The 57,671-nt window shown below is 59.3% G+C and carries 41 protein-coding genes (2 of these 41 only partly in view); 20 read left to right on the top strand and 21 right to left on the bottom strand.

What is annotated here, in order from left to right:
- A protein-coding gene (locus tag GSQ81_RS02390; RefSeq protein ID WP_158909130.1) for an ABC transporter permease crosses the window boundary here: on the top strand, positions 1–656 show its 3' portion. Its footprint begins 292 nt before the window's first position; the window shows 656 of its 948 coding nt (coding positions 293–948); its start codon lies off the left edge, out of view; it ends in the stop codon at positions 654–656.
- A gap of 2 nt (positions 657–658) precedes the next feature.
- Here GSQ81_RS02390 and GSQ81_RS02385 read toward each other — a convergent pair whose 3' ends face one another.
- The 3 genes from GSQ81_RS02385 to GSQ81_RS02375 all read right to left on the bottom strand — a co-directional run bounded on the left by GSQ81_RS02385 (position 659) and on the right by GSQ81_RS02375 (position 2,543).
- The gene (locus tag GSQ81_RS02385) at positions 659–1,114 is read right to left on the bottom strand and encodes a metallophosphoesterase family protein (protein WP_158909129.1); all 456 of its coding nucleotides are present in this window, start codon (positions 1,112–1,114) and stop codon (positions 659–661) included.
- A 6-nt stretch (positions 1,115–1,120) separates the two neighbouring features.
- Entirely contained in the window at positions 1,121–1,600 is a 480-nt protein-coding gene (locus tag GSQ81_RS02380; RefSeq protein WP_158909128.1) for a hypothetical protein, read from the bottom strand.
- A 73-nt stretch (positions 1,601–1,673) separates the two neighbouring features.
- Positions 1,674–2,543 carry an ABC transporter permease gene (locus GSQ81_RS02375; protein WP_158909127.1) on the bottom strand — a complete coding sequence of 290 codons (870 nt, stop codon included), beginning with the start codon at positions 2,541–2,543 and terminating at the stop codon, positions 1,674–1,676.
- An 82-nt stretch (positions 2,544–2,625) separates the two neighbouring features.
- Here GSQ81_RS02375 and GSQ81_RS02370 point away from each other — a divergent pair, with 82 nt between their 5' ends.
- Positions 2,626–3,861: a glycosyltransferase WbuB gene (locus tag GSQ81_RS02370; protein ID WP_158909126.1), complete on the top strand. Its 1,236-nt coding sequence runs from the start codon at positions 2,626–2,628 to the stop codon at positions 3,859–3,861.
- 75 nt (positions 3,862–3,936) lie between these two features.
- Here GSQ81_RS02370 and GSQ81_RS02365 read toward each other — a convergent pair whose 3' ends face one another.
- The 5 genes from GSQ81_RS02365 to GSQ81_RS02345 form a co-directional block, all read right to left on the bottom strand.
- Positions 3,937–5,322, bottom strand: coding sequence for a glycoside hydrolase family 28 protein (locus GSQ81_RS02365; RefSeq protein WP_158909125.1), 1,386 nt, complete (start codon positions 5,320–5,322; stop codon positions 3,937–3,939).
- On the bottom strand, positions 5,323–8,097 hold the full coding sequence (locus GSQ81_RS02360; RefSeq protein WP_158909124.1) for a glycosyl hydrolase: 2,775 nt from the start codon (positions 8,095–8,097) through the stop codon (positions 5,323–5,325). It lies immediately after the preceding gene.
- A 15-nt stretch (positions 8,098–8,112) separates the two neighbouring features.
- On the bottom strand, positions 8,113–10,032 hold the full coding sequence (locus GSQ81_RS02355; protein WP_158909123.1) for a beta-galactosidase: 1,920 nt from the start codon (positions 10,030–10,032) through the stop codon (positions 8,113–8,115).
- 214 nt (positions 10,033–10,246) lie between these two features.
- A complete protein-coding gene (locus GSQ81_RS02350; protein ID WP_158909122.1) occupies positions 10,247–10,786 on the bottom strand; it encodes a hypothetical protein in 540 nt (179 codons plus the stop codon).
- A 61-nt stretch (positions 10,787–10,847) separates the two neighbouring features.
- Entirely contained in the window at positions 10,848–12,161 is a 1,314-nt protein-coding gene (locus GSQ81_RS02345) for a zinc dependent phospholipase C family protein (RefSeq protein ID WP_158909121.1), read from the bottom strand.
- A 41-nt stretch (positions 12,162–12,202) separates the two neighbouring features.
- Here GSQ81_RS02345 and GSQ81_RS02340 point away from each other — a divergent pair, with 41 nt between their 5' ends.
- Positions 12,203–12,760, top strand: coding sequence for a TlpA disulfide reductase family protein (locus GSQ81_RS02340; protein ID WP_158909120.1), 558 nt, complete (start codon positions 12,203–12,205; stop codon positions 12,758–12,760).
- A gap of 230 nt (positions 12,761–12,990) precedes the next feature.
- Here the strand turns inward: GSQ81_RS02340 and GSQ81_RS02335 are convergent, their stop codons facing one another.
- The 3 genes from GSQ81_RS02335 to mtnA all read right to left on the bottom strand — a co-directional run bounded on the left by GSQ81_RS02335 (position 12,991) and on the right by mtnA (position 15,929).
- Positions 12,991–14,301 (bottom strand): rhamnogalacturonan acetylesterase, encoded by a 1,311-nt coding sequence (locus GSQ81_RS02335; RefSeq protein WP_158909119.1) that lies wholly within the window; start codon positions 14,299–14,301, stop codon positions 12,991–12,993.
- Between the two features lie 74 nt (positions 14,302–14,375).
- On the bottom strand, positions 14,376–14,684 hold the full coding sequence (locus GSQ81_RS02330; RefSeq protein ID WP_254059945.1) for a permease: 309 nt from the start codon (positions 14,682–14,684) through the stop codon (positions 14,376–14,378).
- Between the two features lie 177 nt (positions 14,685–14,861).
- Positions 14,862–15,929, bottom strand: a complete 1,068-nt coding sequence (gene mtnA, locus GSQ81_RS02325; RefSeq protein WP_158909118.1) for an S-methyl-5-thioribose-1-phosphate isomerase — start codon at positions 15,927–15,929, stop codon at positions 14,862–14,864.
- A 231-nt stretch (positions 15,930–16,160) separates the two neighbouring features.
- On the opposite strand from mtnA, the gene GSQ81_RS19945 reads away from it, so the two are divergent.
- The 6 genes from GSQ81_RS19945 to GSQ81_RS02300 all read left to right on the top strand — a co-directional run bounded on the left by GSQ81_RS19945 (position 16,161) and on the right by GSQ81_RS02300 (position 25,901).
- Positions 16,161–16,601, top strand: a complete 441-nt coding sequence (locus GSQ81_RS19945; RefSeq protein ID WP_254059944.1) for a glycosyl hydrolase family 28-related protein — start codon at positions 16,161–16,163, stop codon at positions 16,599–16,601.
- Positions 16,602–16,651: 50 nt separating this feature from the next.
- Complete coding sequence (locus tag GSQ81_RS02320) at positions 16,652–17,587, top strand: glycoside hydrolase family 28 protein (protein ID WP_254059943.1); 936 nt, start codon at positions 16,652–16,654, stop codon at positions 17,585–17,587.
- Positions 17,588–18,033: 446 nt separating this feature from the next.
- Positions 18,034–21,723, top strand: a complete 3,690-nt coding sequence (locus GSQ81_RS02315) for a TonB-dependent receptor (protein ID WP_158909117.1) — start codon at positions 18,034–18,036, stop codon at positions 21,721–21,723.
- Between the two features lie 43 nt (positions 21,724–21,766).
- On the top strand, positions 21,767–23,227 hold the full coding sequence (locus GSQ81_RS02310) for a sulfatase-like hydrolase/transferase (protein WP_158909116.1): 1,461 nt from the start codon (positions 21,767–21,769) through the stop codon (positions 23,225–23,227).
- 16 nt (positions 23,228–23,243) lie between these two features.
- Positions 23,244–24,257, top strand: coding sequence for a formylglycine-generating enzyme family protein (locus tag GSQ81_RS02305; RefSeq protein ID WP_254059942.1), 1,014 nt, complete (start codon positions 23,244–23,246; stop codon positions 24,255–24,257).
- 51 nt (positions 24,258–24,308) lie between these two features.
- Positions 24,309–25,901 (top strand): aldehyde dehydrogenase (NADP(+)), encoded by a 1,593-nt coding sequence (locus GSQ81_RS02300; protein WP_254059941.1) that lies wholly within the window; start codon positions 24,309–24,311, stop codon positions 25,899–25,901.
- A 106-nt stretch (positions 25,902–26,007) separates the two neighbouring features.
- Here the strand turns inward: GSQ81_RS02300 and phoU are convergent, their stop codons facing one another.
- On the bottom strand, positions 26,008–26,682 hold the full coding sequence (phoU, locus tag GSQ81_RS02295; RefSeq protein WP_158909115.1) for a phosphate signaling complex protein PhoU: 675 nt from the start codon (positions 26,680–26,682) through the stop codon (positions 26,008–26,010).
- A gap of 108 nt (positions 26,683–26,790) precedes the next feature.
- Positions 26,791–30,939 carry a sodium/solute symporter gene (locus GSQ81_RS02290; protein WP_254059940.1) on the bottom strand — a complete coding sequence of 1,383 codons (4,149 nt, stop codon included), beginning with the start codon at positions 30,937–30,939 and terminating at the stop codon, positions 26,791–26,793.
- A gap of 103 nt (positions 30,940–31,042) precedes the next feature.
- Between GSQ81_RS02290 and GSQ81_RS02285 the strand changes: the two genes are divergently transcribed.
- Complete coding sequence (locus GSQ81_RS02285; protein ID WP_158909113.1) at positions 31,043–31,960, top strand: N-acetylglucosamine kinase; 918 nt, start codon at positions 31,043–31,045, stop codon at positions 31,958–31,960.
- A 10-nt stretch (positions 31,961–31,970) separates the two neighbouring features.
- Here GSQ81_RS02285 and GSQ81_RS02280 read toward each other — a convergent pair whose 3' ends face one another.
- On the bottom strand, positions 31,971–33,284 hold the full coding sequence (locus GSQ81_RS02280; RefSeq protein WP_158909112.1) for an Hsp70 family protein: 1,314 nt from the start codon (positions 33,282–33,284) through the stop codon (positions 31,971–31,973).
- Between the two features lie 177 nt (positions 33,285–33,461).
- On the opposite strand from GSQ81_RS02280, the gene GSQ81_RS02275 reads away from it, so the two are divergent.
- A complete protein-coding gene (locus tag GSQ81_RS02275) occupies positions 33,462–35,015 on the top strand; it encodes a DPP IV N-terminal domain-containing protein (protein ID WP_158909111.1) in 1,554 nt (517 codons plus the stop codon).
- Positions 35,016–35,037: 22 nt separating this feature from the next.
- Here GSQ81_RS02275 and nagA read toward each other — a convergent pair whose 3' ends face one another.
- Together nagA and GSQ81_RS02265 are read right to left on the bottom strand one after the other, a co-directional pair.
- Positions 35,038–36,177, bottom strand: a complete 1,140-nt coding sequence (gene nagA / locus GSQ81_RS02270) for an N-acetylglucosamine-6-phosphate deacetylase (RefSeq protein WP_158909110.1) — start codon at positions 36,175–36,177, stop codon at positions 35,038–35,040.
- 22 nt (positions 36,178–36,199) lie between these two features.
- Positions 36,200–38,362: a beta-N-acetylhexosaminidase gene (locus GSQ81_RS02265; protein WP_158909109.1), complete on the bottom strand. Its 2,163-nt coding sequence runs from the start codon at positions 38,360–38,362 to the stop codon at positions 36,200–36,202.
- Positions 38,363–38,597: 235 nt separating this feature from the next.
- Here GSQ81_RS02265 and GSQ81_RS02260 point away from each other — a divergent pair, with 235 nt between their 5' ends.
- The gene (locus GSQ81_RS02260) at positions 38,598–40,403 is read left to right on the top strand and encodes a hypothetical protein (RefSeq protein WP_174237926.1); all 1,806 of its coding nucleotides are present in this window, start codon (positions 38,598–38,600) and stop codon (positions 40,401–40,403) included.
- Positions 40,404–40,550: 147 nt separating this feature from the next.
- On the top strand, positions 40,551–41,948 hold the full coding sequence (gene uxaC / locus GSQ81_RS02255) for a glucuronate isomerase (protein WP_158909108.1): 1,398 nt from the start codon (positions 40,551–40,553) through the stop codon (positions 41,946–41,948).
- A 184-nt stretch (positions 41,949–42,132) separates the two neighbouring features.
- On the opposite strand, the gene GSQ81_RS02250 is transcribed toward uxaC, so the two are convergent.
- A complete protein-coding gene (locus GSQ81_RS02250) occupies positions 42,133–42,876 on the bottom strand; it encodes a dienelactone hydrolase family protein (protein ID WP_158909107.1) in 744 nt (247 codons plus the stop codon).
- 58 nt (positions 42,877–42,934) lie between these two features.
- Here GSQ81_RS02250 and GSQ81_RS02245 point away from each other — a divergent pair, with 58 nt between their 5' ends.
- From GSQ81_RS02245 to GSQ81_RS02230, 4 genes are all read left to right on the top strand, one after another.
- Positions 42,935–44,209 (top strand): lactate racemase domain-containing protein, encoded by a 1,275-nt coding sequence (locus tag GSQ81_RS02245; protein WP_158909106.1) that lies wholly within the window; start codon positions 42,935–42,937, stop codon positions 44,207–44,209.
- 88 nt (positions 44,210–44,297) lie between these two features.
- Positions 44,298–45,560, top strand: coding sequence for a tagaturonate epimerase family protein (locus GSQ81_RS02240; protein ID WP_158909105.1), 1,263 nt, complete (start codon positions 44,298–44,300; stop codon positions 45,558–45,560).
- Between the two features lie 111 nt (positions 45,561–45,671).
- Positions 45,672–46,754 (top strand): sugar kinase, encoded by a 1,083-nt coding sequence (locus tag GSQ81_RS02235; protein ID WP_158909104.1) that lies wholly within the window; start codon positions 45,672–45,674, stop codon positions 46,752–46,754.
- Between the two features lie 101 nt (positions 46,755–46,855).
- On the top strand, positions 46,856–47,632 hold the full coding sequence (locus tag GSQ81_RS02230) for an SDR family NAD(P)-dependent oxidoreductase (protein ID WP_158909103.1): 777 nt from the start codon (positions 46,856–46,858) through the stop codon (positions 47,630–47,632).
- Positions 47,633–48,157: 525 nt separating this feature from the next.
- On the opposite strand, the gene GSQ81_RS02225 is transcribed toward GSQ81_RS02230, so the two are convergent.
- The 4 genes from GSQ81_RS02225 to larE are packed head-to-tail and all read right to left on the bottom strand — an operon-like array spanning position 48,158 to position 52,142.
- A complete protein-coding gene (locus GSQ81_RS02225) occupies positions 48,158–49,183 on the bottom strand; it encodes an aldo/keto reductase (RefSeq protein WP_158909102.1) in 1,026 nt (341 codons plus the stop codon).
- 55 nt (positions 49,184–49,238) lie between these two features.
- A complete protein-coding gene (larB, locus tag GSQ81_RS02220) occupies positions 49,239–49,994 on the bottom strand; it encodes a nickel pincer cofactor biosynthesis protein LarB (RefSeq protein ID WP_158909101.1) in 756 nt (251 codons plus the stop codon).
- Positions 49,991–51,277 carry a nickel pincer cofactor biosynthesis protein LarC gene (larC, locus tag GSQ81_RS02215; protein ID WP_158909100.1) on the bottom strand — a complete coding sequence of 429 codons (1,287 nt, stop codon included), beginning with the start codon at positions 51,275–51,277 and terminating at the stop codon, positions 49,991–49,993. Before larC ends, larB begins: the two co-directional genes overlap by 4 nt.
- A 31-nt stretch (positions 51,278–51,308) precedes the next feature.
- On the bottom strand, positions 51,309–52,142 hold the full coding sequence (larE, locus tag GSQ81_RS02210; protein WP_158909099.1) for an ATP-dependent sacrificial sulfur transferase LarE: 834 nt from the start codon (positions 52,140–52,142) through the stop codon (positions 51,309–51,311).
- Positions 52,143–52,598: 456 nt separating this feature from the next.
- Here larE and carA point away from each other — a divergent pair, with 456 nt between their 5' ends.
- The 3 genes from carA to GSQ81_RS02195 form a co-directional block, all read left to right on the top strand.
- Positions 52,599–53,738: a glutamine-hydrolyzing carbamoyl-phosphate synthase small subunit gene (gene carA / locus GSQ81_RS02205; RefSeq protein ID WP_158909098.1), complete on the top strand. Its 1,140-nt coding sequence runs from the start codon at positions 52,599–52,601 to the stop codon at positions 53,736–53,738.
- Between the two features lie 69 nt (positions 53,739–53,807).
- A complete protein-coding gene (gene carB / locus GSQ81_RS02200; protein WP_158909097.1) occupies positions 53,808–57,089 on the top strand; it encodes a carbamoyl-phosphate synthase large subunit in 3,282 nt (1,093 codons plus the stop codon).
- Positions 57,090–57,152: 63 nt separating this feature from the next.
- Positions 57,153–57,671, top strand: partial view of a 6-phosphofructokinase gene (locus GSQ81_RS02195; protein WP_158909096.1) — the 5' portion only. It continues 525 nt past the right edge of the window; only the first 519 of its 1,044 coding nucleotides appear in the window; the start codon lies at positions 57,153–57,155; its stop codon lies beyond the right edge, outside the window.

Below are 57,671 nucleotides of genomic sequence, written 5' to 3'. Positions count from 1 at the left end.
ATCCATACACGTTGGCGCTGACGCTGGCTGCGCTGCTCATTGGGATTGCGGTGTCGGTTCCGTCGGGCATCCTCTCGGCGCTGCATCGCAACCGCTGGCAGGACCGTGCACTCGGCGTGGTCTCGCTGGTCGGGCTCTCGTTTCCGAACTTTGCGCTGGGGCCGATCCTCATCATTATTTTTTCCATCTACTTTGGCTGGCTTCCGGTATCGACTGCGGGAACTGGTGGCATCGGCGATTTTCTGCTGCACCTGATCCTTCCGGCGATCACGCTTGGCCTTGGCCTAGCTGCCATCCTCACGCGCATGGTGCGCACGGCGATGCTCGAAGAGCTGGGGCAGGATTACATTCGCACCGCGCGCGCAAAGGGGCTGAGCGAGAACAGAATCGTCTATCGCCACGCGCTGCGCAATGCGCTGATTCCTGTGCTGACAGTCATCGGACTGCAATTTGGGTCGCTGCTCTCGGGTGCGATTGTGACCGAGACCATCTTCAGTTGGCCGGGCATAGGTCGGCTTACGCTTTCGGCGATCTCGAACCGCGACTATGCGCTGGTGCAGGGATGCATCCTGGCGGTTGGCCTAACTTATGTCGCCATCAATCTGCTGACCGACGTGGCTTACACGATTGCCAACCCACGGATGCGCGACCAATAGATCTAGAGCAGGTTTACCAGCCGGGTTTCGAGTCCGGCTTCGTTCACTGTCATGAGAGCGATGGTGATGGGCAGGTTAAAGCGGCGTGGCCCGGCGCTGCCCGGATTCAGGTACAGTACACCGTTGCGTTGCTCAATCGAGGGCTTGTGCGAGTGTCCGCTGATGACGGCTGCTATTCCCGCCACTGAGGGATTGATGTCGAGGTCGGTCAGCGAATGCACAAGGTAGAACAGTCGCTCGTCCAACTCCACCACGTCCGTGGCTGGAAGCTCGGCACACTCGCCCCATTGGTCGATATTGCCGCGAATCGCTGTCACAGGAGCGATCTTTCGCAGGGTATCTAAAATCCGTGCGTCGCCCACATCTCCGGCGTGAAGGATGTGGTCTGCGCCAGCCAGCGCGGTGAGCGTCTCAGGCCGCAGCAGGCCATGCGTATCCGAGATGACTCCGATCAACATGGGTGCTCAGGCGAGTCGCAGGCTTTGCAGCGAGGCATAGCTCTGGCTCTGCTTTGGATCGTGGCTGCGGTCGGGATCGATCTTCAACTCCATCACGGTCACGCCATCGAGAGAGACGGTGTAGTCCTCGATCTCTTCGGTCGAGCCGCCGGGGCTGAAGGTGAACTGCTGGCGAACGACCTCGCGCAGCTCTGTACCAGAGCCGGCAAATACGGCGAACTCCTGCGAACGCTCCGTTGCCTTCTCGATGAAGTGCAGTTGAATGCGGTGAATCGACAGCGGCTCGTCGAAGTGCAGCCGGATGATCTGCGGTCCCGTTTCGGCTGCGCGCCAGCCAGTGGTCTCGGTCTTGCCCAGCGCGTGTTCAATGGGAAATCCTTCGTCTTCCGAGGTGATCTCCACTCGTGCGATACGCTCGAGATCGCGCCAGAGGTCGCGAATCGGAGTTGCGGCTACAGGCGACGGTGAAACGATACTCTTACGCATAAATGCCCACAGACCTCAGCCCCAAGCATATCCGATATCGTCGCGTAAATGCCGTCCGCTTGTGATGCAGGGCCTAAATGCCAGTTTCCATCTTCGTTCGCGGGTCGAGATAGTCTCGCAGCGCGTCGCCGATAAAGTTGAACGAGAGCACGCAGAGCATCACCGCCATCGCAGGAAAGAAGACGAGGTGTGGCGAGTCGAAGAGGTGCGAACGGGCGTCGTTGAGCATCGATCCCCAACTGGCTGCCGGTGGCGGAACGCCCAGCCCGAGGAAGCTCAACGTGGCTTCGGCGAGGACGGCACCGGCCATGCCGATGGCTGCCTGCACAATCAGCGGCTGGACGATGTTCGGCAGGATGTGGCGGCAGAGGACACGCAGGTCGGAGGCTCCCAAGGCGCGTGCTGCCTCGACGAACTCGCGCTCCTTCACCGCCATCACCTGTCCGCGCACCAGCCGCGCATAGCCTACCCAGCCGGAGATCGCCAGTGCCAGAATCACGTTGAACAGGCCGGGCCCCATGAAGGCGACGAAGGCGATGGCCAGCAGAATTCCCGGCAGCGACATGAAGGCGTTGGTCACATAGATATTCAGGATGGTGTCGGTTACTCCGCCGTAGAAGCCGGACAGACATCCGGCCACCAGTCCCACGGCGAGCGATAGCCCGACAACGCTGACGGCGACGATCATCGAAATTCGCGCGCCGTAGATGGTTCGCGAAAGAATGTCCCGCCCCAACTCGTCGGTGCCGAACCAGTGTGCTGCGCTTGGACCCATCAGGCGTCCAGTGAGATCCAGTCGTGCCGGATCGTAGGGCGCAAGCCACGGGGCGAACAGGGCGCAGAGCGTGAAGAGGATCAGCAACACGATCCCCAGAGCAGCCAGCGGCTGCTGCCTCGAGCGGTGCAGCAGGCCCGTCCTCGCCGTGATTGCGTCAGCATTCATCCACTCACAGGATGCGGCCATTGGGCAGGGAAGCGCAAGCTCTTCAACGCTTCAGTCATCACGCTGCTTTACACTGCATTAAGTGAGAATCCTGATCTACGGCCTGAACTATGCTCCGGAACTGACCGGCATCGGCAAGTACACCGGCGAGATGTCGTCGTGGCTGGTTGCCCGGGGCCATGATGTTCATGTGGTCACCGCGCCCCCCTACTATCCGGCGTGGAGCATTCGTGAAGACTATCGCGGCAAACTCTATCGTACGGAGAAAGTTCCCGGCGAGCCTGTCGTCTACCGCACACCGCTTTATGTTCCGGCTAAGCCGACCGGGGTGAAGCGCATGGTGCATCTCTTCTCGTTCATGCTGGGGAGCCTGCCGGTGATGCTGCGCGAGATCTTCTGGCAACCTCAGATCGTCTTCACCGTGGAACCGACTTTTTTCGGCGCGCCGCTTGCGTTACTGGTGGCCCAGGGCTCGGGTGCGGCTTCGTGGCTGCATGTGCAGGACTTTGAAGTCGATGCCGCATTCGACCTGGGCCTGCTGCCCGCTGAGGGGCTGGTGCATGACTTCGCGCTGGGCCTTGAGGAGTTCTTTACCCAGGCGTTTACCCGTGTCTCCAGCATCTCGCACAAGATGGTCGAACGGGCGCTGGCCAAAGGGGTCCCCGTCGCGCGCACGATTCTTTTTCCGAACTGGGTCGACGTCGATGCCATCCATCCGCAGGCGCGCGATACTGCCAACAGCTTTCGCCGCGAGCTTGCCCTCGAAGACAAGATCATCCTTCTCTACTCCGGCAATATGGGAGCGAAGCAGGGGCTGGAGCTGCTTGCTCCGCTGGCTCGAACCTTTGAAGATGATCCTCGCGTCCACTTTCTTTTTTGCGGCGACGGAGCCTTTCGTCCTCAGCTTGAGACGCTGGTCGCGCATCTGCCGAATGTGACACTACTGCCGCTACAGCCGTTCTCACGGCTCAACGACCTGCTGAATGCGGCGGATATCCACCTGCTGCCACAGCGTGCCGGAGCGGCTGATCTGGTGATGCCCTCGAAGCTCACGGGAATGCTCTCCAGCGGGCGTCCTGTCATTGCTACCGCCGATGCTGGTACTCAGGTTGCGCAGGTAGTTGAAGGCTGCGGCCTCGTGGTCCCAGCGGAAGATGCTCCAGCGCTGCACGCTGCGGTTCAGCAGCTCATTGACGATGAAGCTCTGCGACGGCAACTCGGCGCTGCTGCCCGCGAATACGCCGTTGAGCATTTGGGCAAGGAGCAGGTGCTGTTGCAGTTTGAACAGAACCTGCAGAACCTTGTGCTCGGTATATAGAGCTTGGACTCGCGCCGAACTAATGCGGCTGTTGCCAGACAGATCAAAGGCAACAGCCGCATTAGTTTTTAGCGACTATTTTGGTTCGCCGTAGGGGACGTCCTTTTTGCCGGGGGTGATAGGAGTGTCGGTGAACTGCACCTTGGAGCCGTCGGCGGTCTTGATGTCGTTGTCGGTCATCGTCCAGTTCTTGGCGTTGGCGATGGTGCCTGCGGTCTTGGCTTCGATGTCGAGATGATCGAGACGGAAGTTAGTCAGCGGAGCATCCGGGTAGGCGCTGACGTTGAAGGCCTCCTTTGCTCCTACGGCCTTGATGTTCCAGATGTGGACGCCAGAGAAGTGGGGCAGACCTTTTTCAGGCGGAGTGACTGGTGTGGTGAGGACGACCCAGTAGTGTGGCGGGTTCTTTGTGTCGGGTGGAAGCGTGGCGTAGCTGTAGCTGGGGTTCCAGTTCATGGTCATGTGGATGGGGATGGCTACGCCCTGAAGGTTGAGGTCGTGGATGCGGATGTCGGTGGCGGTGCCGCCGCGGGTGTGCGCGGATTTGAAGAGGACGCCCGAGGGAACTCCGCTGAGTGCGGTGAGGTTGTAGACCTCGATGTTGTGGAAGCCGCCGGAGGTTTCGGAGCCGATGGTGATGGCGGCTGCGCCGTGGCGGATGATGGAGTCGCGGATCACGATATCTTCTGTAGGCCGGTTGACGCGGAGGCCGTCGGAGTCGCGGCCGGATTTGAGGCAGAGCGCGTCGTCGTTGACCTCGATGTCGGCGTGCTGGACGAGGACCTTGCGCGAGGAGTCGATGTCGATGCCGTCGGTGGAGGGGCCTTTGCCTCCCTCGTTGTTGCGGATGGTGACGCTGTCGATGGTGACGTCGTGCGAGTAGAGCACCTGCACCGTCCAGAAGCCGGAGCGCCGGAGCAGGATGCCGCCGCCGAGGTGAACGTTATAGGAGTTTTGCAGAAGGACGAGGCGGGGGCGCTTGGCGTCGTAGTCGGAGGCCCAGCGCAGACCCTTGGGCTCGTAGATCTTGCGCAGGTCCCAGTAAGACTTCCACCAGATGGGGCCGTCGCCGTCGATGGTGCCGTGCCCGGTGATGGTGACCTCGTGCTGGTTGCGGGCGTTGATGAGGGCGGCGGGCCAGGTCATCTCGATGCCTGCGATGCGGGTGGGCAGCTCGGGATAGTCGGCCAGTTTTTCAGAGCCGATGATGGTCGCGCCTTCGGGAACGTCGAGTGTGGTGCCGGACTTCAGGAAGAGTGAACCGCTGAGGTAGGTTCCCGGCTTGAGAGTGATGGTGCCGTGTACCTTGGCGGCTGCGTCGATGGCCTTTTGGATGGCGGCGGTGTCGAGCGTGGTGCCGTCGCCTTTGGCTCCGTAGTCGTTGGCTACAAAAGTTCTGGGTGCGGCGAAGGCGGTGGTGGTGAGTGCAAGGGCGCAGGTGAGGATAAGGGCGCGGGACATCTATTTCTGCTCCTGAGATTCATTGGTGACGAGTTTGATGGTGCCGAGGATGCCGGAGGAGGTGGGGACTACCTTGTTGAGGTCCTGCATCTGGAAGCGGTCGCCGTACCTGGCGATGAGTGGTTTGTAGTCGTGCGGCGGCAGCGCCGACCACGCGTTGAGTGCGGTGTTGTAGACGTGGATCTCGACGCGGTTCTGGCCGGGCTTGAGGAATGGCGTTACGTCGAGTCGATAAGGCGGATGCCAGAGCGAGCCTGCGCGCTTGCCGTTGATGAAGACGATGGCCGCCTCGCGGACGGGCGGCTCGAACCACGCTCTCATGCCGGGGCCGGTGCGGGTGACGCGAGGGTCAGGGACGCCGTCGTGCAAGGGAGCAGGACGGTCGAGGACACCGGCGGGTGGTGTGATCGGGGTGCCACCGTCGATCTGGAGATAAGTGGGTGAATTGGGAGTGGACTGGAGGTTGAAGTCGCGGGTGTAGACGGCTTCGCCCGAGTAGTGGATGGTGTCGGGGCTGGCGATCCAATCAGTGAGGGCGGCTTCGGACTTGGTCTTGCCGGTGGCGGCGAAGCGTACCTGCCAGTTGCCGCTGAGGTCGGCTAGCTGTGTGGTTGGCGCGGTGCGCGGTGCCGGGGCTTTGGGATCGGTATTGCTGAAGAGGAAGATGCGGGACTCGTAGGGAGCGAGGTGGAGTTGGACGTTGTTGGACGCGGTGCTCGAGGCTTCGCCGCTGGCTGGGTTCCACTGCTCGCCGAACTTGTGCGCGGTGGCAAAGGTTGCGGTGGTGTCGATGGGGTGGTTGCCGGTGTTGGCTACGAAGTAGATATCCGACGTGGGGAGCTTGCGACGGATGAAGCCGATCTCGTCCTTGCCCGAGGTGACCTCGAAATCTGGGGCGGCTGCGTTGTGCAGAGCTGTGGCGAGAGCGGAATCGTCGGGGACGAGGCTGCCTTTGGCGGCGGTAAAGAGTTCTTGGGAGAGGCTGGTGATCTCAGGCAGGGCTTTGCCTTCGGGTGAGATGGAGGGTGCGCGGCCGATGGAGATGACTTTGCCTCCTGCGGCGACGAACTGCTTGATCTTGCGAAGAGTGTTTGCGGGGATGCGGTCGGTGGGTGGAAGGATGAGGACTTTGTGGGTGCCGAGGCCGACGGAGTTGATGGCGTCGGCATCGATGAAGTCGACGTTGTAGCCCGCCGAGAGGATGGTGGACATGAGCTGCGGTGTGACGACGAGGGACATCAGGGCGGTGATGCTGTCCTGTGTGGGGGTGAAGGAGGCCCAGGCGTCATCGGTGGGAAGCAGGATGGCGACCTGATTGGCGGGCTGGCCTTGGCGGAGGAGATAGCTGACGCCGCCGATGTAGCGGGTGACATCGGGCATGACCGGGTGCCAGGGGTTGTGGTCATTGAAGACGCCGGCGGCGTAGAGCGACCAGCCGGGCTCTCCTACCTGTGGCGCGGAGTAGGGCCAGCCGTGGCAGACGATCTGGTTTTCGCCGGTGAGGAAGTCGATGTCGGCTTCAGCCTTCATGTCGAGCGGCGTGGCGCGGAAGACGGGGGAGTGTAGCCAGGTAAAGGTCTCGCCAGAGGTTACATTGTTGCCGAAGACGTGATTGGCGGAGGTTGCCCAGCGAAGGGTGGAGAATTGCCGCCACTGTGGGCCTTCACCTTCTGGTAGCGCGGCGAGACGTTGACTGGAGAAGGAGACTGCTGGGTTTCCATAGGTTTGCGAGCGAAACTTCGTGTGATGAGCTATGGCCCAACTGTTGATTTGGGTGAGGTAATTTTCGTCGACCAGTTCGGTGAGGGTCTTGCCCCAGTCGTGGCGGACCTTTTCTGCTTCGGGAGTTCCACCGGCGACCAGTTCGGGCAGGTGCGGCAGCAGATCGTAGCCACGGCGCTTTTTAAACTCGGCGGGAAGGTTGGGGGTCCAGTCGGAGCCGTAAGCTTCGAGCGAGTCGGAGAAGATGGCGTAGGGCGGGGTGGAGCCGAAGGCTTTGAGCAGCGGCTCGCCTACGGCTTTGAGGTGCGTGGCTACAGCCTGATGGCTTAAGGGGTCGAGGACATAGCCTTCGGCTCCTGCGGCGGCGCGCTTGACCTCTTGCTTGGTGTGGCTGGAGATGAAGAAGAGTGCGGTGCGCGGATTGGCTGATAGAGGCAGGTGGTCGGTCTGATCGGCGCTGATGGTCTTGGCGGTGGTGGCGTCCCAGTGCTTCGGCTCTCCGTTGGCAACTGCGATGGAGATGATGGACTCGCCCTCTGCCAGCTTGAGCTTTGGAAGAGAGGTTGCGTTGGCGGGGACGGGAATCTCGGCGATGCGGAGACGGCCTGAGGCTTCGGCGAGAGTGGTGGCGGGACCGCCGTAGGGCCAGCCGCTGCCGAGCGTCACGTCGATGCGCAGGCCGAGCTTGCGGCCTTCGGATTGGGCGTAGTTCACGTCGTCGAGGAATTCGGGGGAGAGGAAGGGCAGGTTCTTGAGACCTTTAGCGGAGTCGTCGAGGACTTGAGGGTACTCGAAGGCGAGTTCCGCACCGCCGATGCCGTCGGCCTTCATCTGCTGAAGTTCGCGCAGGATCTCGGGCTTCTCTACGGCGAGACCGAACCACCACCAGCGCACCATGGGTCGCGCGCTGGTGGGAGGATTGTCGAAGTTCTGGTGGAGGTTTGTTATGTATGTTTTTGCATACAAATGCGTTAATGACGTGCACGCAAGAGCCGCGGCCAGCAGGGATAGCTTGGCAACGTGGCGTGGCGATTTGGTTGGGTTGGCTGGCATCGAAACTACTCCTGTTTATTGCTGGTTACTGGTTGTCTGGTCGGCGACCGGGCCGTTAAGGATGGGCTGGGCTAATCCGGCAACGTGTGGATGGACGGATTGGGGAGCCATGTCAAAGATGGTGATCTGGTTGCGTCCTTTGCGGAGCCAGGGGCCCGGGACGTAGAGGGTCTGCTGGGGGCCTGTGTTCCAGAAGCGGCCTATGGCGTGGCCGTTGATCCAGAGGGCTCCCTTGCCGAGGTCGCGGATGTCGAGGAAGGTGTCTCCGGTGGAGGCGAGGGTGAAGGTGGCTCGGAAGAAGATGGGGGTTGCTGGGGCGCTTTGTGGCACTTCGGGCGAACTGCGGGGGTTCTTCCCCTTCGACTTGTTCAGGGTCACAATGACGAGCTTTGAAGTGGTCGTCATGGGGAGGGGGTAGACCTGCCAGTTGGTGAGGGGCTGGCCCGCGAGGGTGACGGCGTGGGTGATGCCCTTCGCTTCGCCGCGCATGTTGCGGGTGGAGTTGATGCGGCCGTCGTCGGCTACGAGGATGTCGAGGCGGGCGGGGCCGTTGGTCTTGATGGAGACTGGGGGGAGATTGCCCTGGGGGTCTGCGAAGCGTCGGTCGAGGGTGGCGGTGAGTTTGCCGTTGAGGTAGATCTGGGCGTAGTCGTGGACCTGATCGATGACGAGATCACCGTGGGTGTGGGCGGGTAGCTGGGTGCGGTAGAGGATGTAGCCGTAGGACTGGTCGAAGTGCTCCATTGGCTTAGGGAGTTCGCTGTGGATCGGTGCAGGTAGGTTGGCCCAGAGGGGAGTGGACTGGGTGAGATCGATTTGTGGGATGGTGATGACTTGCGGTGCGGCGGGGACGGGCGGGAGGCAGGACTCGTTGCCGCATGGGGAGAATTGCGCGAGGACTTTGCGGTAGGCGAAGAACTTGGGCGTGGTGTGTCCGGCTTCGTCGAGCGGGGCGTCGTAGTCGTAGCTGGTGACGTCGGGGAGGAAGTGGCCCTTGATGAGGCTGGAGCCGGACATGAAGCCGAAGCTGGTGCCGCCGTGGAACATGTAAATGTTGATCCCGGCTCCGCGCTTGAGAATGTAGTCGAGGTCTTCGATCTGCGGGCCGATGGGGCGGGTCTCGTGGGGATGGCCCCAGCTATCGAACCAGCCGGGCCAGTACTCGGAGACGAAGAGCGGAGCGTCGGGGCGGAGCTTTGCGAGGGCGTCCATGCCGCCCTGATGGTTGCCGATGCCGAAGTTGGTGGCGGCGTAGAGGCCGGGGATGGAGCCATTGGGGATGTTGCGCCAGTTGTCGGCGGTGTAGAGGAGTGAGTCGGTGAATCCGGCGTGGAGGAAGATCTGGTGGAGGTGCTCCATGTAGACGTGGTCGGAGCCGAAGTTGCCGTATTCGTTTTCGACCTGGGTCATGAGGATGGGGCCGCCGCGGCCGATCTGTAATGGGGTAAGTTCTTTGGCGAGTCGGTCGATCCAGCGCTCGGCCGGGACCATGAAGGCGGGGTCGTTGGAGCGGAGTGCAGCGGCGGAGGCCGGGTCTTTGAGCAGCCACGCGGGGAGGCCGCCGAGATCCCACTCGGCGCAGGAGTAGGGGCCGGTGCGCAGGATGACGTAGAGTCCTTCTTTCTGAGCGGCGCGGATGAAGGCGGCTACGTCGTTGTTGCCGGTGAAGTCGAAGTGGCCGGGGATGGGCTTGTGCATGTTCCAAAAGACGTAGGTGGCAATGGTGTTGAGGCCCATCGCTTTTGCCATCTTGAGACGGGCGTGCCAGTAGGCGCGGGGTATGCGCTCGTAGTGCAGCTCGCCGGAGAGCACTTTGAAGGGCTGGCCGTCGAGGGCGAAGTGGTTTCCCTGAGTGGTGAAGGTGTGCTTTTGCTGGGCGTAAAACGGTAGGGAACAGAGGATGAGGAGCGCGGCGAGGAGGGTTCGTTTCATCATTAATGGATTTCAGGCGACGCAGCCAAGTTAGTTCATTTGAGAGAATGTTTCAAGGGAGGATTTTTAAGGGGGAATCTGTGGCGGGAGTGGAGGGGCGCTCGGCTATGCGTCCCCCCTCGCAAACTGTGGGTGTCGTGAAACCCATGTCCGAAAGTCCGGACATGGGGCACCCGCTTTGATTGGGGTGACAGCTTGGTTGGGTGGTGGGAGAGTGCTAGTCGGGGACTTGCCAGCCAACGGGGGTTTGGGCGAGCGTGGCGACGCCGGTGGCGTGGCCGCTGGTGATCTCGGCCATGGATGGGAAGGCATTGAGGACATTCGCGGATTTGGCCCACACGGGAACCTCTTCCATGGTGTAGTGGTAGGTCACCTGGGTCTCGTTGAAGCCGTTGGCGACGGCGGGTGGAGTGAAGCTGTCGATGGTATTGGCGACGCGGTGGCCGTAGCAGAAGCTTGGTGCGTACCGAGTGCCAACGGTGGTGACGGTGTAGCGGCTGACATGGATGGCCATCTCAACGCTCTTGTCGAGGAGTTGCGATTTAACCAGCGTGTCCATCTGCGCAGTCTCTTTGGGGTCGGTGGTCTCGTAGGGGAAATGGATGTTGGCGAGCAGGCAGTCGGGGTGGTCGACGTAGTGCTTGTTGAGCCCCTGAAGGAAATTCTCGGACGTGGGTGCGGATTTGGAGTGGCATCCGGCGAAGGGGAGGAGAAGGGTACAGGCCAGGGCGGATTTCAGAAGGGTCGATGGTTTCATTTGGTCGTCTCTGGTTACATTTTGGTTTGATGCAGGATTTGGGAGGAGTGATGATTTGCAGCTAGTTGGCTTCGGCGACAGTTGGCGTGGGGAGGGGTTCCCGCGTGGTGGGCATGGTGGCGAGGAGTTTTAGTTCAGTCTGGACCTGTGCCCATTTCTGCCGATTTTTTTTGGTGCAGATGGGAGCGGCGGGGTCTGCGTAGTAGTTCGCGATATTTTGCTTGAGGCCAGCGGGGACGGGCTGCGACTGATTGCGCGTGACGACTGCGAGCAGCTGCGCGTAAGTCTCGTCGGTGAGGCGATAGCCGCCGGGCCTTACCGCGGCTCCGGTGTCGAGGTCGCGGTTAGGGACGAAGGTAGCAATGGCGTCGAAGTTGGCGATGGCGTGACGCAGGGTCTCGGTGGATTCGTTGAGGCTTTTAACGTAGAGGTCTTGCGTATGCGGGGTGGGGACGCGGATGGCGGCGTCGGAGAGTGGGCCGATTCGAGGCAGGATATAGATGACTCCGGCCAGCATATAAGTTCCGATGCCGGCCTTTTTGCGGTACTGATCCCAATCATTTTCGAAGTCGGATTGGGCGAGGTCTTTGGAGAGCTTGTCGAAGTCGGGACCGGGCGTGTCGGCGGGGAAGCTTTTTCTGTGCAGGATGACTTCGGCGTAGGCGATGCGGGGAAGAAAGTTGCGGACGGCGAAGCGATAGCCACGCATGACGGGGCGTTTGCGTCCGATAAGTTTGGGAAGGTCGAGGCCGTAGGTCTGAAAGAAAGCGCGGCGAAGAAGCGGGCCCGGGATCTCGAGGCCGACGTGGCGGAGGTAGGCGGAGGGAGCGAAGCGGCGCTTGCTGATCTCGTTGACGTCGAAGGCGAACTCGGTGCGGACGTGGGGGTGCTCGCCCTCGTCGTAGGTGACGACGGGGCCATATTTTTTTGCGAGCTTGGGAAACTCGATGGCGACGGCTTCGTTGACGGCCTGGCCGTGGCCGATGGTGTCTCCGATGTAGTGGGATAGGGTGCCGATGGCGAAGGCCAGCTCGTCAGGGCTATGGGCATTATGGATGAGGCTGAGGACGAAGTCGCCAGGGCGGACGTAGTGCGTAAGGTCGCTGAAGAAGGGTTTGCCGAAGGGATAGTAGCCGAGGTCCTGAATGGCGCAGCCGCCGTAGGCGTAGGCGTGGGCTTCGTGGAGCTGGGCCTCAGTCATGTTGGGAAAGCGCTGGAGGAGCAAAGGGCGGATGGACTGCTTCCAGGTGAGGTCGATGAGCTGTTCGTGGGTCTGGACGGAGTAGGAGAGGCCGGATTGCGAGAAGAGAAAGAGGACGAGCACAAGCAGGAAAACTTTGTAGTGGTGGATCGGGTTTGCTGGATGCCTGTGCATGTGGTGAGGATAACCGCAAGTGTATCCGGTGGCAGGTATCTATGATGGGCGCAGGAGTCTATGAGATGGATGAGGGCCGGAGAGGCTGGCTGGCGGCGTTTCTTTTAGCTGCGGCTGCGCTGGGAGTCTTTATGACGCTGCGGCATGGTCCGGTGAGGGCTGGCAGTCTTACGCCTGTGGCGAAGCGGCAACTGGCTCCGAATATGGAGTTCGAGCAACTGGATGGAGGAACGTGGAGACTGCGGGAACATCGCGGCCAGGTGGTGCTGATTAATCTTTGGGCTACATGGTGCGGGCCTTGCCGCGAAGAGACTCCGGGGCTGGTGCGGCTCTTTAAGGATGAGGAGCCGAAGGGATTGGCAGTGGTGGGGCTATCGCTGGATGTTGGCAGCAGGGAGAAGGTGCGGTCGTTTGCAGAGCAGTTTCGGGTGCCTTATCCGATTGTGTTTCCTGAGCCGATGTCGCAGTTGGCGGATACGGTAGAGGCTGTGCCTACGACCATGCTTCTGGATAAGAATGGCCGCGTGGCGAAGGTCTATGTGGGAGCGGTCGAGCGAGCGGTCTTTGCGGTGGATGTGGATGCGCTGTTGGCGGAGTAGCTCATGATTCGGAGTTTGCTAAGGAAGGCATACCCCAGGGGCTGAAGCCCCCGTTATTTGTGTTGGGATAGAGGCCAAGGCTGAAGCCTTGGCGTACCTAGAAGCAATTGCAACCGCAGAAGTAATTGCAAGTGCAGAGGTAACTGCAGAAGCAACTGCGAGTGCAGAGGCGATGGCAATCTTGGATTAGCGTTGCCGCCTCGTTTTGATGTTGAGTGAATGCTGGATGGTCAGACTTGCGGGACCTTCATGACGTCGGGGGTTGAGGCCGGGATCGGAGTCGCAGGCAGGTGGAAGTCAGGCTGCGAGTCGGGGTGAGCGGGGTTGAATTCGACTGCATCTTTGGTGAGGAATTTTTTGAGTGGAAGATTGTTCTGGCGGATGCCGTCGACGATGCAGCGCGCCAGTTCGTAGGCTCCGTAGCTGTTGAAGTGGGTGTCGTCGCTGATGGCCTTGGTCTGGTTGGGATAGGCGTTGGCGGGGAAGTGCATGAAGGCTTTCTCGGAGCCTTCGGGGCCCATGGCTTCGAACAGCGTCTTGCTCATGGCGTTGAGGTCGATGAGGGCGGCGTGCTGCTGGTGGGCGACCTCGCGCATGGCATCGGGATATCCGGCGAGTGAGTTGGTGATGTGGCCGGAGGCATCGAAGGTGCGGCGGTTCATGCTGGTGACGAGGACGGGTGTTGCTCCGGCGGCGCGGGCTTTGGCGATGTATTCGATGAGCAGCGCTTTGTACTGGTCGATGGGGACGACGGGCTGGCCGGTACGGTGGTCGATCTTCTGGTCGTTGTGGGTGAACTGCATGAAGAGATAGTCGCCGGGCTTGATCTGGGTGAAGATCTTGTCGAAGCGGCGCTCGCTGACGAAACTCTTGATGGTCTCGCCGGATTCGGCGTGGTTGGCAACGACGACGCCGGGACGGAGGAAGCGGGGAAGAATCTGGCCCCAGGCCGTCCAAGGCTCGACGTCCTGATCGACGACGGTAGAGTCTCCGGTGATGTAGAGGGTGGGCTCTTTTTTGATGGGCTCGATAGTGATGCTGCGGACGCTGGGGTTGTCGCCGTTGAATTCGAGGGTGAGCTTGTGGTCCCAGTCCATGTTGCCGATCTCGCGGGGCTTGAGGTGGACGTGCTGGACGGTGCCGACGGCGTCGGTGAACTCTGGGTAGCGGACGTTGACGTCGAAGGTGTGCTTCGTGGAGACGCCGGCGCCGGTGGGGATTTTTTCGAGCATGAGGCGGCGGGCTTCGGCCCAGACGGTGGTGGTGGAGGCTTTGTTGGAGCCGAGGACCACGGTGACGCGGTAGCTGCCTTCGGGGACTGCGGCAGAGAAGAAGAAGGGTTTGTCGCTGGAGCAGGACTTCGCGGAGACGACGGGGGCGGTCTCGAGATCGAAGCCGGGGGTGGTTTCGGTGTAAGCGGAGGATGAGATGAGGGTGGTTTCGCCAGATTTGCTGGCTCCGCAGAGAAACTTTTGAGCGTGTGCGGCGGGAAGGAGGGCGGCGAAGGCCAAGGTTGATGCGGCGAGGGTGATGCGGGTCATGCTGCTCCTTATTTTAGAAACTATTTCAAGGGGAGAATTTTAGCATTTTGAATAGAGTGCAAGGAAGTCTGCCCTTAGTGTTCGCCGGTGAGCCAGAGCATGTAGGGGTAGAGGAGAAGGAACAGGATGAGGCAGATGGAGAGGAGATCCATATAGAGACAGAGCAGGATGCCTGCCTGGTAAAGGTCCCACCGCTGGCGTCGCAGGCAGCGGAAGGTGTCGGCGGTGCCGAGGATGGCGATGCAGGCGGGAATGACGAGGAATGGGTTGGCTCGGTCGTTGGGGAAGCCGGAGAGCAGGTAGGCCACCGCGAAACTTGCGAGTACGAGTGTGTTGCCTCGAATGAGGGAACGGTTGTGCGGGTTGAGGATTTGGGGTCTCACGCTGTACTCAAAAATTGGTACAGCCAAGGATAGGCTATGGAGGGGCGGATTGGCTTAGGGGCGGGTTGAAGTTCTACTGGAGGAGGAGCGACGGCGGAACGTGCCGGACGAAATGTTTACACTCCCATCCTTCGCAAAGGCACGAAGGATGGAGCACCCGAGCATTTCTGGTAAGAGTTAGGCGGTGGTGAGTTGGGAGGCGGCTTCGTCGGCCATCTGCTGGATGGAGTCGTTGTAGGGAGCACGGAGGACTCCGTGCTCGGTGATGATGGCGGTGATGTACTTGGCGGGGGTGACGTCGAAGGCTGGGTTTTGAATGGCGGCTCCGTTGGGCGTCATCTGCTTGCCGTTGGAGTGGGTGACTTCGGTGGCGGCGCGCTGCTCGATGGGGATGAGATCGCCGTGAGCGGTGGCGCGGTCGATGGTGGAGAGGGGAGCGGCCACGTAGAAGGGAATGTTGTGCTCTTTGGCGAGGACGGCGACGGTGTAGGTGCCGATCTTGTTGGCGGTATCGCCGTTGGCGGCGATGCGGTCGGCACCGACGATGACGGCCTGGATGCGGCCCTGGCGCATGAGCGCACCGGCCATGTTGTCGCAGAGGACGGTGGTGGGGATGTTGTCGTGGAGCAGCTCCCATGCGGTGAGACGTGCGCCTTGTAGATAGGGGCGGGTCTCGTCGGCGAAGACGTCGATATTGTGGCCGCGCTCGACGGCGGCGCGGATGACACCGAGGGCGGTGCCGTAGCCGCAGGTGGCGAGGGCTCCGGCGTTGCAGTGGGTGAGTACGGTGCCTTGCTGGGGGAGCAGCGCTGCCCCGTGTGCTCCCATCTGCTTGCAGGCAGCGATGTCTTCGTCGTACATGAGCTGGGCCTCGGCGATGAGGGCTGCCTTGATCTCGGGGATAGGGGTGTTGGCGGCGGCGAGGGCGTTGTACTTGTCGCGCATACGCTGGATGGCCCAGAAGAGATTGACCGCGGTGGGGCGGGTTTCGGCGAGGGTCTTTGCAATGACGGCGACTTCTTCGGAGAGTGCGGGCAGCGTGGTGGCTGTGCTGCGGTCGACGCCGATGGCCACGCCCATGGCGGCAGAGACGCCGATGGCGGGTGCTCCGCGGACGATCATGTCGCGGATGACGGTGGCGACCTGCTTGTAGTCCGTCGCGAGGACGTAGGTCTCTTCGAGGGGGAGCTTGGTCTGGTCGAGGAAGTTAACGCCGGTAGGGAGCCATTCGAGGGTAGGAATCATGTCTTTACTAGTCTAGACGAGTGGGTGAGGTGAGCTGTCCTTGACAGATGTTGTCTGGCCAAACGAAAATTTCAGCCATCCCGATATTGGACTGACCAATTTGATTTTGGAGTTTGGAAAAACAGGCAACGACAAAAGCAAGAACGAAATACAGGGGTCTCTCCACTCCGCTTCGCTTCGGTCGAGATGACGTGCAGTTAGTGAGTTTCTGAAAGATTTTGAGGAGTTTTGATGACGAGTCATTTGTTTGAGCGCCGGAGTTTTTTGAAGATGGCGGGACAGAGTTTGCTTGCGCTGCCTGCGATGTCTGCGATCGGTGCTTTGGCGGAGTTGCCGGGAAAGCATGGTGGCAAGGCGCATGGATGGGACGGCAGGCCTTTTGCGTATACGCCCAAGGTCACGCTGAATGTTCGTGACTATGGCGCGGCCGGCGATGGAAAAACGAACGACAGAGTGGCGTTGCAGGAGGCGATCGATCGCTGCGGGGTGTTTGGCGGCGGCGAAGTAGTTGTGCCTGAGGGGAACTATGTTACTGGGGCGCTGGCTTTGCGCAGCAACGTTGTGTTGCGTCTTGAGAAGGACGCCACGCTACTGGGTACGCCTGACTTCGATGACTATCCGGTGCGCAGGTTCGCTGGGAGGGCCGCTGGATACAGGGACACATTGCGCTGATCTATGCGATTGACGCGAACCGCATTGGTATTGTGGGCCCGGGAAAGATTGTGGGTAATCCTGCGCTGGGAGGACGGCCGCGTAAGGAGACTCCGCTGCGGCATCCGGCGCTGATCGAATTTATTGATTGTAAGGATATTCGGCTGGAGGATTTTTCGACCAGCAATCATCTGATGTGGTCGATTCATCCGACGAACTGCGAGAACATTTTTATCAAGGGGCTGACGATTCGCAGTACGGGTGGCAATGGCGATGGCATTGATATTGATTCGAGCAAGCATGTCGTTATCGATGGCTGTGACATTGCGACGGGCGACGATTGCATCTCGCTGAAGTCGGGGCGCGGGGCTGAGGGCTATGCGATGTTGCGGACGACGGAAGATGTGGTGATTCGAAACTGTACGTTTGCGGACTCGATCTTTGCGTGCATCGGCATAGGCAGCGAGACGTCGGGCGGAATTCGCGATGTGAGGATCGAGCACTGCAAGTTCACGCGAGCGAAGACGTTTGCGATTTATATCAAGAGCAGGCCGGGGCGTGGAGCGTTTGTTGAGAATATTGTTGCTGACGATCTTGATGCTTCGGATATGACGGGCGGATTTCTGCGATTCAATATTCTGGCAAGCGGGATTCGTGATGAATTTCAAGTGCCGAGCGACGAGGGCATTCCTACGATCAGGAATTTTCGCTTCTCGAATATTCGCGTGAAGGAGTGTCCGATTCTTGTGGAGGGTACAGGGATTCATCCGCACAAGCCGCTGGAAGGTTTCTCACTGGTGAACGTGACGGGGAGCTGCGATAAGGGGATTTACCTGGCCAATGTGAAGGATGCGGTGATTCGGAATGTGAACGTCACCGGATTCAGTGGGACGCTGTTGAACACCAATAACGTGACGGGTAAGGGATTGGCGGGTGCGACTACGATTGCTCCGCCGAAGGTTGAGGAGCCGATTGTGACACCAAACCAGCCGTATCGGTTGCATTGAGTTGAGGGTTGGACTGCCGCTGGCTCCTGTTCTTACTTTTGGGTAGATTGTGCTAATCTACAAACTATTCCGAGACCGGAATGCCTGCTCCATGACACTTGCTTTCTACAAGACGATGGATCTCCGCGGTTGTTGTTGTCCGCGTATGAGTTGTTGTGTCTGTAGGGCAATTCTGTAGGCCAAGCTCTTCGAGTTTGAATCTGCATAGCGGTACTTTTCTATTGATGTGCCGTTCCTTTGTGTAGACGCCAGGAACCCTTAATCCCCAAAAATTGATATCGATGTGCCGGTGTTGCGTATCAATGCGCCGTGCGCAAGAAAAGCATATGTCCCCTTATTTCAATCAAGCACGATGTTGACCTGTATCCCGTCCGCGCAGCAATAGAAGAGGCCGCAGTGATGGCTTCTCTGTCAATGATCGATCTATAACGTGAAAGGAATTCAGGATGGCCAGCCAGGTGGAACAATTTGAGCGCGTGCATCGCGCCAGTGAGCGTAGTTGGAAACAGGACCTTCGTGTCCGTGGGCTGTACTTGATTGCGGTGGTTGCATTTATTCTGCTGGGGTTGCGGACTTCCGTGGCGCAGGTGGATACGGGAGCGGTTGTAGGTACGGTCTCAGATACCTCTGGCGCTATCGTCGCTGGAGCTACGGTTACGATTCGGGAAGAGACTACCGGGTTGAAGCAGACGCAACAGGCTGGCAGCGATGGAAGCTACAGCTTCAGCCCGCTGAAGCTGGGCACCTACACGCTGACGACAGAAAAGGAAGGCTTCAAGACGATTGTGCATAAGCACATTCAGGTGACGGTGCAGAGCAAGCTTGAGATCAATCCAAAGCTTGAGGTCGGCTCCGTTTCGCAGAGTGTTCAGGTGACATCCCAAGGACCGATTCTCGAGACGCAGACCTCCTCCATTCAACAGTTGGTCGATCAGCGGAGCATCAACGATCTTCCTCTCAATGGACGGAACGCCACCTTTCTTGCTCAGTTATCTCCCGGGGTGACGATGGCGCAGAACGATCATCGCGGCCTGCAGGCGAGCGGTTCGTTTACAGCCAATGGCGCACGACGCACGCAGAATGACTATCTGCTTGATGGCATGGACGACAATGTTGCCGTTGCCGATCTTGTGAACCAGGCGCAGTTTGCCGTGCTGCCGCCGCCGGATGCGCTGCGCGAGTTCACGGTGCAGACGAGCAACTATTCGGCCGAGTTTGGCCATTCGGCGGGCGCTGTGCTGAATGCGACTACCAAATCAGGCTCGAACCGATTGCATGGAGATCTATGGGAGTATCTGCGCAACGACTATTTTGATGCGAAGGACTATTTCGTTCTCAACTCGCAGCGTAAGCCTGAGTTTCGACAGAATCAATTTGGTGGAACGTTTGGCGGTCCCGTCGTGATCCCTCATCTTTATGACGGCCACAATCGAACGTTCTTCTTCGTTGACTATCAGGGCACGCGCATCGTGCAGGGCAAGACCTATACGGAGACCGTTCCTACGGCTGCGGAACGGAATAGCGGATTTACTAACCTGCAGGACTTGATCTCGTTACAGAGTGGGACCAAGACGGATGCGCTTGGCCGCGTGTTTCCCAGTGGCACGGTCTTTGATCCGGCGACGACGCGAACCATTACCGCAGGCCATGTCGATCCGGTTACAGGAATTGCGGCAACCAGCAGCGGCTATGTGCGCGATCCTTTTTACTCCGGTTCGCTGATAGGCGCGACCAACTTTACCGGTGGCGTGAGTCAGCAGTTGAACCAGTTGCCTGCGGCGCGGCTGAACTCGAGTGCGATTGCACTGCTCAATCTCTATCCTGTGCCTACTTCGAGCGGGTTGACGAACAACTACACAACAAGTCCGTCGGCTGTGACCAACGCTGATAGCTTCGACACCCGGCTTGATCACTCGTTCAGCGATAAGGATTCCGCTTTCGTGCGCTACAGCTTTTCCTATAACGACCAGATACAGCCCAGCCCCTTTGAAGGAGTGGCGGATGGCGGTCCTTCGCGTCCGGGGTCGGGACATACGGAGTCGCAGAATGTTGCGTTGAGTGAGACCCACATCTTTACTCCGCGGCTGGTGCTGGAGGCGCGTGCCGGCTACAGCCGCGTTGCTGATGAGCGCCGCCAGAACGATGGCGATGTGATGGGCATCCCGGCACAGTATGGAATTCCGGGCGTTCCCCAGATTCCGTCGAATGGAGGATTGCCACTCTTCGCGTTTGGACAGCTTGCAAATCTCGGATCCGCTGGAACGATGCCCAGCGACAAAGCGAGCGACATCGCTCAGGTATCGGAGAATTTATCTATCGACCGTGGCCGTAACCAGTTGAGGGTGGGTACTGAGTACCAGCACATTTCGGCGCCCACGCTGACGCCAACTGCTTCGCGTGGCAACTTTACTAGCAACGGCATCTTTACTTCGGTGGTGAACTCGACGGATGCTTCAACCGACCGCGCGCAGTTTGTTCTGAATCCTGAGGCAGCAACTGTTGCGAATGGAATTAATAATGTTGGTGGGGCGAACACATTGAGTGCATCGAACTTTCCACCGGCTTATCACCTGGTGCGGCCTTACTTCGGTGCATACGCACAGGACGACTGGCGCGTATTCCACAATCTGACGTTGAACATGGGACTGCGGTGGGAGTTCATCGGTGCGCCTGAAGAGAGCAATGGCCACTTTGCGAACTTTGTGCCGGCACAGACAGGCTCAACATCCGATGGAATTTCAAGGTTCTACATTCCTTCTTCGCAGGTGGCCAGTGTTCCGGTCGCATTTCAGAACCTGCTGGCGAAAGACGGCATCGTCTTCACGCCGGTTCAGGGCAACGCGCTGGTGCTGGCGCAGAGAACGAACTTTGCTCCACGCTTTGGCTTTGCCTATCAGGTGTCACCGAAGGTCGTGGTGCGTGCAGGATATGGCCTCTTCTATCAAGGGAACGAAAACCACGGGCTTAGCGTCAGCAACTATGTCAACTTCCCATTCCAGATCACTACGAGTAGCTCTGCTGTGAATGCTGTTACGCCGCTCACTCCAGATAACTCGATAGGGGCGTTGCAGAATGGTTTGTTGAATGTACCCCTGAGCGCCGCGACGGGAGCATCTTCTACGAACATTTCTCTTTTGGGTGAGCCGCAACATGCGAAGTCTTCTTATGCGCAGGCTTATAACTTGCAGGTTCAATATCAGGTAACGCAGAGCACGCTTGTTGAGCTTGGCTATGTGGGTACGGGAGCGAGGCATATACAGGGCACACAGAATACGAATACCGTCGCCAGTATTCTGCCGCCTAGCGTCAATGTTAAAGCCGCCTCTTTCTTCCCTGACTTTGCTGCGGGCGGAAGTTTCATTGCACGCTCCGGACAGACGAACTACAACAGCCTGCAGGTGAATCTGGAACACAGGTTCTCATCCGGCTTTAGTTTGCTGGCCAACTATACCTGGTCGAAGTGCCTTGGCAACGCACGCGACATGCTGGATAACAATATTGGAAGCTATCGCGCTCCTTATGTTCCGGGAGTGGGCATCAATGCAGACTATGGGCTGTGCGATATCGATGTGCGGAACCTCGTGCATGTAAGCGGCACCTATCAGCTTCCCTTCGGAAGGAACCAGCGCTGGTTGAATACTGGGGTTGCCTCGTGGGTGGCTGGAGGATGGTCGGCGAACTGGATCTTCGCTGCTGAGGATGGCCAGCCACTGACGGTTGCCTGCACCACGACCACGACTGCGGGTCTCGGTTGCAATGCGCTCAAGGTGCCGGGACAGAATCCCTATGCAGGAAGCCATAATGCGACACAGTTCTTGAATCCGGCGGCGTTTGCCAATCCGGCTGCTGCAACCACAACTTCGGCAACAATTGCGGCGCTGGGGGGAAGTCCAACGCAGGTGAGCGGGCCTCCTTATCGGCGAGTGGATTTCTCGGTGCTGCGGCGGTTCAATACGACGGCGGAGAGTTACTTCGAGTTTCGCGCCGAGGCGTTCAACCTGACCAACACACCGAACTTCGGGCAGCCGGGCAATCTCGTATTTACCACGCCCAATACGTTCGCGCAGATCAGTTCGACGCGCGATAACCCAAACGATCCGAGAGAGCTGCAATTTAGTCTTAAGTACTACTTCTGATAGAAGCTCATACAAGGCAACGAGTAAGTAAGAGGAGTCAATATTGTCAGTCAATCGACGGAATTTTCTTTTGGGGACGGCGGCTGCCGCGGCCCAGGCAGGCGTAGCCGCAGCTTTACCCGCTGGTGCGAAATCCGATAGCGGAGCGCAAGGGAATGAGCGGGCAGGGAAGCGGAAGCCGAATATTATTCTGTATCTCTCCGACCAGTTTCGCTGGGACTTTGTTGGTGCGAATGGATTGAACGGCTCTACGAACACGCCGAATCTGGACGCATTGGCGGCGCATGGAAAGAACTTCACCCATGCCGTGACCAACCAGCCAGTGTGCGCTCCGGCGCGCTCGGTGCTGATGACCGGCAGGTATGCCACTGAGACGAACGTATGGCACAATGGCCCGGCATTGAGCACTGAACTGCCAACGCTCGCCGGAGAATTGCGTAAAGCAGGTTATACCTCGAACCTGATTGGCAAATGGCATCTCGCGCCGTCAAAGGCCGCGGATGGCGGCGGCCCCGGCTATGTGAAGCCGGAGTATCGTGGAGGCTTCCTCGATTTTTGGGAGGGCGCGAATGCGCTGGAGCATACGACCCATCCTTATGAGGGAAGCATCTTTGATGGCGATGGGAAAGAGATCACCTTCAAGGACCAGTATCGCGTCGACTTTATTACCGACCGTGCCGAGCGGTTCTTGCGACAGAAGCAGGAGAAGCCATTTTTCCTGTTTGTCTCGCAGCTTGAGCCGCATCAGCAGAATGACTGGAATCGCATGGTTGGGCCGAAGGGTTCGGCGGAGCGGTTTATCAATGCGACGGTTCCTGCCGACCTGCGCGAGCAGCCGGGCGACTGGCATCAGCAGCTTCCGGACTACTATGGCGCGTGCGAGAGCATCGATGCTTCGGTGGGTAGGCTCAGGAAAGTTCTGGAAGAGGAGAACCTTGCGGACGATACGATCTTTGTCTTCATCAGCGATCATGGGTGCCACTTCATGACGCGCAATGAGGAGTACAAACGCAGCACGCACAATAGCTCGGTTCGCATCCCGCTGATTATTCAGGGGCCGGGATTTGAGGGCGCGCAGCAGATACCGGAGCTGTTCGGCATCATCAATGTGGCTCCGACGCTGCTCGATGCTGCGGGTGTGAAGGTGCCGGAGTCGATGAAGGGCAGGAGCATTCTGCCACTGCTGAACGATGCCAAGGCAAGAGAGGCGTGGCCGAACAAGGAGCTGATCCAGATCAGCGAATCGATGACGGGAAGGACGATCCGCACCAGGGAGTGGACTTATTGCGTTGCCGATCCCACCGGCGTGCGTGCGGCCACGAGCAATAATTATCATGAGTACCAGATGTACGATCAGCGCAACGATCCGCATGAGCTGGTGAACCTTGCCGGACGAAAAGAGTATCGGGCCAAGGCGGCGGAGCTTCGCGAGGAGTTGAAGAAGCTTATCGTCGCCTCAGGGGAGCCGGAGCCGGAGATTGTTGAGGCGAAGCTGTATCCATGAGTCGGGAAGGATAACGATGGTTGACGAAGTGGCCGGTGGTTGCGGCGGGGTAGGTTCAGAGGAGCGCAGTGGGAAGAAGCCTTCCTGCTGCGCTCCGGTTGCTGTACACGAAGTGGAGCCGAGCAAGTTGTCTGCGAGTAGTGCGCGAAGTATAGTTCCTGCTGCGGAAGCTCTTACGGACGACATGGTTGCACTGCCGGGTGGAACTTTTTTGATGGGCACTGACTATGCTCATGGATTTCCGCTGGATGGTGAAGGCCCGGTGCGTCCGGTGACGGTCTCTCCATTTCAGATCGACAGGTCTCCGGTAACGAACGAAGAGTTCGCGGCATTCGTCGATGCGACGGGCTATCGGACGGAGGCGGAGGTCTTCGGCTGGTCGTTTGTCTTCTGGGCGCATATTCCTGCCGAACGGTTTGAAGAGCTGGTGGAAGACACGGTAGCTGCCGCGCAGTGGTGGTGCAAAGTTCCGGTTGCGTTCTGGCGGCAGCCTGAAGGGCCGGGTTCCGATGTTCGCGAGCGGGGCAGAAATCCTGTCGTTCATGTCTCATGGAACGATGCGCAGGCCTATGCCGCGTGGGCGTCGAAGTCGCTGCCTACGGAAGCACAGTGGGAGTATGCGGCGCGTGGCGGGTTAGAGCAGAAGCTCTATCCGTGGGGAGATGAACTGACGCCCGGCGGAGAGCATCGCTGCAATGTATGGCAGGGACAGTTTCCGGTTGAAGACACGGGCGAGGATGGCTATGCGGGAAGCTGCCCAGTGGATAGCTTTCCGCCTAATGGATTTGGACTTTATTCGGTCACGGGCAATGTGTGGGAGTGGTGCGCAGACTGGTTTCGCAACTCGTTTCGCCCGGAGTTTGCACAGGATCCGACGGGGCCAGCGAATGGCCAGAGCAAGGTGATGAAGGGTGGGTCGTTTCTTTGCCATGCGTCCTACTGCAACCGCTATCGTGTCGCTGCGCGGACCTCGAATACTCCTGACAGCTCCGCTTCGAATATCGGATTTCGTTGTGCGAGGTCTGCCTGAATAGTCGCTCGTGCCTGATAGTAGAGTGTAGGTAGTTCAGGAGGCAGCAGCGTGACGGCAATTGAAATCACAGGCGAGATGCTCATTGGAGCGCAAAGCGTTCGTGGTGCGCAGGGAGTGGTGCACTCGGTAAATCCTGCGACCGGCGAGACGATGGCTCCGGAGTTTGGCGGCGGCTCGGCAAAGGATGTCGATGATGCCTGCACGCTGGCGATGCGTGCCTTTGACACGTATCGGGCGGCGAGCCTTGAGCAGCGTGCGGGTTTTCTTGAGGCGATTGCACAGGGAATCCTCGATCTGGGAGATGTGCTGGTCGAGCGCGTGATGAGCGAGTCGGGACTGCCGCGTGGCCGCATCGAAGGCGAGCGCGGACGAACGGTGGGGCAGCTCAAGCTATTTGCCTCGCTGGTGAGAGAAGGCCGCTGGCTTAGCGTCACGTTGGACAGCGCATTGCCCGACCGCAAGCCTCTGCCTCGCTCTGATCTTCGAGCGCAGAAGATTCCGCTGGGGCCTGTGGCTGTGTTCGGGGCGAGCAATTTTCCCTTGGCCTTCTCGGTCGCGGGTGGAGATACCGCGTCGGCGCTGGCTGCGGGTTGTCCTGTCGTCGCGAAGTCGCATCCATCGCATCTGGGAACGTCCGAGCTGATTGGCCGCGTGATTCAAAAGGCCGTGGCAGATTGCGGATTGCCGGAGGGAGTATTTTCGCTGGTCGTAGGAGATGGCAACGCGGTGGGCGAAGCTCTGGTCGCACATCGGGCGATTGAAGCGGTAGGCTTCACGGGGTCGCGTCGCGGGGGACGAGCACTGGTTGCGATTGCCGCTGGGCGAGAGGTCCCCATCCCTGTCTTTGCGGAGATGAGCAGCATTAATCCTGTCTTTGTATTGCCTGGCGCATTAGCGCAACGCGCAGAGGCGATTGCGCAGGGACTGGCTGATTCGGTCACGCTGGGGACAGGGCAGTTCTGCACCAAGCCGGGCATCGTCATCGGCATTGAGGGCGCGGAGTTCGAGCGTTTTGAGCAAGCCGCGAAGACTGCCATTGAAGCGAAGGCTGCGACGACCATGCTCAACTCCGGCATTCACCGCGCTTACGAGCATGGCATTGCGCAGTGGGAGGGAGAGGCAAACGTCAGCAAGCTGGCGAGCGGCCCGCCCTCGGCGACGGCAACCTGCGCAGGGCAACCCATGCTCTTTGCGACGAAGGCGCAGCATTTTTTGACGACGCCTGTGTTGATGGAAGAGGTCTTCGGGCCGACGACTCTGTTGATTGCGTGCAACGACATAGAAGAGATGATTGCCGTGGCGGAGCATCTCTCCGGCCAGCTTACGGCGACGCTGCATCTTGCCGATGGAGATGTGGAGATTGCTCGGCGCCTGCTGCCGGTTCTGGAGCGCAAAGCGGGACGCATCCTGGCGAACGGCTTTCCGACCGGGGTTGAGGTCTCCTATGCGATGGTGCATGGTGGACCTTCGCCTTCGACATCAGACAGCCGTGCGACGTCTGTCGGCGCGATGGCGATTGAGCGCTGGCTGCGGCCGGTCTGCTATCAGGATCTGCCCTCGGCACTGCTGCCGGAGCCGCTGCAGAATGGCAACCCGCTTCATCTCTGGAGACTGATCGACGGTAAGTTGCAGCAGCCATAGAGCGGATTAGCTGTTGACTTGGAGGAAGGCAACAGCAGATTCCCTTCGGGAATGACAAACAAAGGGCTCGGCAGACTCTACACCAACTCCTACTTTGCTCTAGAGCTTATTCGGCGTGGGCCAGTGAGAACTTGTGGCGCACGTCGGAGCCGCGCACCCAGAAGATGACGTCTTCGGCGATGTTGGTGGCATGGTCGGCGGAGCGCTCGAGATTGCGCGAGACGATGATGGCATTCAACGCCTGACTGCTGACTTCGGGGCGTCGTTGCATCAGGTCAATGAGTTCGGTCTGGACGGTGCGGTTCATGTCGTCGATCTCGTCGTCCATGGCGAGAACTGTGTCGGCGAGCTTGGCATCGGCTTCGAGAAGGGCTTGAATAGCGGTGCGGATCATGACGCCGACTCTCTCTCCCATCTCCGAGATATCGACGGGCAGGGCGATGGAAGGACCGTTTTCGAGAATCTGGACGCGCTGCGAGATATTGGTTGCCTGATCGCCGATACGCTCCAGGTCGCCGTTGATCTTGATGACGGAGAGGATGAAGCGGAGGTCGATGGCCATGGGCTGCTCTTTGGCGAGCAGGTCGTACGCCATTTCGTCGACGTCACGCTCTGCGGCATTGATGGCGGCTTCAATCTCCTTGATGTGGTCGCAGAGAATGGTGTCGCTGCCGAGATAGGCGTCGATGGAGAGGCTGAGGGCCTGTTGCGAGAGCGCAGCCATGGCGAGGAGCTTGTCTTTCAGTGCGACGAGTTGTTGCTGAAAATTAATGCGGGGCATGGGGTATCCCTCTCTCAGATGCCTATCTCTCTATTGTGACGTAAGTGCGGCGAAGAGAAGATGAATTTCGTAACAGGTAGTGAGATGAATACCTGCCGAAATGGTTGGCTAATGGTAGAGCAGGTAGGGCGCACTACGCTTTTTGAACGCTGCGATATCGCTGGCCCAGGAAGCGGCGATGGCGCGTGGGTCTTCGTTGTTGCTGAGGTCGAGCATGGTGTTGACGCTGGCCACGAGCCGTTCTGCCTTATCGAGGTCGAACTTTTTGGGATAGAAGCGGTGGAGTGCGGCGAGAAGCTCGATGCCTAGTTCTGGAGCGTCGAGCGCATTGCGGTCGGTGAGCGTGATATGGATGCCTGGAATCGTCTGGCCGTGGTACGGGTAGTGGTCGGCAGTGTCGGCTACAGGAAAGCTGGTGGGAGTGAAAGTGACTCCGGGAATTTTACGGGCGGTGAGATAAGCGGCGAGTTGAGGCGCGTCGATGTAGGGTGCGCCGAAGTGCTCGAAGGGCGTGGGCGTGCCGCGGCCTACGGAGAAGTTGGGGGCCTCGAGCAGGGCCACTCCAGGGTAGAGCGTCGCTGCGGTGAGGCTGCGGAGGTTCGGGCTGGGGTTCATCCAGGGCAGGTGGGTCTGATCGAAATATTCGCTTCGCGTCCAGTTCTGCATGGGAACGACGGTGAGGTGCGCATTGATGGGAACCTGAACGTCGGGTGATGCGGCGGTTGGAAGGTGGCGCTCTCCGTTGATGTAACGGGCCAGTTCGCCGAGGGTAAGGCCGTGGCGAACGGGCAGCGGCATGTAGTCGGTGTAGGATTCGAGTCCGGCATCGGAGACAGGCCCCTGCACCTGTTCGCCGCCGATGGGGTTAGGGCGGTCGAGGACTATGACTTCGATGTGTGCCTGCGCTGCCGCTTCGAGGAAGTAGCCGACGACGGACTCATAGGTATAGAAGCGAACTCCCGCGTCCTGAAGATCGATGACGACAGCGTCGAGTTTGGTAAGGTCTTCCGGCTTTGGCCGCTTGTCGGAGTCTTTGGGGCCGTAGAGGCTGATGACGGGGAGATGCGTGTCGGGATCAGTCTCGGCGGCGATCTTTGTGGTGTCCTGCTTGCCGAAGATGCCGTGTTCCGGCGAGAAGAGCGTAGTAAGGGTAAGGCCGGGAACGAATCGGGGTGCGTCGGTGGCGAGAAGATCGACGGTGCGGTTGCCCTTGCTGTCGAGGCCGTTCTGGTTGGTGAGCAGACCCAGTCGCAGATGATTGTTATGCCGCCGGGCGGCTTCGGCGAGTGCGGAGTATTGGGTCGACTCGAGCACGTCGATGCCGGTGAGCGTAGGAGCGTTACTCTCGGCTGTTGTGGCTGAAGCGTCCTCGTTGAGGTGCAGAGCTTCGCCTGCCGCTGTGGCGATCTCGCCTCGCAGGACTGAGACCGGCGGATTGCCGCGTGGATGGATCGCGTTCGTCAAAATGATGACGTAGGTGTCGCTGGCTGGATCCATCCAGAGCGAGGTTCCGGTGAAGCCGGTGTGGCCGAAGGAGCCGATAGGAAAGACGCCGCCGCGTGGGCGCGAGAAGGGCGAGTTGATGTCCCAGCCGAAGCCGCGTGTGGCGATGCCCTTCGTGGTTTTGCCGTCTGGGGTGAAGATGGTGGCCGTGGTTTCGGCAGATGACGGCTGCTCGGGTTTTGTCATCAACTCAAGCGTGGATTGCTTCAGAGGAAATGTACTGGGGCGTCCTGCTAGTCGGTCAAGTAGCGCCTGTGCGAAGAGTGCCACATCGGAGGCGGTGCTAAAGACGCCTGCGTGTCCTGCGACTCCACCCATGCGACGAGTGGTGGGGTCGTTGACGGTGCCGCGAAGCATGTGGCCGAAGTCGGGATTGGTGGCTGCTGTGCCTTCGTCGTCGTAGGTGGTGGGAGCGGTATGGGGAATGATGGCGGAGGTGATCCAGTGGGGTGGAGAGCAGGAGTAATCCTTGAAGACCGCACTGGAGGATTCGTCGGATTTGAGCAGGTGTGGCGGGTCTGAAAGTGCAATGGCAGCGCCGAGGGTTTCGTGAGGACCGCAGGCCTCTGCAAACGGCAGGTAGCGCGTGTGGGTCATGTGGAGCGGCGTAAAGATGTGTCGCTGGGCGTAGACATCAAGCGGTTCGCCACTGAGCTTTTCGACGAGTGCCCCGAGGGTGATGAAGTTGATGTCGGAGTATTCGAAGTGGGTGCCGGGCGTGGTCACCAGAGGCGAGTTGAGGGCGCGGCGAATGCCTTCGGCCTTGTCGGGAGCGGCGAGTCCCCAGGGGATGTCTTTGAGGTTGATGTCAGGCGGCAGGCCGGAGTAGTGGGTCAGTAGCTCGCGGATGGTTATATTTTCTTTGCCATTCGCGGCGAAGGCCGGAAGATATTTCGCGACTGGGTCGTCGAAGTTGAGTTTGTGCTCCTCGTAGAGTTGCATGACGGCTACTGCGGTTGAGAGGCACTTGCTGAGCGAGGCCATGTCGAAGATGGTGTCTTCGGTCATCGGTTCTACGCTGGGTTCGAGAGAGCGGTGGCCGTAGGCTTGCTCGAATGCGACCTTGTTGTCGTGGCCGATGAGGACGATCGCGCCGGGGAGTTTTTTCTGGGCAACGGCGTCATTCATCAAGGTGCTGATAGGGGTGAAATCGGGAGGTTCACTGCTTTGTCCACGGGCGGCCACTGCGCTCAATGCAAAGAAGGCGAGCAATGCGGTCGTGGCGATGATCTTCGTTTTGGGCTTCGTGCGAAAGATGAAGCTGGCGACGGTGCCGATTCCGAAGGTTGCGACCGCGCCGATGAAGACGTACCACGTCCAGGCGACGTGTGGGATGGTGATGGGGCCGAGTGCGATGGGGTTGGGATGGAGCCAGAGCAGAATGTTGAGCGCGAAGCCGACGATCATGCCCAGAATTGCTCCGGTCTGGGTTGCATAGCGCGTGAGTGTGCCGAGGAGGAAGACGCCGAGCAGCGCACCGTAGGCGACCGAGGCGATGGAGAGGCCGATCTCGACGACGTGGCCTTTGCCTCCAGCATGAACGCTGTAGACGGCGATGGCGAAGAGCACAAACGCCCAGATGACGGTGGAGGAGCGGGAGATCAACATTCGTTCGCGGTCGTCGGCTTGGGGTCGCCAGTGCATATAGAAGTCTACGACGGTTGTGCTGGAGAGAGAGTTGAGTGCGGCGCTGAGGTTGGACATCGCAGCGGCAAGAATGGCGGCCACGAGCAGGCCCGCAACACCGATGGGCATCTCGCGAACGATGAAGGTGGGAAAGATTCTGTCTGCCGAAGCGAACACTGCCGGATGCAGGCCGTAGAAGACGAAGAGGCCCGCGCCGATGAAGAGAAACAGCGTGAACTGGAGAAGGATGACGACGCCGCTCGACAGCAGCGCAACGATGGATTGGCGCAGATTGCGGGCGGCGAGCATCCGCTGCACCATCAGTTGATCGGTGCCATGCGACGCCATGGTGAGGAAGGTGCCGCCGATCAGGCCCGCCCAGAAGGTGTAGGTTTCGGTGAGGTTCAGCGCGAAGTGGAAGAGGTGAAACTTGCCGGCGGCGGCTGCGACTTCGTGGATATGGCTCCATCCTCCAGGCACATGCGTTCCGAGTGTTGCCATCGCGACGAGCGTTCCGCCAACGTAGATGATCATCTGCACCACATCCGTCCAGATGACGGCAGCCATTCCTCCCTCGAAGGTGTAGAGCAGGGTAAGCGCGGAGATGATGGCGATGGAGAGAACATCGCGCGTGCCGATGGCGATGCCCACGACGATGGAAACGGCGAAGACGCGCACGCCTTCCGCTGCCGCTCGTGTGAGCAGGAAGAGCAGAGCCGTGACCTTGTGCAGCGTGGGGCCGAAACGTTTGTCGATGAGCTGGTAGGCGGTGAGCATCTCGCCCTGAAAATATTTGGGCAGAAAGATGGCGGCGACGACGATGCGGCCAACCATGTAGCCGAAGACAACCTGGAGGAAGCCGAAGTCGCCGCCAAAGGCGAGGCCGGGGATGGAGATGATGGTGAGCGTGCTGGTCTCGGCCGAGACGATGGAGAGCGCGATGGCCCACCACGGGATGGAGCGGTCGGCGAGGAAGTAGCTTTTGAGAGAGCGGCTACCGGTGGTCTTCTTACGGAAGCTCAGCCCGAAGAGAGTGATGCCAACAAGATAGATGGCGATGATAACAAGATCGATGGGATGGAGCCGCGTCGGCACAGCCAGCGCCAGGGCTTCGAAACAACTGGTCAATGCGACTCTCCTGTGAGGACTGCCTGACGGCATACCCTTGTGCCCATTATGATAACGGGGAGGGCGCTGGAATGGCTTGCGCGACGATGGGAGACAGGAAATCTTGGCTTATTTTATTGGCATTGATGCAGGTGGAACGAAGACAAGGTGTGTTCTGGGAGATGACACCAGGATTCTCGGACGAGCGGATTGTGGGAGTATCAAGCTGATGCGCGTAGGCGAGGCCGAGGCCACGGCGCGTTTGCACAGACTCCTCGAAGAGACTGCGGCTGCGGCCGGGGTAGGGCTGCAGGAGGTTACGCGAAGCTGCGTGGGCATTGGTGGCGTTTCGATTCCAGCGGTGCGCCAGTGGTGCGACACGCAGATGAGAGCCAAGGTGAGCGGCGAGGTGGAGGTATGCGGAGACGAAGACATCGCTCTCGACGCGGCGTTCCACGGCGGTCCCGGCATTCTGGCGGTTTCGGGGACTGGATCAATCTTCATTGGACGTAGCGCAGATGGAACGATGTATCCCGTAGGGGGATGGGGGCCGGTTCTGGCCGATGAGGGATCGGGTTGGTGGATCGGCGTGGAGGCCGTTCGCGCGGGATTCTGGGCGAGAGACCGGGGAATTGAGACGACCCTATTGGCAGAGGTGCAGAAGGCCTGGGGGTTGAATTCTCTGGGGGAGCTTGTTGAGAAGGGAAACGACCGTCCAGGGCCGGACTTCGCGGCGCTGGTTCCTCTGGTGGTGCGATGCGCAGAGAGCGGTGACGAGATGGCGCGGGCTGTGCTGGAGCGAGCGGGAGCGGATCTGGCCGAATTGATCACTTTGGTCGCAGTAAAGATGATGGAGACTTCAGACGGTAGGGAAGGCCCCATCGGAGTAGCGTATGTGGGCAGTATTTTGGAGCATGTCGCGATCGTTCGACAGACGATGATTGCGGCGCTGGCGGAGTCCGCGCCGCAGACTTATGTGCTGGAGGGTGCGGTGAATTCGCTCGAGGGCGCTCTGTGGCGAGCCCGCACTGCGGCCGCCTGATGGGTGTTGGCTAGAGGGTCCTCTCGCGGGCCCTCAGTGCAAGGCCGCGAGCTACCGAGGTAAATTCGTTGCCTGTGCGTACGCGCTCGGCGGTGAAGCGGCTTTCAAAGATGCGGCGCACTGAGGGCACGAAGCTGGTTCCACCGGTGAGGAATACGCGGTCGACGGTTTTGGCAGAGATGCCGGTTGTCTCTAACAAGCCATCCACGCATTGTTCGATGGATTGCAGGTCGTCGCCTATCCATGATTCGAAGTCGCTGCGAGCAACCGTGGCTTGTATATCCATGCTGCCATCATGGAAGTAGAACTGCGCCGATTCGTTGTGCGAGAGCGCGATCTTGAGCCGCTGCACGGCCTGATGCAACTGGTAGCCCAGGTCCTCGTCGATCAGGGTAAGCAGCGCTTCAATCTTTTCCGGCTCCAATGCATTGGCGCGAGCGCTCTTGAGTATCTGGTTGACGTTGCGCGTCTTCAGAAACGACAGGTAGTGCCACCGTTCGAGGTTGGCATAGATCCATGCTGGTACGGCTGGTAGCAGCTTGTTGAGCGAGCGTGCAAGCGAATCCGCGCCGAGCGCAGGCGATACCAGCTTGCGGACGATGCGGGCGTCAAAGGCATCCCCTGCCAGGCCAAGGCCGCTGTTGCCGAGCAGATCCTGTGCGGCACGGCCACGCTTGCGGACGCCGGGGCCGACGTGCAGCAGGGAAAAGTCGCTGGTTCCGCCGCCGAAGTCGCCGATGAGGATCAGCTCGTCGTGGTCGAGCGTGGACTCATAAGAGTAGGCAGCGGCGATAGGCTCCATCTCAAAATCAACGGACTCGAACCCGGCGTGGGTGAAAGCCTCGCGTAGCCGCTGTAGCGCGAAGTTGTCATCGTCGACAGAGTCGGCGCCGACGAAGCGGACCGGGCGGCCCACGGTAGCGTGAAGGACAGGTTGGCCGAACTGTTGCTCGGCGCGCAGGCGCAGGTCGGTGAGGATGCGCGAGATGAGGTCTTCGATGCTGTAGCGGCGGCCAAAGACTTCCGTCCCGGTAAGCGTGCGGCTGGTCAGGTAGGACTTCAGTGACTGGATAAGCCGTCCCTTATGCTCGGCGTCGAGATAGTGCTCGATGCCGGAGGGGCCCGTGAAGCTTTTGATCTGTGTGCGGCCGGCATGTTTGTGCTGTTCCAGATAAAGGATGGAGCGAAAGGACTCGATGCTCGCCGCTGCCGTAGGAAACGAGACCAGCTCGACTGCGCCCTCGGGCGTGGCAAGGGCGATGGAACTATTGGTCGTTCCGAAATCGATTCCGATAGAGGGGACGGGAGTGGACGGAAAAGGCATGGTCTTTCAGGATGCCAGATTTAGGGGCACGGAAGCCAGCCGGGTGCAACAGCATTTCACTTTCCCCTCATTTTCAGTTAGCGTGGTGCACTGTTCTCTTCTTCCTTTGCTATCTGTTCTATCGTGATTTGCGGAAGACCGCAGGATGCGTACGTTGATTCTCGTGGAGGCGGTTTCATGTCCAGAAGTCCTATTCGGTGGGTATCGGTTGCTCTTCTTTTAATCGTCCCTGTTTTCAGTCAGGCGCGCTCGCTCCCGGCGCAGGCCACTGCGAAATCATTGGGCATCTTCGAGGGCAGCAGCGACGTCGGCAGCGTCGTTCCTCCGGGAACTGTCGCCTACGATCCGGCGAAGCAGACGTACACCCTTGCTTCTGCGGGCGCGAACCTGTGGGAAAACATCGACGCTTTTCATTTCGTCTGGAAGAAGGTGTCGGTTGACGTGTCGCTGACGGCAGATATTGATTTTCCTGTGAAGACCGGCAACCCAAGCCCGCATCGCAAGGCGCTTCTGATGGTTCGCCAGAACCTCGATGCCGACGCTGTCTATGCCGATGCGGCCCAGCACGGCTCGGGATTGACGGCACTGCAATACCGGCGTGCAAAGGCCGCGACCACACAGGACATTGAGCTGAATATTGCATCGCCGAAGAGGCTTCGCCTCGAAAAGCGCGGCGACACAGTCACCATGTTTCTCAGCACGAACGGCGAACCGCTTCATCAGGTTGGCGCATCGATCAAGCTTCACTTCGATGGGCCATTCTATGTCGGCCTTGGGCTCTGCTCGCACGATGCCAAGGTTGTGGAGAAGGCGGTATTTTCAAATATCGAACTCAAAACGCTGACGCCGACTACACCAGCTACGCTCGCGCTTTACAGCACCCTGCAAACCATCGCAATCAATCCCGACGCCGGTGTAGCTACGGTGGCCTATACGACGCGCGGCCACTTTGAAGCGCCTAATTGGACGAGGGATGGAAAGTTCTTAATCTTCGATCAGGATGGCAAGATCATGAAGGTTCCTGTGACAGGGGGAATGCCTGGGGCTCTCGATATTGGCGCTGCTACGCGGTGCAACGGCAGCCATGGGCTCTCGCCCGACGGCAAATGGCTGGCCATCAGTTGCAGTATGCCGGACAAGCCCGAATCGCGCGTCTACATCGTTCCCTCCAACGGGGGAACGCCGCGCATTGTTACCGAGAATCCAAATTCTTACTTTCATAACTGGTCTCCCGACGGTAAAAGAATCATCTTTACTCGCCCGAGCCATGGCTCCGGCAATATCTACGCTATTCCGGTGGAAGGCGGCGAAGAGAAAGCTCTGACCACTGGCAACGGCATCAGCGACGATCCGGATTGCTCACCCGACGGAAGGTATATCTACTTCAACTCAGATCGGGCCGGCGGTATGCAGATCTGGCGTATGCGTCCCGATGGCAGCGAGCTGGAGCAGATGACCTTCGACGAGCGCATGAACTGGACGCCACACATCTCGCCCGATGGAAAGTCGATGGTCTATCTCAGCTACGAAAAGGGCGTTGCCGGACATCCGGTAAACAAAGATATAGAGCTACGCATCATGTCTTTGAGCGATAAGAAGGTCAGGGTGCTGGTGAACCTTGTTGGCGGATCTGGCACGATCAATGTGCCATCCTGGGCTCCCGACAGCCAGCATCTGGCCTTTGTCAGCTACCAGAAGCTTCCTGCAGAAGACAATGGAAGCAGTGAGTAAGTTGCCGCTCGAATGGATTACTCTATCCGCGAGCCGGAATACGAGTGCCGTTCAAGATCGTTACTTGAAGCTCACCGGCAGCGTTGAAAACGTTGAAGTCTGCGGGTTGACCGGCGATGGGGTTAGCAATCGCGTCTTCCATGCCCAGCAGCTTCGCGGGATTGTGCGATGCCAGCCGCACAGCCGTACCGAGAGGTGAACCGGTGAAGCGCTGCAGATTGGCGACGGCTCGATCCATGGTTAGAACGCTTCCGGCGAGGCTGCCGTTCGACATGGCGCGGCCATCGGCTACCTGGACCTGAAAAGTCCCGAGTGTGTAGGTCCCATCCGGCATTCCGGTGGCGGACATGCTGTCGGTTACAAGGATGGCTTTGTTCGGTCCCTTTGCTTTGAGCCACAGGCGGACCATCTCCGGAGCAACGTGGACGCCATCACAGATCAGTTCGGCGAACAGGCGATCATCGTCGAGCACAACGGCGATGACGCCGGGTGCGCGATGATCGAGCGCGCGCATGGCGTTGAAGGTATGCGTAGCACTGCGGGCTCCGGCGTCGATTGCAGCGAGCGCCTCCTCTGACGTGGCGTCTGTGTGGCCAATGCTGACCTTTACGCCATGATGAGAAGCATGTTCGATGAGGGCGAGCGCGCCGGGAATCTCCGGAGCGATAGTGATGAGACGGATATGTCCGCGAGCTGCCTCTTGAAAGCGGTCAAAGAGAGCGATATCCGGCGGAAGAATATCGGCCGGAGGGTGAACGCCTTTTTTTGCGTGAGAGATGAATGGCCCTTCGAGATGAATCCCGATAGGCGTTGCCTCATTGGTAGGAGTCCGCGATTCGACGGCATTGGCCAATGCTTCAAGTGACCGCAGTGTTTGATCGATCGGGGCTGTGACCGTCGTAGGGAGGTAATGTCCGACGCCACGGGTCGCCAGAAATCTGTTTACGACAGCAAGCTCTGCGGGGCTGGCATGCATGACGTCATAGTTGGCTGCGCCATGCGTATGGATATCGAGAAAGGTTGTGGTCAGCACGTCTTCTGACTTGTTCGCAGGATCAGAGTGGATGCTGGCAATCAGGCCGTCGTCATCGATGGCAACGACGGGGTGGTCGATGCTGCCCTGCGAGGTATGAAGCTGGCGTGCTGTGAGAGTTGTTGGCATCGAGATTAGTTTAGTTCGTCTCCTAGTGGGCTGCCGCGGTCGGCGGCGGCGCCGGAATGCCAAGCTCTGCCGCAGTTGGCAGCGTCTGGCTATCGGCCCATTGCCGTTGCGCCACGCGGATCTTGTCGCTGCGAGCGAGCCACAGGCCAATCGTGTAGTCGTAGTGCTCGAGTACAGGCCGCAGAGCATAAGGCCGATTCGACCGGAGCCACGCCTGCTGGTAGAGATCGCGAATCAACGAATAGTCATCGCGAATGTCGGCGATGCGCCCGTTGTTGCCGTTGATTTCCGAGAGTTCGCTCGCGACGGTCTGGCGCTGCTTGTGGTCGGTGGTCATGCGCATGTCATAGGCACGCTGATAGCCCTGGGCGATCTCGTCGGCCAACTGAAATTTCAGTCCGATGAAGTCCATACGACGCGCACCCAGCTCAAGCGCGTCAATCGCATCCGTCTCGCGCAGACTGGTCGGATTGGAGGGATACGCATCGGCCGGGTTGTAAGGCGCTGCGGTGGCCGTAAACGACTTCGACGGCGCAGGTGCAGCAGCGCGGGCCTGCGCAATCAGCGTAAGTGCCCGTTCTGCATGCAGGCGCAGCTCATGGGTGTAAGGGCGAATCTTGTCCGCGTAGACCTGCCCGTCCTTGCTCATCGGATCGAGCCAGAAGAGGCCATCGGAGCCATCGCCGGTTTTGGCCTGCTGCTTCAGGAGTGCGTGGGCCAGTATGATCTCTTTCTGCGCTTCATTGAGGTCGCCTGTCATGTCGCCGTGAAAGACCTGCGCATACGAGTCCTGAAATTGCGGAATCGAGGACTCGCCCTTCTGCCACGAAGCCGCGGCACCAAAGAGGATGCCGTACCAGTTCATGTTTTCAAGACCTTCGCCGTCGTCGTTCCAGATCGTATTCAGCGCGCCGGTCGAGCCAAGCCTCTGGCCATCGCGAATGAAACCCTGAATATTCAGCAGCGCGAGATTGTTATTCGGATAGACGCGCGACCAGTTGTTGACGCCGGGCGCAACCCACGTCTCAAAGCCAGCGTTGGTGAAGGGTGTGAGATAGCGGTCGAAGCCACGCGGCTCGGGGTTATAGGTCCACGCAATGGCGATGGTCGAGTCCTTGAACGACTGCGGCATCTTCTTGAGCAAATCAGGAGAGTCTTGCGCGATGTCGCCCCAGAACAGCAGCTTGCGATGCAACGGCTGCAATGCGGTGACAATACGCTGCATGAAATCGAGGTAGACCGCCCCAAGGCCGCGGGCGTCGACATCCGCCTTGGTCTGCCCGGTACCGAGATCGACGGTTTCATCCGCACCGATATGCAAAAATGGCCCCGGATAAAGCGCGGCAAGCTCGCCGAACATCTGCTGGATCAGCGGAACTGATCCGGGTTGGCCGGGTGCGAGCACCTCTCCGTGAGGATTTTCAGCTAACTGAGAGTACTGCTCCCACGTCAGGTTGTGGTGCAGATGCCCGAAGGCTTCCTGCTCGGGAATGATGGTCACATGGTAGGCCTGCGCATACGCTACCAGCGTCTTCGCATCGGCGGCGGAGATGCTGCCCCCCGGAGGAGCCATCAGCGGATTCGACGCATACTGCTGCGTGTGCTCAAAGTAAGGCGAGTAGATATTGATCTTGTAAGCAGCAATCGTACGAATTTGTTTCTTCTGAAAATCGAGCGTAGGTACTGGCCCTCGCGAGAGATCGTCGTCGAGGCCGCGATACTTCAACGCGGGCCAGTCGCGAATATCCGCACCGCGCAGGATCGCCTTCGGCCCATCGCCCACGATGAGTTGCTTGACCGTCTGCGCTCCATAGAAGAGCCCTTCGGCGGTAGCCGCGGTGACGGTAAGCGTGTTGCGGCTGGCGGAGATGACGTAGCCCTCGGGCTTCATCTCGGCGGTAAAGCCCTCTGCCGGGTGGTTGGCGAGCCGGGTCAACTCAATGACCAATCCCGATGTCGATACCGAAGAGATATTGCGCTCCTGCAAACTCGTCCCCAGATCGGTGGCGGCGAAGTGGTCTTCCTCCGAACACGGCGCTTCGCAGACGATGCGAACCCCGTCCGGCAGCGGCACGTCGGCGGTCGCATGGACCTCGCGCGGCATGGGGATCAGTTTGATGGAAGACTGCGCGGAGGCAAAGGTTGTCAGTGCGAGGAGGACGATCCCGCTGCGAAAAAATAGCATACATAACGATATATCAGCCAGGCGGCCACCTGTGCAGTGCCTCCTGTGAGCCTGCCGAGGCGGGGTTATTTGACCGTTGTGTCAAAAGAATGTGAATAGAAAGAGAAATTCGCGTTCTGTTCACATTCCTTTGCAACCATGCCCTCAAGGAACGACGCTGCGCGTGGTTTTTGGGCCGAGTAAGAAAGCCCCGCTAACCTCGCGCGCGGACGTCCTGTTCAACCTGAGGGGTCCCATGACGAAGCAAGTACGAGCGGCGATGACAGCGATGCTGGTTCTATGTACCGTGTCGATGCAAGCGCAGACCAGCACGACACAGCCAAAGAAGGCAACACATAAGAAAGTAGTTAAGAAGAAGGCCGAGAGCGCAACAGAACTTGAGATTCGCGAACTGCGCGAACAGATGCAGAGCCAGCAGGCACAGATCGACAGCCTGAAGCAGCAGAATGCCGACAAGGATGCGAAGCTAGCGACGGCATCGCAGGATGCACAAGCTGCGAATACAGCGGCAGCACAGGCCCAGTCGCAGGCAGCGGGTGTCAGCACGAGCGTTCAAGCGAACACTGATGCCGTCAACACGCTGAACGGCACTGTGACCGATCTCAAAGTAAAGAACGATACTCTCGCGCAGACCATCAGCGATACCAAGAAGAATTTGACGCAGCAGATCGATGAGCCGCTCGCACTTCACTACCACGGCATCAAGATCACGCCGGTTGCCTTCTTCGCGGCTGAATCGGTCTATCGTCAGCGCTCGCTCAACTCGGACGTGAACACGCCATTCAACTCCACGCCCTTTCCGGGAGCGGCACAGGCTCATACCAGCGAGTTCAATTTCTCCGGGCGCCAGAGCCGTATCGGCGGATTGTTCGAGGGCAACACGGGAGCCTTCAAGCTCTCGGGTTACATCGAGGCCGACTTCCTCTCCGCTGGCGTCACCAGCAACGACAACCAGAGCAACAGCTACACCCTGCGCCAGCGCCAGTTCTGGGGTCAGATCGCGACGCAACGTGGGCTCGCCATCACGGGCGGCCAGATGTGGTCGTTGGTGACGGAGACCAAGAAGGGAACCGACAATCGTACCGAGAACCTTCCGATGGTTATCGATGCTCAGTACCATGTCGGTTTCAGTTGGGCACGTCAGCCCGGCGTCCGCATCCAGCAAAAGCTTGGCATGGCAACCGTCGCGGTAGCGCTCGAAAATGCGCAGAACATCTTCTCGGCGACGAATGCGAACTCGAACTTCTTCTTCGGCAACGCGGGTACGGGCGGCGGCTTGTACAACGCCACCGCAAACTACTCCAACAACGTAGCGCCCGACGTGATTGTGAAGGCTGCCTTCGATCCGAAGATTGGCCACTACGAGATCGGTGGTCTCGCCCGCTTCTTCCGCGATCGCTACTATCCCGGTGTCAATGCTGTTCCGACGACCGGTGCAACTGGCGCGGCGAACGACACCAAGACCGGCGGCGGCTTCTTTGCCAACGCTCGCGTTCCGGTAACGAAATTCGCTGATGTAGGTGTACACGTCCTCGTCGGTACGGGCGTGGGCCGCTACGGCACCTCGACGCTGCCTGACACCACCGTTCACCCGGATGGAACTCTGGCGACCATCAAAGCCGACCAGGGCTTGTTCTCGCTTGAACTTCACCCCAACAAGAAGCTCGATCTCTTCGGATACGCTGGTGGCGAGTACGCACAGCGCACTGCCTTCCTGAACCTGACCGGACCGAACGCGGGCAAGCTCACGGGCTATGCGCCGATCACAGCCTCGAACGCAGGTTGCGGCACGGAGCTTCCGCCAACGGGTGCGACCGGCTACAACCCAGCCGTTCCGGCGAACTGCACTGGGGCGACCCGCGCGGTCATCGAAGGCACTGCGGGCTTCACCTACCGCTTCTACAGCAGCCCCAAGTACGGCAGGCTGCAGTACGCCATGCAGTACAGCTACCTGACGCGCAACGCCTGGGATGGTGCAGGCGGATCACCAAAGGGTACGAACAACATGGTGTTTACCGGGATGCGTTACTACATTCCGTAAATCGCCGTATTTTCGAAAAGGGGACGCTCTTCTGGAGCGTCCCTTTTTTGTTCTGTGGCAGACATTGTTCGTGGTGCGACCAATTTTGATAGGCTTCAAAGGGTAGCGCTTCAGGCGCGATTGCTTTTTGGAGAGGTAACAAAGACGATGCTTGACGAAAACAGGTTATTTCCTTCGGATCCTGCGGCCCGCTCGGTGGCCGTGAAGTTGTACGAAACGGCACGGAAGCTCCCCATCATTTCGCCTCATGGGCACTGCGATCCACGCTGGTTTGCCGAAGACAAGGCCTTTCCCAACCCGTCTGCGCTGTTCATCACTCCCGATCACTACGTCTTCCGTATGCTCTACTCGCAGGGCGTCTCGCTCGAATCCCTCGGCGTACCCCAGGTCGATGGCGGCGGATCCTCCGATCCCCGCGAGGTCTGGCGTATCTTCGCCAAGCACTACTACCTCTTCCGCGGCACGCCGACCCGGCTGTGGCTCGACTATGCCTTCGAGAAGCAGTTCGGTTTGAAGGACCGTCTCAGCCCGCAAAATGCCGATGCTTACTATGACCTGATTGCCAAGGCACTGGAGACGCCCGTGTTCCGTCCTCGGGCTCTGTATGAGCAGTTCAACATCGAGGTACTGGCCACCACCGACACGCCGCTGGACACGCTCGAGTTCCACAAGGCCATCAAGGAGTCGGGATGGAAGGGCCGCATTCTGCCCACCTTCCGCCCTGACTCTGTCATCGACGCCGAGTACACAGGTTTCGTCCAGAACATCGAAAAGCTGGGCCAGATCACCGGCGAGAACATCGGCACCTTCAAGGGCTACCTGAACGCTCTGCGCAACCGCCGCGCCTTCTTCAAGTCGATGGGGGCGACGGCCACCGATCATGGCCACCTCACTGCACAGACCGCGGACCTCGACGCTGCCGCGGCGGAGTCGCTCTACCAGAGAATCCTCTCCGGCAAGTCCGCGCCCGAAGAGCAGCAGCTCTTTCAGGCGCAGATGCTGACCGAGATGGCCGGCATGAGTGTCGAGGACGGGCTGACCATGCAACTGCATCCCGGCTCGCTGCGCAATCACAATCTGCAGGTCTATACGAAGTTCGGCCGCGACAAGGGGGCCGATATGCCGCTGGCGACCGAGTACGTCCGCTCCCTGCGTCCGCTGCTCAACCGGTACGGCAACGATCCGCGCCTGACCTTCATCCTCTTCACTCTCGACGAGACCTCGTACTCACGTGAACTGGCGCCGCTGGCTGGCCACTATCCCGCGTTGCGTCTGGGGCCGCCCTGGTGGTTTCAGGACTCCCCCGATGGCATGATGCGCTTCCGCGAGCAGGCCACCGAGACGGCGGGCTTCTACAATACGGTAGGCTTCAACGACGACACCCGCGCCTTCCTGTCGATCCCCGCACGTCACGACGTAGCCCGCCGCACCGACTGTGCCTTCCTCGGCAGGCTGGTGGCAGAGGGCCGCCTCGACGAAGACGAAGCCTTTGAGGTAATCGAAGATCTTACCGTCAATCTGGTAAGGAAAGCCTACAAGCTGTAGACGTGTCATTTTGAGAGGAACGATCTCCTCTCGCTGCAAACTCATAGGCGGCTCACTGTGTACCGTGAGCCGCTTTTCTATCCAGCCTTATTCCAACCCAAACGTAATCGCAGCATATCTGCTGGAAAGTTGTAAGACCACTTTCGCAGGGAAGTGTTCCAAAGGCCTTCCCTCAGATAACCTTCTAGGAGATTGTTTCCTCCAGTAAATTCTTCAACTTTTCAAAGGCGCGATCGGCTTGTTCGGGATTGAATGCTGGATTATCGGGGACCGTCCAGCCATGGTGTGCCCCTTCGTAGATCTCGCTCTCATACTGTTCGCCCCAATCTACTAGAGCCTGCTCCAGCCCTTTGATGGCCTCGGCATCCATGCTCTTGTCCTGGTCTGCATGGCCAAAGTAAAGCCGGGCAACAACTTGCGGCAGAACCAGATGCGGGCTTGCAGGATCGCCGGCGCGGTATAGGCCTCCACCGTGGAAGGAGGCCGCTGCCGCGATTAGGGACGACCGTACTGCCGCTGCCCGCAGCGCCATCGCTCCGCCAAAGCAGTAGCCCACAATGCCCATCTGGCCTGGGTGAAAGGCTGGTTGCGCTTCGAGAAAGTCGACATAAGCGGCAACGTCCCGCTCCTGAGCTTGCGCCGTGAGCGGTGCCATCAACTCGGCCATGCGCTGCATGGTGCGCGGCTCTCCCGATACACGAGGAAAGTCGAAGACCGGGGAACGGCTGGTGCGATAGAAGGGGTTGACCAGAAGCACGACATAGCCTTCGTGAGAGAGGCGTCGAGCCATGCTGCGGTGCGCTTCGCGAATGCCGCCGATGTCGGGTAAGTGGATCACCCCGGGCAGCGGCGTGGAGGTGTCAGGCGAGAAGAGGACGGCATCGGTTGTGCCGTCGGGCGTGGGGAGGGTGAGGTCTTGCTCAGTCATGGGTAGCTCCTCTTGTTGGACTGTATAACACTCACTCCTGCAGAGTAATATGAGGAACATGAGCCTCTTTTTTGCTGCTGGAAGTGCGACGACGGAGATGTCACCGAGTGAGGTGCGGGCAGGGCTGTTCAGCGCCCTCGACAAGTTGGGAAAACGGAAGAAAGTGTTGGCGGTTCCCCCGGATTTCACGCGAATGCACTCGCAAAGCGGCGTTTTGACCGAGATGGCATGGGACTACTATGGCGAAAATCTGGTGGATGTCCTGCCTGCGTTGGGAACCCACAAAGGGATGACCGACGAAGAGATCTCCATCATGTTTGGGAAGACTCCGCGCGAGCTCTTCCGCGTCCACGACTGGCGCAACGACATCGTTACTCTTGGCGAAGTTCCCGGCGAGTTCATGTATGAAGTCAGCGAGGGCAAGCTCGATTACACCTGGCCCGCACAGGTCAATAAGCTGCTTCGCGACGGTGGCCACGATTTGATTCTGTCCATCGGGCAGGTGGTTCCCCACGAGGTCGTGGGCATGGCGAACTACAACAAGAACATCTTTGTGGGCACCGGCGGCTCAATGGGGATTCATCGCAGCCACTTCCTCGGCGCTGTCTACGGCATGGAGCGCATGATGGGCCGGGCAGATACCCCGGTGCGCCGCGTGCTGAACTATGCCAGCGACCACTTCGCGCAAAACCTGCCGATCGTGTACGTGCAGACCGTGGTGAGCAAGAACGACGCGGGCGAGCTGGTCATTCGTGGCATGTATATCGGCGATGACGCGGAGTGTTTTGAGCTTGCTGCCGAGCTGAGCCTTCAGGTTAACTTCAAGATGATGGACCGCGAGATCAAAAAAGCAGTCGTCTTCCTCGATCCGCACGAATTTCGCAGCACCTGGCTGGGCAACAAAAGCGTCTATCGCACCCGCATGGCTCTCGCCGACAATGCTGAATTGATCGTCCTCGCTCCCGGAGTCCACGAGTTTGGCGAAGACGCCGCCATTGATGTGCTGATTCGCAAATATGGCTACTGCGGAACTCCGAGGACGCTTGAAGCAGTGAAAGAAGACCCCCAGTTGGCGGGGAACCTGAGCGCCGCTGCCCACCTGATCCACGGCTCCAGCGAAGGCCGCTTCACCATTCGCTACTGCCCCGGACACCTGACCCGGGAGGAGATCGAGAGTGTCCACTACGAGTATGGCGATCTCGCGGAAGCCCTGAAGAAATACAATCCGGAGACCCTTAAAGACGGCTGGAACACGGTCGACGGCGAAGAGATCTTCTACATCTCTAACCCCGGTCTCGGCCTTTGGGCTTATGAAGGCCGCTTCAAAAATTAATCAATTTGCAGCAAGACCGCATTAATGGGATGCTGGTGTAATTGGAAATTGGTTAGACCAATTAGATTCGAGAGAAGAGAAGGGTTCTATGAGCGAGGGATTGAAGCTTCCGAAGTTTTCACTGGGTGTGGGGGATCGGTTTGCGCACCAGGCAAAGGCGCAGCTTGCGGCATGTATTTTGGCTGCCGATGCGGGGGTTGAGGTAGTTCCGGTGTGGAACAAGTCCAATCGGGAGCACATGATTATTGGGTCGGAGCCGAGCCAGACGCGAGCCGCCGCAGACGCTGCGGTGAAGGAACTTGGCTGGACCAAGCCGTACTTTCTGGACGCCGACCACATCAATCTGAAGACAGTGGGTAGGTTCCTCGAACCCTGCGATTTTTTCACCCTCGATGTCGCAGATTTGATCGGACAGCCTGCCGATCCGAAGGATGTAGAGGCGTTTGTGAAACGGCATCCGGAGTTGGTGGGCACGGTGACGATTCCGCACATCGACGAGCCGTTCAAGACCGATGTTGCCTTTGTGACTGGTGTTGCCAATAAGTTTCTCGCCGCGGTGCAGGATGCCGGGCGCATCTATCGCTTTCTGGTGGAGAAGAAGGGCGCGGGCAAGTTCATTGCCGAGGTCTCGATGGACGAGACCGACTATCCGCAGACTCCGGTGGAGTTGCTGATTATTCTGGCTGCGATCTCGGATGAGAAGATTCCTATCCAGACGATTGCGCCGAAGTTTACAGGCCGATTCAACAAGGGCGTCGATTACGTGGGCGATGTCGCTCAGTTTACGAAAGAGTTCAACGAAGATCTGGCGACCATTGCTTTTGCGATCAAGACCTATGGACTGCCTGACAATCTGAAACTCAGCATTCACTCCGGCTCCGATAAGTTCTCAATCTATAAGGCAGTTCATGACGCGGTGAAGAAGTTCGACGCCGGTGTTCATATGAAGACGGCGGGAACGACCTGGCTGGAAGAGCTGATCGGATTGGCCGAAGCCGGTGGGAACGGGCTCGCGATTGCCAAAGAGGTTTACGCCGAGGCCTACGCGCACAGTGAAGAGCTGTGCGCGCCGTATGCGACTGTCATCGACATCGATCCGACGAAGCTGCCGCAGCCCGAAGAGGTAAATGGGTGGACCAGTGAGCAGTACACCTCGGCCCTGCGCCATGAACAGGGCAACAAGGCGTATAACCAGAGTTTCCGGCAGTTGTTGCATGTCGGCTTCAAGGTTGCGGCGAAGCTGGGCGATCGTTACCTGAAGGCTCTGGAGGCGAATGAAGCGGTTGTAGCGAAGAATGTGACCACGAATTTATTTGAGCGGCACATTCGTCCGGTATTCCTTGGAAAATAGCGGCATCGTTTGAGGAAAACTTCGGCATTTGTTTGGAGTTGATCGTCGAATCGCTATGATGGATAGAGTCATGTCCCGAGTGGGGCATCGAAAATTGAGGAGAATGGCGCAATGAATCTTGGCTTCAAAATTCCTGAAAAAGGCACATTGGATTTTCTGTCCCTCGGGGCACTCGTTACCCGGCTCGATCCCGGCATTATCCCGTTTCGCAAGGCCACAGAGCTTGCAATCCACGTAAGCGGCGGCGAGTTCAATGTCGCGGCGAACCTGTCGGACTGCTTCAAGCTGAACACCGGCGTTGCGTCCGCCATGGTGGACTATCCGATTGGAGATCTCGTTGCCGAGCGCGTGCGTGCGATGGGCGTCAAGCCGATCTACAAGCACTTCGAGCATGACGGAACCCGTGGACCGAACATTGCGACCGTTTACAGCGATCAGGGCTTCGGTGTCCGCGCTCCGGTGGTGTTCTACAACCGCAGCAACGAAGCCGCGGCGCTGCTGAAGCCGGGCGACTTTGACTGGAAGGCCATCTTTGGCCAGGGCGTTCGCTGGTTCCACAGCGGCGGAATCTTCTCCGCTCTCTCCGAGTCGACCGCTGAGTTGTTGATCGAAGCGCTCAAAGCAGCCCGCGCTGCCGGTGTGATCTGCTCGTTCGACCTGAACTATCGCGAGAAGCTCTGGAAGACGGTTGGCGGAATCAAGCGTGCCCACGAAGTGCTTGGCAAGATCGTCGAGAACGTCGATGTTCTGGTCGGCAACGAAGAGGACCTGCAGAAGGGACTCGGCTTTGAAGGCCCAGAGGTTGGAGCCAGCTCCAAGCTCGATCCCAGTGTCTTCCTGGGCATGATCGATCAGGTGGTGAAGCGCTATCCCAACATCAAGATCGTTGCGACGACACTGCGCGAGGTTCATAACACGAACCACCACAGCTGGAGCGCGGTGGCGTGGGTGAACGGCAAGACGGTCAATGCTCCTACGGCTGAGCTGAAGGTGCTCGACCGCGTTGGCGGCGGAGACGGTTTTGCAGCCGGATTTATCTATGGCTTGCTCAGCGGGCAGGAGCCCGAAGAGGCGATCAAGCTGGGATGGGCTCACGGCGCGCTGATGACGACCTTCCCCGGTGATACCACGATGGCGACCCTTGACCAGGTCAAGGCGTTTGCCAGCGGCGGATCGGCTCGCATCCAGCGATAAATGTTTTTCCCGATAGCTATAACGGACCGCGTTTCCGTCTTCATGAAAATGAGGATGGGAACGCGGGTCTGGGTTGAAATTGCTGAAGAAAGAGGAGATTGATGGGACATCCGTTGTTTGACCTGAGCGGCAAATCGGCCGTAGTGGTTGGCGGAACGTCGGGCATTGGCCTGGCGATGGCGATTGGGCTGGCCGAGGCAGGCGCCGATGTGGTGGCGAGCTCGCGGCGTGCCGAGCAGGTTGAAGAGGCTGCAAAGGCGATTGAAGCTAAGGGCCGCAAGGCGCTTCGCCTGACTTCGGATGTAGGAGACCGGGCTTCGTTGCAGGCGTTGCTGGATGAAACGTTGAAGGCGTTTGGCAAGGTCGACATTCTGATTAACTGCGCAGGCAAGATCAAGCGTGAGCCCACGCTGACCGTTCCCGAAGAGACCTGGGACGACATTATGGACACGAACGTCACGGGCACGCTGCGCGCCTGCCAGATCTTCGGAAAACACATGCTGGAGCGTGGCTATGGCCGCATCATCAACATTGCTTCGCTCAACACGTTTGTCTCTTTGAAAGAAGTGACCGCCTACGCGGCGAGCAAGGCTGCTGTGGGCGCGCTGACGAAATCGCTGGCCGTCGAGTGGAGTGCGCAGGGCGTGACCGTGAATGCCATTGCACCTGGAGTCTTTCGCACCGCGCTGAACCAGAAGCTGCTCGACGAGAGCGACCGCGGCAAAGAGCTACTGTTGCGCACTCCCATGGGACGGTTCGGCAAGACGGAAGAGCTGGTTGGATCGGCTGTCTTTCTGGCGAGCGACGCCTCCACCTTTGTTACCGGAGAGATTCTGGTGGTCGATGGCGGATTTCTTGCCAGCGGCGTTAATCAGTAAACGCTCTCAAGATTTATATTTAAAGGGTCAGCCAACATTTGTATTGATGGCTGGCCCTTTGTCTTTAAAGGGACTTTGCTCCAGATGTAGTTTTGTGATTCGAGCAAGACGCAGATTCCCTTCGGGAATGACAAACGGGGAAGCAGACCTGAAACGAAGGAAGAAAACCTGAGGGAATGCTATAAGTCCTGTCCTTTCGAGGGTACCCCCCCCCGGGGGGGGTACCTTGGGCATAAATCGCTTGTTTGCAGAGAGTTACGATGATTTCAATTTGGAAAATATTGCATATAAATGGCTTACAGCTAAAATATTGTTTCTAAACGAGTTAGGCCCAGCTTTTGGCTGGGCCTTGAGCTTATTTCCATGTGTTTTAAGTGTAGCGAATCGGGCGGAACTGTTTTGCAGTTTTGCGGGATTTATTTTTGAGGAGGCAAGTTATTTGTTTTGTTGCGGTTGCCAGCCTTTATGCTGCTTGAAGGAGCGATAGAGGGGCTTGACATGGGGTTTTGGCCGGATTTCCGCGGCTTAGCCTAGCCATTTGGGATTGGCGGCGGTTCCGTCGAATTGGCTGGTGGTCTTGAAGAGCTCGAACTTTCCTTCGCTGGCGGCTTCGCGAGTGCGGTCGAGCAGGCTTGCAATCTCGGTCTGGGTGAGCGGCTTGAAGGTCTTGGTCGCCTGAATGGCCTGATCGAGGACCGCCGGGGAGTCGATGCCGGTGATGACGACGGAGACTGGCTGAGTGAGGCCGTAGTGAAGGGCCTCAATGGGCTCTACCGTCTTGCTGCGCAAGATATAGTTGTCGCCGAAGGTCTTCATGGCGAGGATGCCGGTGCCTTGCTTGAGTGCGACCGGGATGACCTCTTTCGTAAAAGAACGGAAGTGAGCGTCCATGACGTTGACCGGCATCTGCACGGTGTCGAAGTGGAAGCCGTGCTTTTCTGCGAACTCGAACATGCGTAGATGGACGGCGGGGTCTTTGTGGCCGGTGAAGCCGATGTAGCGAATCTTTCCGGCCTGTCGTGCGGCTACGGCTGCTTCGAGAGCGCCGCCGGGAGCGAAGACGCGGTCGGGGTCTTCCATGCGGATAATCTCGTGGAACTGGACGAGATCGATGACGTCGGTTTGGAGGCGACCGAGGGACTCTTCGAGCTGCTTGTTGTAGGCCTCTTTGGTGCGGCCATCCATCTTGGTCATCAGGAAGACCTTGCTGCGGTAGCCGTCGCGCAGGGCCTGACCCATGCGGACTTCGCTGATGCCGTTGTTGTAGTCCCAGCAGTTGTCCATGAAGGTGATGCCGCGGTCGATGGCCTGGCGGATGAGGTGAATGCTCTCATTGGGGTCGGCCTGCTTGCCGACGTGGAAGCCGCCGAGGCCAATGGCGGAGACGCGTTCGCCAGTCTGGCCCAGCTCGCGATAGATCATGTCGGGGGATTCAGGTCGCGCGGCTACGCTGGAGGTCTTTGCGGCGGATGCGGATTGGCCGACGATGTTGCCGGTGGCTGCTGTGACCCCGACGGCGGTTGCTGACTTCAGGAAGTTCCTGCGCTCCATGTGGCTCTCCTCTGTACTTGCGTACAGGTTTGGATGCGAAGCGATGGCACGGTGGTTACTTATGGGCGGCGCGAGCGATGAGCGTTGCGGTATAGGCGGCGCCGAAGCCGTTGTCGATGTTGACGACGCAGACATTGGGCGAGCAGGAGTTGAGCATGCCGAGGAGAGCGGCCGCTCCCGAGAAGGAGGCTCCGTAGCCGACGGAGGTGGGGACGGCGATGACAGGAACGGCGACGAGGCCGCCGACGACGCTGGGCAGCGCACCTTCCATTCCGGCGCAGACGATGACGGCGTTGGCGGTGGCGAGGATGTCGCGCTGGGCGAGCAGACGATGGATGCCGGCGACGCCTACGTCATAGATGCGGGTGACCTGCGCGCCGAAGAGCTCGGCGGTGACGGCTGCTTCTTCGGCGGCCGGGAGGTCGCTGGTTCCGGCGCAGAGGACGGCGACGTGGCCGTGCGGCTCGGCTGGAGGCGATTGGCGAAGGGTGATGGCGCGGGCTGGCTGGTGATACTTCGCCGCTGGAGTAAGGGCGAGAACTGCCGCTGCGGTGGCCTCGTCGGCGCGAGTGGCGAGAACGTCGATGCCGGTTGCGGCCATGTGGGCGAAGATTTCGGCGGTCTGCTCGGGTGATTTACCTGCGGCGTAGATGACCTCGGGCAGGCCGTTGCGGAGAGAGCGGTGGTGATCGATCTTGGCGTAGTCGAGGTCTTCGAAGGGAAGATTGGCGAGGCGCCCGGAGGCCTGCTCCGGGGTGAGGGTGCCGCGCTGGATTTCGGCCAGAAGTTCGAGAAGAGATGTTTTGTTCATTTTGATTTGCCGGAGTGATATGCGGCGATGGCGGATTGGACGACCTGTTTGACGGGGACGTTGTGGGCTGCGGCGGCGGCGCGGCAGTCCTCGAACTCGGGGTTGGCATTGAGTTCTTCCTTGAATTCATCGTGGCCGAGTGAGCCTACCTTGATGCGGATCTCTCCGTAGGACGTGGAGACGGTGTGGTGGCTGCGGTCAAGGCAGGAGCGCTGTTGCTGGTGAATGCGGATGCCGAGGGTGCTGGTCTCGCGGAGGAGCAGGCGCTCGAGGGCGGCGGATTTTTCAGGGTCGCAGAGGACGGTGAGAAGCGTGCCGGGACGGCCCTTCTTCATGATGACCGGGGTGAGCATGACGTCGAGCGCGCCTTGCTGCAGGGCTTGTTCGGCGACGTGGGCGATGATCTGCGGGTTGAGATCGTCGAGCGCGGTTTCGAGAACGGTGACGGCGTTGGTGGCTGTATCTGTGACGGGGGCCTGCGCGGACTCGCCGATGTTGAGGCGCAGAACGTTGGGGAAGCCTTTGGGGTTGCGGCCTCCGGCACCGTATCCGATGCGATGGACGCGCATGACGGGCGGTTGGCTGAAGGTGGGAGAGAGGGCGCGGAGAATGGCTGCGCCGGTAGGGGTGACCAGTTCGATCTGCGGGGCGGCGGAGTCGGAGTAGGTGGGCAGGCCGCGCAGAAGGTCCGCTGTGGCGGGAGCGGGAACAGGAAAGTGGCCGTGGGCGCAGTCGATGGAGCCGCCGCCGACGTTGAGCGGGGAGCAGAACCACTGATCGACGGCGAGGGCGTGAATGCCTGCGGAGGCCGCGACGATATCGACGATGGCGTCGATGGCGCCTACTTCGTGGAAGTGAATTTTTTCTACGTCTACGTTATGAATTTTGGCTTCGGAGGCTCCGAGGAGTTCGAAGGCGCGAATCGCGGTTTGCTTTACTTCGTCTGCCAGGGTGCTGGATTGAATGATCTTGCGGATGGAACTGAGGTGGCGTCCGTGATGGTGGGGTGCGGCCTTCTCTTCGGGCTTTTTGTCGTGGGTGTGCGGCTCGGCGTGGGTATGGGCCGAATCGTTTTTCTCGGCTATCTGGGTTCCGTCGAAGACCAGGGCGCGAGTGGAGGAAATGCCGCTGCGGTCGGTCTTTTCGATCTCGAGGGAGGCTCCGAGATTGAGGGAGGCGATGGCTTCGTGGAGGACCTGGGGGGCGAGTCCGGCATCGAGCAAAGCGCCGAGAAACATGTCTCCGCTGATGCCGGCGAAGCAGTCGAGATAGGCAATGCGCATGGGCTTATTGTTTCATGGTTGGAGGCGGGATTTACTTTGTGGCGGGAGCGATGGCGGTCGTAGGGAGTATGTCGTTCATGCTGCCGGAGCGGTAGCCCTGGGTGTCGAGGGTGATGTAGAGGAAGCCGAGGGGACGCAGGGCGGCGGTGATGCGGTCGAGGGTGTCGAGCGAGAGGGCGCGGGGCAGCTCGGCGCGGGCGATCTCGATGCGGGCAAGGTCGCCGTGGTGGCGCACGCGGACCTGCTGGAAACCGAGGGCATGAAGCGCCTCTTCAGCCTGCTCGACCTGCGAGAGGTTTTCGCGGGTGACGGGGTGGCCGTACTCGATGCGCGAGGCAAGGCAGGCAGAGGCAGGCTTGTCCCATAGCTCCAAACCGGCTTCGTGGGCGAGCTGGCGGATCTCGGCCTTGGTGAGCTCGGCTGTGACGAGCGGAGCGACGGCGTGGTGTTCGGCGGCGGCCTGCTGGCCGGGGCGGAACTCGCCTCGGTCGTCGAGATTCATGCCGTAGGCGATGTGCCGGAAGCCTCGCGACTGGCGCTCGGACTCCATGCGGGTGAAGAGCTCGTCTTTGCAGTGGAAGCAGCGCTTGCTGTCGTTGCGCTGGTAGTCGGGATTCTCGAGCTCTTCGGTGTGCAGGATCTGGACGGGGATGCTGTGTTCGGCGGCAAAGGCGAGGGCGGCGGCCAGCTCGGCGCGGGGCAGGGAGGCGGAGTCGGCGATGACGGCCAGCATGTCGTCGCCGAGGGCTTGATGCGCTGCGTAGGCGAGATAGGCGGAGTCGGTCCCGCCGGAGTAGGCGACGAGGAGGCTGCCGAGGTCGCGGAGGGTAGATTCGAGAAGAGCGGATTTTTGCGGCAGGTTCATTCGAGGGCGCCTGACAGCTATTGTAGGAGAGATGCCGGAGAGTTGGGCGAGGCAGATGATAAGTCAGGTAACTTCTCAGAAATTTCACTCCGGAGTGGCTGGAAGTATGACTCTTGGTAGAGTAAGCTTCGTGTACTGACTGACTATTTCGGAAGACGAAATAGCGGAGGGGGAGGAGAGATTTATGAAGATTCGTAACCTGATCCTTGGTGCCATTGCATTTGTTGTGTTGGCAGGAGCTGTCGTCCCTGCAAATGCTGCGGTGCATCATCGTCGTCATCATCATCGCCATCACAGGCGCTAGTAATTTTTTTACGATAAAGAAGAGGCCCGGACGCTATGTTCCGGGCTTTTTTTCGTGTCAATACAGAGGTTTAGAGGGAGGCAGCTTAAAGGATGCGGTTTATGCCCGCCAAAGCTGTTAGAATCTATAAAATCCACTCCTCTGGAGAGGCAATGCAGGCAATACTGGCGCTGGAAGACGGGCGCATCTTTCGTGGTAAGAGTTTTGGCGCGCAGACGGAACGGTCTGGCGAGGTGGTCTTCAATACATCACTGACCGGCTATCAGGAGATCTTCACCGATCCTTCCTACGCGGGCCAGATTGTGGTTCTAACGAATCCGCATATTGGAAACTATGGGACGACACCGCACGATGCGGAGGCCATACGGCCTTACATCGAAGGGCTGGTGACGCGGGAGTTCTCGCCGATGAGCTCGAACTGGCGTTCGACCCAGGCCGCTGATGAGTATCTGGAGCGCTATGGCGTGCCCGTGATCTCGGACATCGACACGCGTGCCGTGGTGCGGCATCTGCGGGCCAATGGCGTGATGCGCGGCGTAATCGCGAGCGGTGAGAATCTTGACGCGGATGCGCTGGTGGCGAAGGCACGTGCAATCCGGAAGATGGATGGCACCGACCTTGCCAGCGTGGTGACCACGAAGACTATCTACAAGTGGGACGCCAGCGAGCCGAAGAACCAGACCGGAGATACGCTACTGACGCCTGCGGAAAATGCGGACGGCAAGCAGATGCATGTCGTGGCCTACGACTTCGGCATCAAGGAAAACATTCTGCGGATGTTGACACGCGAGAACTGCAGCGTGACCGTGGTTCCGGCGACCACCCCGGCCGAAGAAGTGCTGGCGATGAACCCGGACGGCGTCTTCTTCTCGAACGGGCCTGGCGATCCAGAGCCGCTGCATTATGCGGTCGAGAATGTAAAGAAGTTACAGGGAAAGACGCCGATCTTCGGGATCTGCCTGGGGCACCAGATCTTTGGGCTGGCGCTGGGCGGCAAGACCTACAAGCTGAAGTTTGGGCATCATGGCGGCAACCATCCCATCATGAACCACCAGACCGGCAAGGTGGAGATCACAGCGCAGAACCACAACTTCAACGTCGATCCAAATTCGCTTCCGGCGAATGTGGAGCGGACGCATACCAACCTGAACGACCAGACGCTGGCTGGATTGAAGCATAAGACCGATCCGATGTTCAGCGTGCAGTACCATCCCGAAGCAAGTCCCGGGCCTCACGATTCGCATTATCTCTTCCGCGATTTTAGGGAGATGATGGAAGAGTGGAAGAAATAGAAGCTCATCGCGCGGCTTTGGCCGCGCATTTTTTCGACACAAAGAAATTTAGTTGAGAAAGAGAAATAGATGCCACGCAGGAATGACATCGCGAAGATTCTGGTGATCGGCTCGGGGCCGATTGTGATTGGGCAGTCGGCGGAGTTCGACTACTCCGGCACGCAGGCGTGTAAGGCGCTGAAGGCCGAAGGCTATGAGGTGGTGCTGGTGAACTCGAACCCGGCATCCATCATGACCGACCCTGAAGTTGCCGACCGCACCTACATTGAGCCTTTGACTACGGCCTACCTTGAGGAGATTCTTCGCGTTGAAACGGAGATGCTGTCGGCTGGCTCGGGTAAGTTTGCCGTGCTGCCGACGGTAGGCGGCCAGACGGCGCTGAACCTTGCTGTCGATCTCGCCGATTCGGGCGTTCTCGATAAGCTGGGCATCGAGCTGATTGGCGCCAAGCTGGAAGCGATCAAGAAGGCTGAGGATCGACTGTTGTTCAAGGATGCGATGACCAAGATCGGGCTGGACATGCCCCGGTCGGCGCTAATTACCAATATTCGCGATGGGCTGGAGTTTGCCACGAAGATCGGATTTCCCGTGGTGATTCGGCCCTCGTTTACGCTGGGAGGCTCGGGCGGCGGCATCGCCTACAACCGCGAAGAGCTGATGGAGATTCTCTCGCGCGGCCTGGACCTTTCGCCGGTGCATGAGTGTCTGCTCGAAGAGAGCGTGCTCGGATGGAAGGAGTATGAGCTGGAGGTTGTCCGCGATCTGAATGACAACGTCATCATCATCTGCTCGATTGAAAATTTTGACCCGATGGGTGTGCATACGGGCGACTCGATTACGGTGGCTCCGGCGCAGACACTGACCGATCGCGAATATCAGTCGATGCGCGATGCGGCGATTCGCGTCATCCGCGAGATTGGCGTCGAGACGGGCGGCAGCAATGTGCAGTTCGCGGTCAATCCGCTGAACGGCCGCATGACGGTGATTGAGATGAATCCCCGCGTGTCACGATCCTCCGCGCTGGCCTCGAAGGCCACTGGGTTTCCTATCGCGAAGATTGCTGCACGGCTGGCGGTTGGCTATACGCTCGACGAGATTCAGAACGACATCACCAAGGCGACTCCGGCCTGTTTTGAGCCGACCATCGACTATGTCGTTGTGAAGATTCCGAAGTGGCAGTTCGAGAAGTTTCCCGGTGCGGACGAGGGCCTGGGGCCGCAGATGAAGTCTGTCGGCGAGGTGATGGCGATTGGCCGCACCTTCAAGGAAGCGATGATGAAGGCGGTGCGGTCGCTCGAGACGGGCAAGAAGGCCACAGCCGACGACATCGAGCCGCGCCGTCTGACGCAGCGTTTGGTAACACCGCATCCTGACCGGCTGGCTTACATTCGCTATGCGTTCGAGCGAGGCATGACCGTGCGCGAGGTTGCGCGCATGACCTCAATGGACCCGTGGTTCCTGCACCAGATCAAGCAGATTACGGATGAGATCAAAGCTATCGGCGGCGTGTCGATGGACGAAGTCACCGCGGAGCAGCTACGCACCGCCAAGCGAATGGGCATCTCTGATGAGCGGCTGGCTGCGAGCTGGGGCCTGAAGGGCGCGGAAGGGACTGCGGCGGTTCGTGCGCTGCGGAAGAAGCTGAACGTGCTGCCGGTCTACAAGATGGTGGACACCTGCGCCGGAGAGTTTGAGAGCTATACGCCGTATCTCTATAGCTGCTACGACGAAGAGGATGAGGCAGCGCCGACGACGCGCAAGAAGATCCTGATTCTGGGAAGCGGACCGAACCGGATCGGGCAGGGAATCGAGTTCGACTACTGCTGCTGCCACGCGGCCTTCGCACTTCGCGAAGACGGCTACGAGACCATCATGGTCAACTGTAATCCTGAGACGGTTTCGACTGACTACGACACCAGCGACCGGCTGTACTTTGAACCGTTGACGCTGGAGGACGTGCTCGCAGTGTATGAGCACGAGGCCTCGTCGGGCGCTGAGATCGGCATGATCGTGCAGTTTGGCGGACAGACTCCGCTGAACCTCAGCCTTCCGTTGAAGAAGGCGGGAGTGCCGATCATTGGCACGTCGCCGGAGTCGATTGACCTGGCCGAAGACCGCAAACGGTTTGGCAAGCTGATCGAGGAGTTGCAGATTCCGCAGCCGCAGGGCGCGATGGCGACCAGCGTGGCCGAAGCTGTCGAGGGCGCGAACCGCGTAGGGTACCCGGTGCTGGTGCGGCCTTCGTATGTGCTGGGCGGACGTGCGATGGTCATCGCCTATGACGATGAGGCGGTCGTTCGCTATATGAGCACGGCGATTGAATACTCGCAGGAGCGGCCTGTATTGATTGACCACTTCCTTGAAGATGCGACGGAGGTCGATGTCGATGCGCTGTGCGATGGCGACGATGTGGTAATCGCCGGGATCATGCAGCATATCGAAGAGGCTGGGATTCACTCCGGCGATTCGTCGTGTGTTCTGCCTTCGGTCGACTTGAGCGACGATGTCCTGAATACGATTCGCGAGTACACGCGGAAGCTGGCGATGTCGCTGAGCGTGCGTGGTCTGGTGAATATTCAGTTCGCTATCCAGCGCGGCAAGGTCTATGTCATCGAAGTGAATCCGCGCGCTTCGCGCACAGTGCCTTATGTCTCTAAGGCTACGGGCATTCCGCTGGCAAAGATCGCTTCACGCATCATGGTCGGACGCAAGTTGAAGGAGCTGCTGCCGGATGCAGTTGCGAGTCGCAAGGACCTTGGAACCGGCTCGCATTACTTTGTGAAATCGCCGGTCTTCCCATGGGGCAAGTTCCCTGGAGTGGATACGGTTCTTGGGCCGGAGATGAAGTCTACCGGCGAGGTGATGGGCGTTGCCGACAACTTCGGCGAGGCATTCGCCAAGGCTCAGATTGCCGCCGGACAGGTGCTTCCGTTGCAGGGAACGATCTTCCTGAGCGTGAATGACCACGACAAGGATGGTGTGGTTTCGCTGGCGCGGGAGTTTGTCGAGATGGGCTTCCATCTGGTGGCGACGCATGGAACGGCCGCTGTGCTCGAACAGGCTGGAATGCAGCCGGAGCGCGTCTACAAGGTCAAGGAAGGGCGTCCGAACGTCGTAGACCTGATCAAGGGCGACCGGATTCAGTTGATCATCAATACGCCGCGCGGACAGGACACGTTCTTCGATGAGAAGGCGATTCGGCGGGCGGCTGTGCTGGCGCGGATTCCGACGATTACGACCCTGGCGGCGGCACGGGCGGCGGCTGAGGGTATCTCGGCGTTGCAGCAGGGAACGTTGAGCGTGGTTGCGTTGCAGACGCTCCATGCGAACCGGATTGAGGCGGCTGTATAGGTCCTGTCTGAGGCTGAGATCTCGGCGTATGATTTTTCTGTTGTCTAAAAAGGAGAATTGTTGATGCGTATTGGAATGTTGACCGGTGGTGGGGATTGTCCTGGGCTGAACGCTGTGATTCGCGCGGCAGTGCGCAAGGGAATCCAGCATCATGGGGATGAGTTTATCGGCTTTATGGAAGGCTGGCGCGGGGTCATCGACGATGTGACGATGCCGCTGACGCTGGAGACGACCTCGGGGATTTTGCAGAAGGGCGGAACGATTTTGCGCTCTTCGCGCACAAACGTGAAGAAGATCGAAGGCGGATTCGAGAAGTGCCTTGAGACAATCAAGCGCAACAAGCTGGACGCGCTGATTGCGCTGGGCGGCGATGATACGCAGTCGATCAGCCTTGCACTCAGCGAGCGCGGCGTGAAGTGCGTTGGCGTGCCGAAGACGATTGACAACGATTTGAACGGCACGGACGCTTGCTTCGGCTTCGATACCGCCGTGATGATTGCCACCGAAGCTGTGGACCGCCTGCACTCGACCGCCGAATCGCACAACCGCGTGCTGGTCTGCGAAGTGATGGGACGCGATGCG

The sequence above is a fragment of the Granulicella sp. L56 genome (assembly GCF_009765835.1).
Lineage (GTDB): Bacteria > Acidobacteriota > Terriglobia > Terriglobales > Acidobacteriaceae > Edaphobacter.
This window is presented reverse-complemented; position numbering and strand designations above follow the sequence as displayed.

What these genes read in the sequence shown, in the direction of transcription:
- GSQ81_RS02355 (WP_158909123.1), bottom strand. Translation starts at nt 10,032, where the DNA reads ATGATGAAACGAACCCTCCTCGCCGCGCTCCTCATCCTCTGTTCCCTA.
- carB (WP_158909097.1), top strand. Translation starts at nt 53,808, where the DNA reads ATGCCACGCAGGAATGACATCGCGAAGATTCTGGTGATCGGCTCGGGG.
- GSQ81_RS02315 (WP_158909117.1), top strand. Translation starts at nt 18,034, where the DNA reads ATGGCCAGCCAGGTGGAACAATTTGAGCGCGTGCATCGCGCCAGTGAG.
- larB (WP_158909101.1), bottom strand. Translation starts at nt 49,994, where the DNA reads ATGAACAAAACATCTCTTCTCGAACTTCTGGCCGAAATCCAGCGCGGC.
- GSQ81_RS02265 (WP_158909109.1), bottom strand. Translation starts at nt 38,362, where the DNA reads ATGCTATTTTTTCGCAGCGGGATCGTCCTCCTCGCACTGACAACCTTT.
- GSQ81_RS02380 (WP_158909128.1), bottom strand. Translation starts at nt 1,600, where the DNA reads ATGCGTAAGAGTATCGTTTCACCGTCGCCTGTAGCCGCAACTCCGATT.
- larC (WP_158909100.1), bottom strand. Translation starts at nt 51,277, where the DNA reads ATGCGCATTGCCTATCTCGACTGCTTCGCCGGCATCAGCGGAGACATG.
- larE (WP_158909099.1), bottom strand. Translation starts at nt 52,142, where the DNA reads ATGAACCTGCCGCAAAAATCCGCTCTTCTCGAATCTACCCTCCGCGAC.
- GSQ81_RS19945 (WP_254059944.1), top strand. Translation starts at nt 16,161, where the DNA reads ATGACGAGTCATTTGTTTGAGCGCCGGAGTTTTTTGAAGATGGCGGGA.
- GSQ81_RS02350 (WP_158909122.1), bottom strand. Translation starts at nt 10,786, where the DNA reads ATGAAACCATCGACCCTTCTGAAATCCGCCCTGGCCTGTACCCTTCTC.
- GSQ81_RS02375 (WP_158909127.1), bottom strand. Translation starts at nt 2,543, where the DNA reads ATGAATGCTGACGCAATCACGGCGAGGACGGGCCTGCTGCACCGCTCG.
- GSQ81_RS02360 (WP_158909124.1), bottom strand. Translation starts at nt 8,097, where the DNA reads ATGCCAGCCAACCCAACCAAATCGCCACGCCACGTTGCCAAGCTATCC.
- nagA (WP_158909110.1), bottom strand. Translation starts at nt 36,177, where the DNA reads ATGCCAACAACTCTCACAGCACGCCAGCTTCATACCTCGCAGGGCAGC.
- carA (WP_158909098.1), top strand. Translation starts at nt 52,599, where the DNA reads ATGCAGGCAATACTGGCGCTGGAAGACGGGCGCATCTTTCGTGGTAAG.
- GSQ81_RS02385 (WP_158909129.1), bottom strand. Translation starts at nt 1,114, where the DNA reads ATGTTGATCGGAGTCATCTCGGATACGCATGGCCTGCTGCGGCCTGAG.
- phoU (WP_158909115.1), bottom strand. Translation starts at nt 26,682, where the DNA reads ATGCCCCGCATTAATTTTCAGCAACAACTCGTCGCACTGAAAGACAAG.
- GSQ81_RS02340 (WP_158909120.1), top strand. Translation starts at nt 12,203, where the DNA reads ATGATGGGCGCAGGAGTCTATGAGATGGATGAGGGCCGGAGAGGCTGG.
- GSQ81_RS02335 (WP_158909119.1), bottom strand. Translation starts at nt 14,301, where the DNA reads ATGACCCGCATCACCCTCGCCGCATCAACCTTGGCCTTCGCCGCCCTC.
- GSQ81_RS02240 (WP_158909105.1), top strand. Translation starts at nt 44,298, where the DNA reads ATGAGCGAGGGATTGAAGCTTCCGAAGTTTTCACTGGGTGTGGGGGAT.
- GSQ81_RS02260 (WP_174237926.1), top strand. Translation starts at nt 38,598, where the DNA reads ATGACGAAGCAAGTACGAGCGGCGATGACAGCGATGCTGGTTCTATGT.
- GSQ81_RS02305 (WP_254059942.1), top strand. Translation starts at nt 23,244, where the DNA reads ATGGTTGACGAAGTGGCCGGTGGTTGCGGCGGGGTAGGTTCAGAGGAG.
- GSQ81_RS02225 (WP_158909102.1), bottom strand. Translation starts at nt 49,183, where the DNA reads ATGGAGCGCAGGAACTTCCTGAAGTCAGCAACCGCCGTCGGGGTCACA.
- GSQ81_RS02365 (WP_158909125.1), bottom strand. Translation starts at nt 5,322, where the DNA reads ATGTCCCGCGCCCTTATCCTCACCTGCGCCCTTGCACTCACCACCACC.
- mtnA (WP_158909118.1), bottom strand. Translation starts at nt 15,929, where the DNA reads ATGATTCCTACCCTCGAATGGCTCCCTACCGGCGTTAACTTCCTCGAC.
- GSQ81_RS02250 (WP_158909107.1), bottom strand. Translation starts at nt 42,876, where the DNA reads ATGACTGAGCAAGACCTCACCCTCCCCACGCCCGACGGCACAACCGAT.
- uxaC (WP_158909108.1), top strand. Translation starts at nt 40,551, where the DNA reads ATGCTTGACGAAAACAGGTTATTTCCTTCGGATCCTGCGGCCCGCTCG.
- GSQ81_RS02245 (WP_158909106.1), top strand. Translation starts at nt 42,935, where the DNA reads ATGAGCCTCTTTTTTGCTGCTGGAAGTGCGACGACGGAGATGTCACCG.
- GSQ81_RS02230 (WP_158909103.1), top strand. Translation starts at nt 46,856, where the DNA reads ATGGGACATCCGTTGTTTGACCTGAGCGGCAAATCGGCCGTAGTGGTT.
- GSQ81_RS02345 (WP_158909121.1), bottom strand. Translation starts at nt 12,161, where the DNA reads ATGCACAGGCATCCAGCAAACCCGATCCACCACTACAAAGTTTTCCTG.
- GSQ81_RS02280 (WP_158909112.1), bottom strand. Translation starts at nt 33,284, where the DNA reads ATGCCTTTTCCGTCCACTCCCGTCCCCTCTATCGGAATCGATTTCGGA.
- GSQ81_RS02235 (WP_158909104.1), top strand. Translation starts at nt 45,672, where the DNA reads ATGAATCTTGGCTTCAAAATTCCTGAAAAAGGCACATTGGATTTTCTG.
- GSQ81_RS02275 (WP_158909111.1), top strand. Translation starts at nt 33,462, where the DNA reads ATGTCCAGAAGTCCTATTCGGTGGGTATCGGTTGCTCTTCTTTTAATC.